We start from the raw sequence: 57,671 nt of genomic DNA on the forward strand, positions 1-57,671 counted from the left end.
GTAATAATGCGCGATGGCAACACGTTAGTATTTGTGGAAGTGAAATTTCGCAGTAATCATGTTAAAGGTGGCGCACTCCATGCTTTAGGTAAACAAAAGCAGGAACGTTTAAAGCGTACTATTTACCATTATCTAGCAGCTAAAAAACTGAGTGATCAAGCAATAAGAATTGATTTTGTCGCTATAACCGGCGAAGCATCACAACAACTTAATTGGATAAAAAACGTATTTTAATATGCAAGATACCATTAAAGAAATTTTCACAGAAAGTATTCAAGTGCAAATTGCCGCAGGTGAAGTACTCCCTAGCGCCTTAGAAGCAGCTGCATTTACCATAGCGCAAAGCCTGATCAATGGTAATAAGTTGATTTGTTGTGGCACTGCAAGCTGCCACATGCTCGCTCAACACATGGCTGGCGTACTAATCAACTATTATGAAACTGAGCGTCCTTGCTTACCTGCAATTGCGCTTTCTCAAGAACATATTAATCTTGGCCAAAGTAATCAAAGTGACGACCAAGAAACTTTCGCTCGGCAAATTCGTGCCTTTGCTCAACAAGGCGACTTACTGTTAGTACTAGCAATCAATGGTAATGAAAAAAACATCATTAGTGCAGTTGAAGCGGCACTCACCAAAGATATGAAAGTCATTGTACTCGTTGGCGATGATGGTGGTGAGTTGGTCGGTTTATTGGGTGCCAATGATGTCGAAATACGAGTGCCATCAAAACGTCCGAGTCGCATTATAGAGTCTCATTTGGTTAATCTGCATTGTTTAAGCGAACTCGTCGACTTAACCCTATTCCCACAGGAAGAAAATTAATGTTGAAACAATCACTCATCGTTATCAGTACCGTTTTATTATTACAAGGTTGCGCCGCTGCGGTGGTTGCAGGCACTGCCGGTGCAGTTACTGCTGCGAACGATCGCCGTACACTTGGTTCACAAATTGATGATAGTAATATCGAAATAAAAGCCGGAGTGGCAATCAACGATGTACCGCGCCTTGCTGATCATGCCAATATCAGCGTGGTTAGCGTTAACGGCATCGTGCTGTTAGTAGGCCAAGTTGCTAATCAAGAAATGAAAGATGAAGCTCAGCGTGCCATTGAGGGCCTACCTGCAATACGTAAAATACATAACCAGCTGCGCATAGGCTCTAACATTAGTATGAGCACCCAAACCCATGATTCTTGGTTAACCTCTAAAGTAAAAACGCAATTACTCACCACTGACAATATCAGCAGCAACAATATTAAAGTAGTTACTGAAAACGGCGAAGTATTTTTAATGGGCTTAGTGTCTGATGCCGAGTCAAATACAGCAGTAGACGTTGCCCGTAATGTCTCTGGCGTAGAACGTGTTATTAAGGTCTTTGAGTATTTGTAGAGGTATCAAGTTCTAGGTTCTAGGTTCTAGGTTCTAGGTTCTAGGTTCTAGGTTCTAGGTTCTAGGTTCTAGGTTCTAGGAATTAAAAGCCTTACAGTTGATATCGCAAGGTTTTCTATACCTGTGGGCGGGAGTTTACCTCGTGCAGCTCTTAGTCTTTAAGCCAATTCCCCCCCCGACGTAGGAAATGGCTTTAGCCATGAATGGTATAAACCTGCGCGGCATAAAGCCGCGCCTACAATAAATCCAAACCCCCATGCCAACCCCGTAGCCCTTAGTTTACCTAGCGCCTTTAACCTTCAATCTGCTTTTATACAGACATAAAAAAACCGCTTGATCAGCGGTTTTTATCAAACAATTACATATTACTTAATAACACGTAAGTGAGAGCCTTTTTTCTTTTCAGGCTTAGTTGGTGCTGGTTCGTCAGGTAATAATTCATCTGCGATATCAACACTTTCTAACTCAGCTGCAAACTCGTCTTCGTCCTCTAAAAACTCATCTGCGGTAAACACAGTGCCTTCACCGTTTTCGCGGGCATAAATAGCAAGCACGGCACCAATTGGTACGTATACTTGCATTGGCTGACCACCAAAGCGAGCACTAAAGCTTAGTTGCTGATTATCCATTGAGAATTGTGTGACAGCTGACGGGCTAATATTTAATACGATTTGTCCATCTTGAACAAACTGCGTTGGTATTTGCACGGCAGGAAAGTCAGCGTTCACCACTAAATGCGGCGTGCACTGGTTATCAACAATCCAATCAAAGAAAGCACGAAGTAAATAAGGACGATTAGGCGTCATTACAAACGGATCTCGCGCTCAGTTTCAGTAAGAGAAGCTTGGAATGATTCACGCTCAAATAAACGGATCATATATTCTTTCATCTCTTTAGAACCTGCACCTGTCAGCTCAATACCAAGCTCTGGTAAACGCCATAACAATGGTGCTAAGTAACAATCAACTAAACTGAATTCTTCGCTCATAAAGTATGGCGCTTCAGTGAAGATTGCTGAAACAGCTAGTAAAGCTTCTGTTAGTTCTTTACGCGCTTGTGCAGACTCTGCACCATTTGCGTAAATTTTTGCAGCAAGGCTGTACCAATCCGTATCGATACGATGCATCATTAAACGGCTACGGCCACGCATTACCGGATAAACTGGCATTAGTGGAGGATGAGGAAAACGTTCATCAAGGTATTCCATGATGATGTTTGCCTGATATAAACCAAGCTCACGGTCGATCAGTGTTGGCACTGTTCCGTAAGGGTTAATTTCATGAAGTGCTTCTGGCAGGTTGTCCTTTTCAGCCAGATGAATATCTACACTTACGCCTTTTTCAGCAAGTACAATACGTACTTGGTGGCTATACATACAGTTAGCACCAGAAAAAAGGGTCATTACAGGGCGCTTATTGGCAGCTACGGCCATGCCTACCTCCATTAAATAACAAAAACAGCAAAAGGGGCTTAAGCCCCTATTGCAAAATTACCTTTAAATATGTTCAAAATTAATGAACATCTCTCCAGTATTCTTTCTTCAGCATAAATGCCAAGATAAACAGAATAATTAAAAATCCGATTACCTTAAGACCCAGCGCTTCCGATTCAAGACGCGTAGGTTCACCTACGTACTCTAGGAAGTTCGTTAAATCACGAACTGCTTGGTCATATTCATCTACACTTAATTCACCGGTACCATCTGTTTTAGTGCCAACAACTTTAGTCACAGTGTGACCATGTTCTTCCACTTCTTCAGTAATAGGCGTAGGTAAACCTTGCAGTTCTTGCAGAACATGCGGCATACCTACCGATGGAAATATTGTATTATTCACACCGAACGGACGAGATTCATCTTTATAAAACGATTTTAAATAGGTGTAAATCCAATCACTGCCACGCACACGCGCAACATTTGTTAGATCCGGCACAGCCGCACCAAACCATTTTGCAGCATCATCTTTTTCAATAGAATTAGTGATGTGACTACCGACTTTTGAACCGTCAAAAATTAACTGTTCAAGACCTACATCTGTAGGAATACCGATATCACGGAAAGTACGTTCATAACGTTGATACTGCATTTGGTGACAACCAAGACAGTAGTTCATGAACAACTTTGCACCACGTTGCAATGATGGCTGATCAGTTAGGTCATTACCCGCTTCCATTAATGGAACCGAAGGACCCGCAGCCATTGCCGGCAATACGTTTATTGATAAAGCAAATAAACCGATAATTAGCTTTTTCATCATTTCGTTAACCTCTCTGGCAATGGCTTAGTTTTTTCATTCTTACTGTATACAAATAACAGTACGAAGAACATAAAGTAAGTCACAGTACAGATTTGCGAAATAATCGTTTTCAAATCAGTTTGTGGAGTTGCACCCACCCAACCAAGTAAAACGAAAGTAACGACAAAACCTGCGATGTTCCATTTATGGAAGCCACAACGGTAACGAACCGATTTCACCGTGCCACGGTCAATCCAAGGTAATAGTGCAAGTACGACAATTGATGCACCCATTGCTGCAACACCGATTAACTTATCAGGGATTGCACGTAAGATGGCATAGAATGGCGTAAAGTACCAAACTGGGAAAATATGCTCAGGAGTCTTAAGTGGGTTTGCTGGCTCAAAGTTAGGCGCTTCTAAGAAGAACCCACCCATCGCAGGCATAAAGAACACAACCCAACAGAATAAGATTAAGAAACCAACCACGCCCATAATATCTTTTACGGTGTAATATGGGTGGAACGGTATCGCATCAACAATGTCTTTTTTGTCAGTGTAATACTCATGGAATTTAAATTTAGGCTTATCTTCTTCAGCTACAGAGCCTTTCTTACGCTTGATTTCAACACCATCAGGGTTATTTGAACCCACTTCGTGAAGTGCCACAATGTGTAAGAATACAAGAATAACAATAACCAATGGTAAGGCAATAACGTGTAATGCAAAGAAGCGGTTAAGCGTTGCACCTGAAATTACATAATCACCACGGATCCAAAGTGTTAAGTCATCACCAATTACCGGTATCGCACCGAATAATGAAATGATTACCTGTGCACCCCAGAATGACATTTGACCCCATGGTAATAAATACCCCATGAAAGCTTCAGCCATTAGCGCTAGGAAGATAAACATACCAAACAACCACAGTAATTCACGTGGTTTTTGGTAAGAACCGTAGATCATGCCACGGAACATATGCAGGTATACAACGATGAAAAACGCTGATGCACCCGTTGAGTGCAAATAACGTAACAACCAGCCGTATTCAACATCACGCATGATGTATTCAACAGATGCAAATGCACCTTCAGCAGAAGGCACAAAGTTCATCGTTAACCAAATACCTGTTAGGATTTGGTTTACTAGCACTAACATGGCTAATGAGCCAAAGAAGTACCAGAAGTTAAAGTTTTTTGGTGCTGGATACTGTGCAATATGCATGTTCCAAACACGTGTCATTGGGATACGGTCGTCGATCCAACCAATAATCTTACCAAACATTAGGCAGCCCCTTCTTCTTCGCCCACTAAAATAGTGGTGTCATCGATAAAGGTGTAAGGCGGTATTTCTAAGTTCAATGGCGCCGGAACCGCTTGGAATACGCGACCAGCCATATCAAATTTAGAACCGTGACATGGGCAGTAGAAACCGTCGTCGGTCCCTTCTACTTTTTCACTAAAGTTGCCTTCAAAAAAGCCAGGTGAACAACCTAAGTGTGTGCAAATACCAACCGCAACGAAAATTTCCGGACGTTTTGAACGGTATTCGTTTACAGCTGATTCAGGTTGTTGAGGCTCTTCAGATGCAGGATCACGAAGTTGACCTTCATGTGCTTTCATCTGCTCAAGCATTTTTGGGGTACGTGATACAACCCATACAGGTTTACCACGCCACTCGACACGTATTAATTGTCCTGACTCAAGTTTGCTGATATCTACTTCTACAGGCGCACCCGCAGATTTAGCTCGCTCACTTGGATTCCAAGACGCAATAAAAGGAACAGCAGCCCCAGCCGCACCAACACCACCTACAACAGAGGTAGCTATGGTTAAAAAGCGACGTCGGCCATTGTCTACAGGCGCATTGCTCATCCACTTATCTCCACTATGATTCCCAACACTTGCTATATTGAGAACATCAGTTACAGCAGGTTAATTTTTAGAAATTTTAAAATAGACGCGATCATAATTAAAACCCTTGATTAAAACAAGGTTATTCACAGTTCCATGCTCGAATAAACCCGATTTAATTAAATTATTAATAGGGTCGGCTCGAGTATGAAGCCGTTTGCTATGATAACGACTTTAAAAAAACAATATACTGACCAAGATCAACCTCACTAAGAGGAAACAGATAAACTGCACATGGTGCTGTTGAACTCACTCACATTACTTGCCAGACAATTGTAGCAAAAAAATTCACCAATTAACTGACGGATTTACACTTATTACGATAATTATTGAACTTTTTTTAAGGTTATACGCAGGAAAGACAGTCGCAGGTTAATAATCCAACAAAAAATTGTGCAGCTATCAGCTATCAGCTATCAGCTATCAGCTATCAGCTATCAGCTATCAGCTATCAGCTATCAGCTATCAGCTATCAGCTATCAAAACTTTGCCCCTATCAACTTAAGAGTCGAGAAGATCTTATCTTTACCTGACGACTAAAGACTTAAAGCTTACAACTGCGTATAAACAAAAAACCCAGCAGAAGCTGGGTTTTTGAAATTCTTGATAACGTAAATATTAACGTTTTGAGAACTGTGGACGCTTACGCGCTTTCTTAAGACCCACTTTCTTACGTTCAACTTTACGTGCATCACGAGTAACGAAACCTGCTTTACGAAGTTGTGGACGTAGTGACTCGTCAAACTCCATAAGTGCACGAGTGATACCGTGACGGATTGCACCAGCTTGACCAGTAGTACCACCACCAGCAACGGTGATGTAAAGATCAAACTTTTCAGTCATATCTACAAGCCCAAGAGCTTGACGAACAACCATGCGTGCTGTTTCGCGACCAAAATACTCTTCTAAAGAGCGATTGTTGATTACGATGTTACCAGTGCCTGGGCGTAAGAATACGCGAGCACTTGAACTTTTACGACGACCTGTACCGTAGTATTGATTTGCCATGTTAGTGCTCCTTAAATGTCTAGAACCTGAGGCTGTTGTGCAGCATGGTTGTGCTCAGTACCCGCGTAAACTTTAAGTTTACGGTACATAGCGCGGCCTAAAGGACCACGTGGCAACATGCCCTTAACAGCTTTCTCGATGATCATTTCAGGCTTTGCAGCTTGAAGTTTATCAAAAGTAACAGACTTAAGACCACCTGGGAAACCAGAGTGTGCATAGTACACTTTATCTTTGAATTTGTTACCAGTTACAGTAACTTTCTCCGCGTTGATAACGATGATGTAATCACCAGTATCTACGTGTGGAGTATATTCAGCTTTGTGCTTACCGCGTAGGCGATGAGCGATTTCAGTAGCGATGCGACCTAAAGTTTTACCTTCAGCGTCAACTACGTACCAGTCACGTTTTACTGTTTCTGGTTTAGCAACAAACGTTTTCATTTATAAAAATCCAATGTTTTTCAATTAAAACCACAGGTAATTATTATTAATTACCGCTCTAAATGTTTGCTCCAACCCCTTCGAGTTTAAGACTTTAGCGCCATTCAAAAGAGGCTAATCTGATGAAGGCAATAGAACGCAACGTGGCAGACGCGGGAGTATACCAGCACTTTTATCACATTGCTACTCGACGGTTGTTTTTTCCGCAAGAAATTTGTTCTATCAGCTATCAGCTATCAGCTTCAGAGTCAAGAAAATCTTATCTTTACCTGACGGCTGACGGCTGACGGCTGACGGCTCAAGTTACGCCAAATGCTCTCTTGCTAAATACTCTAGCGACTGCATCTCTTGTAAACGGCTAATGCAACGTTTGAACTCAAAATTAAGATTGCCTTGGGTATAGAGTTCAGTGATCGGTTGTTCCGCCGAGATAATTAATGTTACATGGCGTTCGTAAAACTCATCCACTAAAGCTATAAAGCGACGCGCGGCATCATCATTATTTTGCCCTAGTTGCTTTACGTTCGATAAGATCACGGTGTTATATAAGCGGCTTATTTCCATATAGTCGACTTGGCTTCGAGCGGTTTCACATAGCTCAGGAAAATCAAACATCACGATACAATCTGATACTTTACGTGTTTTGATCATCCGCCCTTCAATTTCAATTGCTTGATCAAGAACGCCCGGCTCCGGCGATAATTTATCAAAATACTCAAATAAGTTTTTATCAGCCTGAGCATCTAAAGGACTGTGGAAAATTTCTGCTTGTTCCAAAGTACGCAGACGGTAATCAATGCCAGAATCGACATTGACGATTTCAGTATTGGCGTTAACCAAAGCAATTGCTGGTAAAAAACGCGCGCGCTGTAAGCCATTGCGATATAACTCATCAGGCACTATGTTAGAGGTTGCCACTAACACAATACCACGGGCGAACAAGGCTTCCATTAAACCACCGAGCAACATGGCATCGGTAATATCTTGCACAAAAAACTCATCAAAACAGATAATGTCAGTTTCAGCTTTTAGAATATCCGCCACCACTTCTAATGGGTTAGCCGTGTTATTTAATTTTTTTAATTCATCATGAACACGATGCATAAACCGATGAAAGTGCACGCGCATCTTGCGCTTGCCTGGCAACGCTTCATAAAAAGTATCAACCAAATAGGTTTTACCGCGCCCTACACCTCCCCAAAAATACAACCCTTTTATAGGTGGCGTGCTATCTTTATTAAAGAGTTTAGAAAACCAACCCTTAGCTGCAGGCTTAGCAGCCGTTAAGTCATCATATAGCCTTTGTAGGTGACGCACTGCGTTTTCTTGCGCAGCATCGTAAACAAAGTCATCGCGCTGTAAATCTTGTTGATATTTTTGCCAAGGAGTCATAGATAGTTACAATAAAACACGGTTTAATTTACGCAATATGTTAACACGCATCGTAACTCGGGGTATATTAGCAACAACAGGATTTATTCTTGAATACGCAATCAAGGCGTTATTTTTATTTTTTACGTATTAATTCCCAAAGGGGTAGAATTTATGGGCACAGTTACTTGGATCGGTATTATTGTTATTGTGGCAGTGGCTGCATTTTTCCTTGGCGCATTTGTAACCAAAAAACAATTTAAGCAGGATGAGTTAGAACAACAAGCTGAACAAGCTAAAAATGCCTTGGAGCAATATCGCCAAGACGTAGCTGATCACTTAGCAAGTACAAGTAAATTAGTTAGCAAAATGAAAGACAACTATGATCAACTATTAAACCATGTTGATGAAACCAATAAATTATTGTTAACTGATAAAAAACAGCATCCTGCCGAACCATTCTTCTCAAAAGAAACAACCGAGCAATTACAACGCTCTTTAAAAGAGCGCCAAAGTGACCGTTCGTCAGCACATGCGCAACCTGCAGATTACGTGTCAGGTACTTCAGGATTATTTGCTGGCGAAGATAAAGTTTCAGAACATTCTAAAGTTTCTTGATGAACTTTTTTTTGACCCCATAGTCTGTAATAGAGCAGCTTATGTTTTATATACAGTTCTAAACCCCTTGCAATAGCTAGCTATTATAATGTGGTTAGAACGAGATTAATGAAGAAAGGCTGCATTTGCAGCCTTTTTTGTTTGTGCTTTTTCCTGTGATGTGGAGTAAACCCTGACTATGAAAATGAAATTATCGTTAATCAGTGCAGCAATGTTATCTACCAGCTTATTATTAGCCCCAGCTGTATCAATGGCAAAAATGCCTATCGCTGTGAATGGTCAACAATTGCCAACGTTAGCGCCAATGCTAGAACAAATAACACCGGGCGTTGTTAGCATTCAAGTCTCCGGCTCAAAAGAAGTACGCCGTCGCGCCGATCCGCTTGACTTCTTTTTCGGTAACCCGCAACCACGCAGTCAAAAGCGTGAATTTAGCGGCTTAGGATCAGGCGTTATTATCGATGCAGAAGAAGGTTACGTGGTTACCAATAATCACGTAGTTCAAGACGCAGAGAAAATGCTGGTAACCCTTGAAGACGGCCGCGAGTACGAAGCAACAAAAATTGGTAGCGATAAAGAGTCAGATATCGCGTTACTACAGATTGAGGCCGACGATCTTGTCGCAGTCAAGCTAGCTAATTCAGATCAATTGCGCGTAGGTGATTTTGCTGTTGCCATTGGTAATCCATTTGGTTTAAGCCACACCGTAACCTCAGGTATTGTTAGTGCCTTGGGTCGTAGTGGTTTAAATATTGAAGGTTATGAAGACTTTATTCAAACCGATGCAGCAATAAACCAAGGCAACTCAGGCGGTGCGTTAGTTAATTTAAACGGTGAGCTAATTGGCATTAACACCGCAATTTTAGGCGCCTCTGGTGGTAATGTTGGGATAGGGTTTGCCATTCCTTCAAACATGATGAAAAATCTCGTTGATCAAATTATTGAACATGGTGAAGTGCGTCGTGGCTCACTGGGTATCTCGGGGCGCCCTCTTGATGCAGGTCTTGCTAAAGCGCAGAAACTTGATGTCAAGCAAGGCGCTTACGTAATGCAAGTTATGGATGATTCCGCAGCTAGCAAAGCCGGTATTAAAGCAGGCGATGTGATCACAAGTATAGATGGCAGTGAGATCAGTGGGTTCCATGAGCTGCGCAGTAAAATCGCCACGCTCGGTGAGGGCCGAAAAGTTAAGCTAGGTATTTATCGCGATGGTAAAATTAAAACCGTCAAAGTTACCCTTGATGGTGCATCAGGGTTAACTGCCTCAGGCGATGAACTCCACCCAGCATTCCAAGGCGCCACCCTTGAAAACACCCAGAAGAATGGTAATAAAGGGGTTGAACTTACCTCTGTAGATCCACGTTCTCCAGCTGCACGGGTTGGCCTTGAAGAAGGTGACATTATCATGCAAGTGAATCGTCAGCGCGTTGAAACAATTAATGATATGAATAAGATCATTGAAAATACCAAAGGTAACATTGTACTTGGGGTACAACGTGGCCGAGAATCGGTATTTGTATTAATTCAGTAACAACAAAGCGATTAAATCAATAAATAATAGCAGTGGCACTTGCCGCTGCTATTTTTTTTATGCCATCATTACAAGATTGCTCACTAAGAATAAGAAAATTGTGCTGAAATTCTTTAAGTTTGTCCTTCCTCCGCTGTTTGCGGGACTCGGCATCGCTTTTTTGGTGGTTTTTTTTAGCCCTAATATGCGTGCAACCTTATTACCCAATGTGCCTTTACCTAGCGCTATGAGTATTGACCACCTGAGTATTGACCACCTGAGTTTTGCCGATGCTGTAGAACGCGCAGCGCCATCGGTGGTAACCATTATTTCAGAGAGTATTTCAAAAGAACCGCGCTATAAACGACAAAATACCGTGCAAGAACTTGGCTCCGGCGTGATCATGTCGAGTGATGGTTATATTCTAACCAACTATCACGTGATCAATAATGCCGATCAAATTATGGTGCTGCTCACCGATGGTCGCCGTTATTTTGATGTACAGTTGATTGGTTTTGATACCATCACCGACTTAGCATTATTAAAAATCAATGTGGAACATTTACCAGTTATTCCAATCAGTGAGCGCTTTATACCACGTGTGGGTGATGTCGTACTTGCTATTGGTAACCCACTCAACTTAGGGCAAACAATCACCCAAGGGATCATCAGTGCGACTGGTAAACAAAAAATTACCGACAGCCCCTATAACAGCCTATTACAAATGGATGCAGCGATAAACGTGGGCAACTCTGGAGGTGCGCTGGTGAACTCTAACGGCGATCTTGTTGGTATCACTTCTGCACAATTTAAAACCCGCGAGAACTTAGATATTCAAGGTATCTTCTTTGCTGTGCCTTTTTCGTTAGCCAAAGAGGTGATGGATAAACTGATCCGTCATGGTCGCGTTGTACGTGGCTATTTAGGTTTCACAGGTACAGCTGTTGATAGCACAGGGAAAGAAGTCAGCGATAACTATACGCCAGTGGCAGGTCTGCGCATTACCAATCTTGATCCGTTAGGTCCTGCATGGCAGGCAGGTATTAAAGAGCAAGATATTGTCGTAAAAATTGCTGGAGAAAATGTCACTAACCCACAAAAAACCTTAAATATTATAGGTAATTCTGAGCCAGGCCATGAAATTGAGTTTGAACTGTATCGCAGTGGAGAAGTATTAAAAGTAATGGTTAAAGTGGCAGAACTTGAGACTAAACTTTAAAACCTAGGGCCTAGAAGCTAGGACCTAGAAGCTAGGACCTAGGTTCTAGGCTATTAACTACTTCGACGTTTGATATTTGCACCCAATGCACTGAGTTTATCTTCAATACGTTGATAACCACGGTCAACATGGTAAATACGATCAACAACCGTCTCACCTTGTGCCACAATCCCAGTTAAAATTAAGCTAGCTGAAGCACGTAAGTCTGTTGCCATCACTTGCGCACCAGTTAGGCTTTTAGTGTCACCACAGATAGCGGTATTGCCTTCTAAACGAATATTAGCACCCATACGCTGTAACTCAGGCACATGCATAAAGCGATTTTCAAAAATCGTTTCTGTGATTGTCGCACTGCCATTAGCCACCACATTTAACGCGGTAAACTGGGCTTGCATATCGGTAGGGAAACCTGGGTGTGGCATAGTTTTGATATTAACAGCTTTAAGCTCACGGCCACGCATATCAAGGTAAATACTGTCATCATGTATTTCAATCAAGGCATTACTTGCACGTAGCTTTTCAATGACTGGCTCAAGGCTGTGAAAATCAGTAAGTTTACATAGCACTTCACCGCCAGCCATCGCGGCTGCGACTAAGAAAGTACCGGTTTCAATACGATCAGGTAAAATGCGGTGCTCACAACCGTGTAGTTTTTCAACACCTTCAATTTCAATACGACTGCTACCGGCACCAGTAATTTTTGCCCCCATCGCGGTTAAACACACGGCTAAATCAATAATTTCGGGTTCACGAGCGGCATTTTCTAATACGGTTTTGCCGTCAGCCAAGGTTGCGGCCATCAATAAATTTTCGGTCGCACCTACGCTGACCATTTCCATATATATTTCAGCGCCTTTTAAACGCCCGTCAACTTTGGCATTGATATACCCATTTTCAACGCTTATAACCGCGCCCATGCGCTCTAAACCTTGAATGTGAATATCAACAGGCCGTGCGCCAATTGCACAGCCGCCAGGCAGCGATACTTGCGCTTGGCCAAAACGTGCAACTAATGGCCCTAAGGCTAATACCGATGCACGCATTTGCTTAACAAGCTCATAAGGGGCAAGGGTTTTATCCACTTTGCTACCATCGATAACAAGCTGGTCACCATGCCATTGGATTTCTGCACCTAGGGTTTTTAACAGTGCTTCTGTGGTGCCAATATCACGTAAACGAGGCACGTTGTTAAAAGTACTTTTACCGTCAGCTAATAATGAAGCAAATAAAATCGGTAATGCAGCATTTTTAGCGCCTGAAATTGTGACTTCACCGGCAAGTCCGGTTCCACCCTGAATTACAAATTGATCCATGAGGAAACCTTTTTATTGAGGTAAAATAAATTTTTGCTCGCGCTTCCACTCAGTAGGTGTAAATGCACGGATCGAAACTGCGTGGATGGTGCCGTCAGAAATAGTGTTCATCAACGGCCCATATACCAGCTGTTGTTTCTTCACTCGGCTTAAACCATCAAAACAATCGCCGACTGCGATAACTTCATAATGACTACCGTTGGCTTTTACATGTACTTCAGCTAATTGTAGCTCGTCGCGTAATAAGGTTTCGACCTGGCTTGTTTCCATAACTCTCACTCAAATAGGTTGGTAACCTGTCCCAATTGCATTAATTTTTGCAATTGCTCAGGAATATTTTGCAACTCAAGGTGAATACCTTGCTGCTTTAATTCTGCGAAAGAGTGAATTAACCAAGCTAAGCCCGCCGTGTCAACCCTAGACACCTCAGAAAGGTCAAAATACCAAGTTTTATGGTCACTTTGTGGTTTTTTATTCAGAAGTCGTTCAGCGGAAATTGAATTTCGAGTCAATTCACCACTGACTCGATAGTGCTGCTCGTCAAGCTGAGTAACTGTTACTTTACTCATTACCGCCGTCACCTCTAAATTGCACTGGCAACTTACTTTTCTGTTCAAGTAGGTCACTTACATAGTTAATACCTTGCTGGCGCAAAATGCCTTGAAATTCACTTTGCTTGGCATCCAATAAGCTAATGCCTTCAGCTACCATGTCATAAGCACGCCATTCGCCACTGCGGTCTGCGCGTACTTTAAAATCAATTTTAATTTCTGGCTTGCCCGGCTCAATAATTTTCGTTTTTACTAACACTAAATCTTGTCCAGCAAACTCTTTACTTGGCCCAAACTCTACTTTTTGGTTGGTGTATTGCGTAAACACCCCCGCATAGGTTGCGATTAGGTATTCTTGAAACACATCAATAAAGCGTTTAATGTCTTCAACAGCTTGTTTTTGCTCGGCCGGATCTTTAATTGAGCGTACTTTTGAAACATGGCTGCCTAACACCCGCAGTGCTGCATATTTATAATCAATATACGGCATCAATTCTTCTTTTACGATCACGCGTAAGTGCTCTTTATCTTTTTCAATTAAAGGCTGATCACGGGTTATACGTTGAAACGTATTATCTGAAACTTGGCGTACCATTTTATATGGGTCGGTTAAATCGACCGGCTCATTAGCTACACTGATTGCGCTGAAAGTAAGCGCCACTACCATTAAAAATTGTTTAAACATAATTAGTTACTCGCCGCCTTGATTGAATAAAAACTGCCCGATTAATTCTTCAAGCACCAATGCTGATTTAGTGTCGGTGATATAGTCGCCATCATTTAAGGCTTTACTTTCAACACCGAATAACTCATCTAGGCCTAAATCTTTATCATCACTGGTTACCGCTACGCCGAAACAAGCTTGCTCAGCTGATTTTGGGGCGATAACAGGGTTAATACCTAGATACTGTTCACCTAAAATACCTGAGGTCAAGATTGACACTGAGCTGGTATCTGAAAAACGACATTGATATTGCGCATCAATGGTCATATCAACCACGGGCACAAATTCTTGTGGATGAATTGAAATCGACTCAACTCGACCAACCACAACGCCACCAACCTTGATTGGTGCGCGTGCTTTTAACGAGCCAATGTTTTCAAACTTAGCTTTTAATAAATAGGTTTCACCATTGCCGCTGATCCCTGCGTTAGCTACTTTTAACGCCAACATTGCAAATGCCGCGATGCCTAACGCAACAAAAAAACCAACTAAAATTTCTAATTTCCGTGAATTCATTTTTTATACCTTAATTAGCTGGTAAACATTACCGCTGTCAAAATAAAATCAAACCCTAAAACAGCCAAAGAAGAGTGCACTACCGTCTCTGTTGTTGCTTTACTGATCCCTTCAGAGGTCGGTATACAATCATAACCTTTATAAAGCGCTATCCATGTAACCACAATGGCAAACACAAAGCTTTTGATCATGCCATTTAAAATATCTTGCTGAAATGACACTTGCGACTGCATGATTGACCAGAAGCTACCTGTATCTACCCCCAACCAATCAACCCCAACCAAGTGAGCACCAATGATTGCAACGGCTGAAAATATCAATGCTAGCAATGGCATACTGATAAAGCCCGCCCAAAATCGCGGTGCAATAATACGCTTAAGTGGGTCAATCGCCATCATTTCCAGGCTCGATAACTGCTCAGTAGCTTTCATCAAACCAATTTCAGCAGTCAACGCACTGCCCGCTCGTCCGGCAAATAATAATGCCGTAACAACAGGGCCTAACTCGCGCAATAAACTCAATGCCACCAACGGTCCTAAGCTATCTTCTGCGCCATAACCAACCAGTACAGTGTAGCCCTGTAACGCCAGTACCATGCCGATAAATAAACCCGACACCATGATAATCAACAGTGACTGCGAGCCTACCATATACAATTGACGTACCAGTAAAGGCGTGCCTTTTCTGAAGTTAGGAACATTCCACAGTGCGCCAACCAACATTTGTGTAGAACGGCCAAGCGCCGCAAAACGCCCTAACGTTTTATGGCCTAGCATTTGCAAAAAATCGAACATTAGCGGCGCCCTCCCAGTAACTCTTGCTGGTAAGATGGTGCAGGAAAATGAAATGGCACAGGGCCATCTGATAAACCTTTTAAGAACTGCTGCACCAGCGGTGATTCATGATTACGCATTTCATCCGGGGTACCGCTGCCAATAACACCTTGATCAGCGATAATAATAACGTGATCGGCAATACTCATTACTTCGGTTACATCATGAGTCACTATCAGCGACGACAAACCGAGCACTTGATTAAGTGATTTAATCAGTTTAACCAACACGCCCATCGAAATAGGGTCTTGGCCTGCAAACGGTTCATCATACATAATTAATTCAGGATCAAGTGCGATAGAGCGTGCTAATGCAGCACGACGCGCCATTCCGCCTGAGAGCTCTGAAGGCATTAAATCCTGAGCACCACGAAGGCCAACGGCTTGTAATTTCATTAGCACTACTAGGCGGATTAAATCTTCACTAAGGCGAGTATGTTCACGCAGCGGAAACGCTATATTGTCAAACACAGACATATCGGTAAATAATGCACCGCTTTGGAATAACATACTCATTTTGGTACGTGCAGCGTAAAGTTCTTTACGCGACATACTTGGAATGTTATTACCTTCGAATAATATAGTGCCGCTATCTGGTTTTAACTGACCACCAATTAAACGCAACATGGTGGTTTTACCAATTCCGCTTGGCCCCATGATTGCCGTAATTTTCCCTTTAGGAACGCTAAAACTCATATTTTTATATATGCTGCGATTACCTCGAGAAAAACTTACATCCTTGATTTCTACTATTGGTTGCGACAAGTCGCTCTCCATTACTATATTCACTAGTTCTCCTATTTTAAGCGTTTTTACAGCAAGATGGAAAAAACAATTCGTAAAATTTTGTAATATTCTATGTAATAACAAGCAAAACCTTACAGCAGTAGGCTTAACAGACGCTTAAATAATTTTTTCTGAGGTAAAAATAACGACTTACTAACAAGTTGACCTGATTCTTTTATTTATACTTTCAGGTTGGCTTTTGTTACTATTTGCAGTCATCTTATTTTGAATAATTGGCGTAACACAATGGTGACTTCTTTTGTCATTTTAATTCTCGGGTTTGCAGCTCTCGTTTGGAGTGCAGATCGCTTTGTTTACGGCGCGGCTGCGCTGGCAAAAAATTTCGGTGTCCCTACACTAATTGTTGGCTTAACAGTGGTTGCTATGGGCTCGTCAGCCCCAGAAATGATGGTCTCAGCATCAGCTGCTCTTGCGGGTAAAACTGATACAGCCGTGGGTAATGCCGTTGGCTCAAATATCACTAATATTTTACTTGTGTTAGGTATTACCGCGCTATTGCGCCCTCTTTCAGTATCCTCAATGACCTTGAAGCGTGAAATGCCGCTGGTGTTGTTAGTGTCAATTGCTGCTTGGTATGTATTTTCTGATAACTACTTTTCATTTACAGAAGGCGTTGCATTAATCATTGGCTTTGTCGTATTTATTGCTGGCTTAGTTATTATTTCTATTCGCGCTAAAAACCAAGCTGATGACCCATTTGTCAGTGAAGCTTGTGAAGATGTGCCAGATAATGTGCCAACTAAGTCGGCTTTATTTTGGTTAATCATAGGTATGATATTACTGCCTATCAGCTCGCACTTTTTAGTCGGCTCTGCGGTTGATATTGCCAAATTCTTTGGCTTAAGTGATCTGGTCATTGGTTTAACCATTATTGCCATTGGTACTAGCCTACCTGAGCTTGCCGCCTGTATCGCAGGGGTACTGAAAAAAGAAGATGATTTAGCGCTGGGCAATATTGTCGGCTCAAATATCTTTAACATATTAGCAGTATTGCCACTGGCGGGTATTATCAACCCATCAATTATTGACCCATCGGCGGCAAACCGTGATGCCTTAATAATGATTGGTGCCACCATAGCATTGATTGCTATGTCTTTAAGTTTTAGAGGCACAAGACGCATTAATCGAGTTGAAGGTGGCCTGTTATTGGTCGCGTTTTTAGTCTATCAAGGTTATATTTTCAACCAAGTTGCTTAATGCTACCCAAAAATGGATAACACGATGACGCAGTTAAATTTTATTGAACAAGGTAAGCGGGTTCTCGATATCGAGCGCCAAGCACTGACTGAGATAGTCCAATACCTAGACGAAAACTTTAATCGAGCTTGCCAACTAATGTATCAATGCCATGGCAGGATCATTGTAGTGGGTATGGGAAAATCCGGTCATATTGGCAATAAAATTGCTGCAACATTGGCAAGTACCGGTACACCAGCGTTTTTTGTTCATCCTGGTGAAGCAAGCCATGGCGATTTAGGGATGATCACCCGCGATGATGTAGTCATGTTGCTATCCAACTCAGGTGAAACCAGCGAAGTACTCAATATAATTCCAGTTATTAAACGTATTGGCGCAAAAATGATTGCCATGACCGGTAATCCAGCATCGTCAATGGCAAAGTGGGCGGATGCTCATGTATGTATTAAAGTAAGCCAAGAAGCCTGCCCATTAGGGCTTGCACCTACAGCCAGCACCACAGCCACGCTCGCGATGGGTGATGCAATCGCTGTTGCGCTGCTAGAGACTCGCGGATTTACCGCCGACGACTTTGCACTATCACACCCAGGTGGCAGCTTAGGTAAACGCTTACTGCTATGCTTAAAAGATATTATGCACAGTGGTGATGCAACACCTATCATTAATGACAAACAATGCATCAAAGATGCGTTAATTGAAATGTCTGCCAAAGGCTTAGGTATGACCGCTATTGTTGATGATAACAACCAGCTTGCAGGATTGTTTACTGACGGTGATTTACGCCGTATTTTAGAGCAACGGGTTGATATTCATAGCACTTTGATAAGCACTGTAATGACCCGTTCTTGTACTACAGCAACCGCAGATATGCTCGCCGCAGAGGCACTCAACATTATGGAAAATAAGCGTATCAACGGCTTAATTGTGATTGATGATAATCAACATCCTATTGGTGCACTGAACATGCAGGATTTGCTAAAAGCAGGAGTTTTATAATGCAGTTTGCTGATTTATACCAGCCGCTTTGTGATGATGTACGCAGCCGCGCACAGAAAATTAAACTGCTTATTTGCGACATTGATGGCGTATTTTCAGATGGCCGTATTTATTTAGGCAACCAGGGTGAAGAGCTAAAAGCCTTTAATACCAAAGACGGCTTTGGCATTAAAGCCTTGATCAACAGTGGTTTTGAAGTCGCCGTGATCACCGGTCGTCATTCACAGATAGTTCAGCAACGAATGACTAGCCTGACTGTACCGCATATTTATCAAGGCCAAGAAAATAAGTTGCAAGCTTATCAACAGCTCAAAGATAAACTGCAGTTAACTGATGAGCAAATTGCCTACATTGGTGACGACGGTCCTGATATGCCAGTGATGGAATTGGTGGGGTTTGCGGTAGCAGTTAATGATGCACACCCACTCATAAAACGTATTTCACACTATACAACCATGTTGCCAGGTGGCTTTGGTGCAGTGCGTGAGTTAACTGATTTACTGATGCTTGAAAATGGTAAATCATTAACCTGCGAAGGAACCAGCTCATGAATAGTGCGCGTTTGATATTATGCGTATTGTTCGTCGTTTGTATGGTGTGGCTGTGGTTCCCTTATTTTAATCAGCCTACAACCACAGTACAGAATCAAGAAGATATAATAGCAAAACCTGATTACACAGCGGTGGCATTAAAACAAACCGCGTTTGATGAACAAGGTAAAATTAGTCACAAAGTAACCGCTGCAAAAATGGAGCTGTACCAGCAGTTAGGTTTTACTTACTTTGAGCAACCTATTTTTACTTTATATAATCAACAACAAACGTGGCAAATTAATGCAGACGAAGCCACCTTATATGAAAATCATCAATTAATTTTAGAAGGCAATGTGGTGGCTAAAAACCTCACCAACAACGCCATGATTGAACATATAAACGCAGACAACATTCAGGTTGATATTGAACTGCAAACCATGAGTTCTGAACAACCAGTAGAATTGATCGGACCAAATTTAAAGATCACTGGGCGCGGCCTCCATGCCGACTTAAAAGCCGAAGTGGTAGAACTAATTAACCATACGCGAACCATATATTATGACCAATAAATTTGCTCACTTGCTTGTTATACCAAGCTTATTCATAGCCTTTTCAAGTTTTGCAGAGACGGCCTCACCGCCTGCAGATCAAGTATCGATCAGTGCAGACAAGCAGCTTGCACAACTGAAAGATAATATCGGTATTTTTGAAAAAAATGTTGAGATCATTCATGGTAACCGTCGTATCAAAGCTGATCGCCTTGAAGTGCACAAACGTGAAGACTTAGGCGATAATAAACAATTACTAGTCGCAACTGGCAGCCCGGCTTATTTTGAAGAAAAACAAGCCGATGGCACAATTATGAGCGCCAGCGCAGATGAAGTTCGTTACGACGTTGCAAAACGCTACTTAACGCTAATTGGTGACGCACAGGTTACTCAAGCAGGGCAAAAGATTAACGCTAAAAGCATTACCTACGACATGGACCAACAACTGATCAGTGCTGAAAAAGGCGCTAGTTCAGACGATCGCGTACACACCATACTCGTGCCTGTAGACAGTAAAAAAACCAAATCTAAAGGTCAGCCATGAGTACATTAAAAGCTGAATTTTTAGCTAAAAGCTACAAAGGTCGTCAAGTAGTCAAAAGTGTTGGTTTAGAAGTCACCGCTGGCAGCATTGTTGGTTTACTGGGCCCAAATGGCGCAGGTAAAACCACTACTTTTTACATGATTGTCGGTTTAGTGCCTAGCGACAAAGGTAAAATCAGTATTGATGATAATGACATTACCCTGCTACCAATGCATAGCCGTGCCCGCTTGGGAATTGGTTACTTGCCTCAGGAGTCATCGATATTTCGCAAGTTGACTGTGTATCAAAACTTGATGGCGATTTTAGAAACTCGCAAAGACCTAAAAAAACAAGCCAGAGAAGAAGCCCTCGACAGCTTACTTGATGAATTTAGCATTCAACATATTCGTGACAGCCAAGGTATGGCGTTATCGGGTGGTGAACGCCGTCGCGTTGAAATTGCGCGCGCTTTAGCCGCAAATCCAAAATTTATCCTGCTAGATGAGCCTTTTGCTGGCGTTGATCCTATTTCAGTGTTAGATATAAAGAAGATTATTGAACACCTTAAAAACCGTGGTATTGGCGTACTTATTACCGACCACAATGTACGAGAAACCCTTGATGTTTGTGAAAAAGCCTACATAGTTTCTCATGGGGAGTTAATTGCATCAGGCACACCTGAGCATGTACTTGCCGACCAAACAGTTCGCGATGTTTACCTGGGTGAGCAATTTAGGCTATAAAGCCACACTCGGTAAAGCATCTGCTAAACTTAACAATGACAACAATAAAAGGATTGTTAGAGATACATGAGGCAATCACTCCAGCTGCGCATGGGCCAGCAACTTACAATGACACCGCAACTGCAACAAGCTATTCGCTTATTGCAGCTCAGTACATTGGATCTCCAGCAAGAAATTCAAGAAGCGCTAGATAGCAATCCGTTGTTAGAACTAGAAGAACATGAATATTCAGAAGATGCTGCTGGCAAAAACGAACAAAAACAAGACAACGATGACTTAACTGTCAGTGCCTCAGCGGACGACAAGCCTAGCGAATACGAACAAGAAAGCAGCGAAGCATTAAGTAAAGAAACCCTCAGTGACGAAATGGCAATGGACGTCACTTGGGATGAATACATGAGTGCTGCGCCTAACAGTTCATCGGGGCCAATGCCCGAAGATGAATCTATTTATCAAGGCGCCTCAACAGAGACCTTGCATGAATATTTAATGTGGCAGTTACAGCTAACGCCCTTTAGCCCAACCGATGAAGCAATCGCCATTGCCATTGTTGAGGCCATTGATGACTCTGGTATTTTAACACTCAGCTGTGAAGACCTTGTAGAGAGCTTAAATCAAGGCAACAGCGAAGAAGAAATCGAACTGGACGAAGTGCAAGCGGTTTTAAAGCGCATTCAATTATTTGATCCTGTTGGCATTGCCGCCCGTAGTTTACAAGAGTGTTTATGTATTCAATTAAATCAATTTGATCCTGCAACTCCTTGGATTGCAGAGACAAAAATGATTTTAACGGATCATATCGATTTATTAGCTAGTCGCGACTATCGCACTTTGATGAAAAAGACTAAGCTTAAAGAAGAAGATTTAAAAGAAGTCATGACACTGATCCACAGTCTCAACCCAAAGCCTGCGGATACCATAGTACGGGAAGAGTCAGAGTACGTTATTCCTGATGTATCAGTGAAAAAAATTAAAGGCCGCTGGGTGGTTGAACTTAATCCAGACAGCATGCCAAAAATTAGAGTGAACAGCCAATATGCGGCCATGTCACGCTCCGTTAAATCGAGCACTGACAGCCAATTTATTCGTTCGCATCTGCAAGAAGCTAAATGGTTTATAAAAAGCCTAGAAAGTCGTAACGACACATTACTCAAAGTAACCAACTGCATTGTTAAACAGCAGCAAGGATTCTTTGAACATGGCCCTGAAGCTATGCGCCCGATGGTGCTAAATGACGTTGCTGAAATGGTTGAAATGCATGAGTCGACAATTTCTCGCGTAACAACCCAAAAATACATGCATACTCCACGGGGTATTTTTGAGCTAAAATATTTTTTCTCAAGTCATGTAAGCACTGAGAACGGCGGTGAATGTTCGTCTACCGCAATTCGCGCATTGATCAGAAAACTGATCAGCGCAGAAAACTCAGCGAAACCATTGAGTGATAGTAAAATTGCAGATATATTGGCAGAGCAAGGTATCAAAGTAGCTAGACGGACTATTGCAAAATACCGCGAGTCACTGGCTATTCCACCGTCAAATCAAAGAAAGAGTTTGATTTAAGGCGTAAAATCAAAAAAGGAAAATGCTTATGCAACTAAATTTAACTGGTCGTCACGTAGAAATTACTGATTCATTAAGAGACTATGTAAACAATAAGTTTGCGAAGCTTGAGAGGCATTTTGATCACATCAACAATGTCCATGTTATTCTTGACGTTGAAAAGCTAAGCCAAAAAGCAGAAGCCACAATACATGTTAGTGGCGCTGAATTATTTGCCTCAACTGAGCACCAAGACATGTATGCAGCCATTGACGGACTAATTGACAAACTTGACCGTCAAGTAATCAAACACAAAGAGAAGCACGCTCGACACTAATACTATGAAATTAAGCTCACTTATTTGCCAGGACTGCAGCAAAGCTGCGGTCCTTTTTAATAGCAAAAAACGGATCATTGAATTTATCAGCCAATTGGCTCATGAACAACTTCCTCAGCTATCACAACAAGAAATCCTCGATGCATTACTCGCCAGAGAAAAACTAGGCAGTACGGGGATTGGTCGTGGTATTGCTATTCCACATGGCCGTATGACGGGTATTGAAAGCCCACTAGCGATAATTTTAGTAAGCGAAACACCGATTAATTTTGATGCGATTGATAACCGTCCTGTGGATCTCTTTATCGCCCTCATCGTACCAGATGGTGATAGCCAACTTCATTTAAAGACGTTAGCCACAATTGCTGATAAACTTAACGATAAAGATTTTTGCAAACAATTACGTAGTGCAAAAACAGATCAAGATTTATATCACGTTATTGTTGAGCAGTCGTAGCCAAATGAAGGAGAGTTTACATGGAGTTAATCATCATCAGTGGCCGCTCTGGCTCAGGTAAATCTGTTGCACTGCGCGTAGTCGAAGATCTTGGCTATTATTGTGTTGATAATATTCCAGTAAACTTATTACCTTCATTAGTGCGTAGTGTTTCTGATAATTACGACAAAATTGCAGTTAGCATTGATGTGCGTAATTTACCGAAAGAACAAGAAGAATTTAACGATATTCTTGAATACTTGCCAGGTTTCGCCAATCCAACATTATTTTATTTAGATTGTGATGATCAAACGCTGATCAAACGCTTTTCTGAAACTCGCCGCTTACACCCATTATCATTGGATTCTTTGCCGCTCGATTTAGCTATCAAACAAGAAAAAGTATTACTTGATGTGCTAACAACTCGTGCCGATTTTATGCTGGATACCACCGACCTTAGTGTCCACCAGCTGGCAGAGTCAATCCGTGAGAAAATTTTAGGTAAAAAAGACAAAAAACTAATCATTACCTTTGAATCATTTGGCTTTAAGTATGGCATTCCAAAAGAGGCCGATTACGTATTTGATGCGCGGTTTTTACCAAACCCACATTGGGAACCTGAGTTAAAGCCACTTACCGGCCTTGATCAACCAGTAAAAGATTATTTAGCCAGCCACAGCATCGTGCAAAAGTTCACTTGGCAGATCCAAACCTTTGTGCAAACTTGGTTACCACATCTAGAGCGAAACAACCGTAGTTATCTCACAATCGCAATTGGTTGTACTGGCGGTCAACATCGTTCAGTTTATTTAGCGCAAACCATTGGTGAAAGCTTTTCAATGAGCCACAGCAATGTAAAAATTCGCCACCGCGAGCAAGAATAACAACACACGTTTACAGTAAGGAATGTTGATGCGCTTAGAAGATACATTTTTAATAAAAAACAAACTGGGCTTACATGCCCGTGCAGCCAGTGTATTAGCACAATTAGCCGTGCAGTTTGATGCCAGTATCACGCTTCATCAAGACGATAAACAAGCCGCAGGCGATAGCGTACTGGGCCTAATGTTATTAGAAAGCAGCCAAGGCAAAGAAGTGAAAGTAGTCTGCGAAGGACCAGATGCTGAACCGGCTCTTGCTGCCATTGGCGAGCTCATCGCGCAACGCTTTAACGAGCAAGAATAGTCCGTAGTCAGCACAACAAAATTGCGTTAAACTGAATAAGTTGCTGGTTTAAGCAATCAGCCTGAATTATCAAAGTCTTGCCTACCCAATAAACTGTATTAATAACTTAAGGACGCCAATGCCAGAAGCTTTTGAACAAGATTATCCACTACAACAACTAAAACAAGTGACCAAGTCACTTAATAATGGTCAATTTGTTCAAGTAAGGCGTATGTTGGCAAAAACGGCTCCGTGTGACACGGCGTTACTACTCGAATCATCCCCGCATAAAATTCGTACCTTACTATGGCAACTCGTTGATCCAGATGTACAAGGTGACGTACTCGAAGAGCTTTCTGAAGATGTTCGCTTAGGGATCATCGCCCAAATGGAACCGGAGCACATTGCTGCCGCGACCGAGGACATGAGCCACGATGATTTAGGGGAAGTATTACGTAGCTTACCTGACACCGTCTACCAAGACGTCGTCAGCGCCATGGACAGTCAAGACCGCGAACGTGCAACCCAAGCACTCTCTTATCAAGAGCGCTCGGCTGGCGCACTGATGAATACCGATACGGTAACCATTCGCCCAGACGTCACCATTGACGTGGTGCTACGCTACTTACGCTTACGTGGCGAGCTACCAGAGGGCACCGATGACCTTTACGTAGTTGATAAACATAACTGCTTTTTAGGCGCAATGTCGCTGACCACTCTACTCACCAACTCGCCGGACAAAATTATTCGCGAATTAATGGATGAAGATTGTGAATCAATCCCTATTTCCATGGATGAGAGTGAAGTAGCGCAATTATTCGAGCGCCATAACTGGATATCGGCCCCTGTTGTTGATGATAACGACCATCTGCTAGGTCGGATCACCATCGATGATATCGTTGACGTTATCCGTGAAGATGCAGAGCACAGCTTATTAAGCTTAGCGGGTCTTGATGATGAAGAAGATACCTTTGCACCGGTATTAAAAAGCTCCAAAAAACGCTCTGTTTGGCTTGGGGTTAACTTATTAACCGCGTTACTCGCGGCTATTGTGGCAAGCTTCTTTGAAAACACCTTGGCAATTCTACCGATACTTGCAGTCCTCAATGGTATCGTGCCATCAATGGGTGGTGTTGCTGGTAGCCAAACATTAACACTAGTAATACGTGGTATTGCGGTAGGTCACATAAACCAAACTAACCAACGCTTTTTACTAATGAAAGAGCTGGCGATCGGTGCTATAAACGGCATGGTGTGGTCAATTTTAATAGCCGGTGTTGTTGCCATTTGGCAATGGGACTTTAAGCTTGGCGGCGTACTCGCCTTTGCCATGTTTATGAACTTAGTCGCCGCAGGTATTGCCGGTGCAAGTATCCCACTGATTTTGAAGAAAATGAAAATTGACCCAGCCTTAGCAGGCAGTGTCGTACTAACCACAGTTACAGATATCGTCGGCATCTTCGCCTTCCTCGGCACCGCCACATGGTTGTTGGTGTAGATAGGAATAGAGGGGCTAGGTTTTAGAGGCTAGGTTCTAGGTTAACATCGTAACGTAGGAAATGGCTTTAGCCATGAATGGTATAAATTTGCGCGGCATAAAGCCGCGCCTACGCAAATCCAAATACCTATGCCAATCCGTAGGCGTTAAGCTTGCTGATGCACTAACACCATGCGACATTTCAAACGCGGCGATGGGCCAGTTTACGACTATAAATAAATGGGAGGTAAAACATTCTTGGGTAGGGTTATAAGTGCATGCTCTCAATACAAAGAACAACATGCACTTATAATTTTGGTATCTAACATCCTAGTAAATTCCTTCTAGTGGGCTGTGAACTTATCATCCGATAACCATACCTGTATCATCCTTGTGGGCTTAGTCATTAAGCCAATCCTTTTGTATTTATATGATCCTTATAATTAAAGCCCAATCCTTGCTGCTTTAGCTTCATTCCTTTGATGCATTATCCATTAACTGTTTCCATTGCTGCGCGGTCCAAAGTGGCTTTGCGCTTACTGCGCCTCCTTGCTGGTTTTTCCTTAATACGTTATCCATAATGTTTCTCCTTGCCATCTAATGGGCAGATCATCCTTGTTGCGTTTAACACTGTGACTCTAACGACGTGCGATTATATAAATTGCATGTATTAGACCAGGAATATACCCTAGTAATGTTAACAAAATATTAATCCAAAACTGAGCACCTAAACCAACTTGTAAAAACACACCAAGTGGTGGAATAAGCACTGAAAATATAATGCGTATTAAATCCATTATTCTCACTCCCTGAAGTTTGCAGAAGAAAGCCCAGCACAGCTGGGCATTCGTGGCTTATAGATTATTCAGCTACAATAGTTAAGTTATCAACTACATCGCGAACATCTTCAGCATTCTTAGCAATTTTCACCGCTAGTTGTTTTTCAGCATCAGAGCCAACTGTACCATTTAGTGTTACCACACCTTTATCTGTATCTACATCGATATCGGTACCGCCCACTTCAGAGTTGAACAAGAATCGAGTCGTGATAACTGTAGTAATTTTAGCGTCCGTTAAGTCACTTTCAGTACTATCAGACTTCATTTTCTTGTTTTTTGTATCAACATTTTTAACAACTGTCAGCTTGTTATCAACATCAGTTACGCCATCAAGGCTTAATACAAGCTCTTCAGCTAGCTCTTTATCTAAATCGCTCTCAACTTTACCGGTAAGTACTACCTTGCCATTTTTTACATCAGTGTTAATGTCAAAGTTGTTTAGATTTGTGTTCATTAGTAGAACTGTTTCTGCCTTTCCATCAATCCAAGCATCTTTACTTTCATTTTCCCAGCTACTTGCTTGAGCACCCATAGCAGTAGTACCAAGAACTAACGCAGCGATAATTGATTTGTTAAATGTTTTCATAATCTTTCTCCTTTTGATTAAAGACAATATGATTAATGCGAACATCAGGCCAACCTTAAAATAATTTAAAATCAAACACTTAAATTTAAATCTATATAATCTTGCATTTTAGCTTGGTAAGAATTTACCGACTGCTCGGTAATTTATTCTGGTCGTTGCAAAATTAACTATTTAATAGCATTATTCGTTAATCTGTCGTTAATATAACAAACTCATTCAACAGTATAAAACCTAAACAACTGATTATTAATGAATTAAATAATGGCCTAAGCCTTGCTTTAGTTACAGCATTACAAAGTAATCGTACATATACACCAACAGCATCACTTATAAGGAATACGCCATGACTGTAAAACTAGAAGATCGCCCAATTGAGCAAGTGCGCGAACAAGTTATTGATCAATTAATTTATAACTACAGTCATGCAGTTATTTCAGCCGAGGCATTTGAGCGCAGATTAGACCAAGCAATGGAAGCAAAAAATAACCAAAGCTTAATTGATTTGGTTAGTGATCTTGAACTCACTACCGATAGTAGTTACCAGTCGGAAAAGCGTGCACAGTTTAGCCCAAACTATAGTAATAAAAGCGGCGATGAAGCATTGCATCTTCGTAGTATTTTGGGCTCAAACGAGCGCAGTGGACAATGGGTAGTGCCAAAAGAAATTCATCTTACTAACTTACTGGGTTCTATTGAACTTGATTTTACTGATGCCATATTTCAGCATCAAAATATCACCCTGCATGTTAATTGCTTGCTTGGCAGTGATCAAATTTACGTACCAGAGCACGTCAATGTCGTATCAAAACTATTCAGTATTATTGGCAGTGTTGAAAACAAATCGGTGTCACTGAACAAGCAGCAAGGGCCAACCATTACTATCGAAGGTAAAGTGGTGCTTGGATCTGTAGAAATTAAAATCAAACGAACCATTAAGGAAAAGTTTGTCTCTTTCGCCAACAGCCTTAAAACCAGCTGGCAAGATATGAATAAACATTAGTGGGTAAATGAGAAGAGAAAGCCACGGGCTAATTGCACCTTGATTACCACTTACCTAATACCTTTTCCCTTTAACCTCTTAAGCGCAGCGCCTCTTAACCTCTTTGTGAATGAATCACTTATAAATTTGCGCGGCATAAAGCCGCGCCTACGCAAAGCCAAACACCAATGCCAACCCCGTAGGCGCGAGTTTACCTCGCGCAGCTTATGACTTACGGCTTATCGCTTAAAGCTTCAATCAGCTTCCCGCTACTTGCATTTGTTCAATCAATACCGAACCGGTTTGAATACCACCGCGGCGCTCTATGTCGCCCCCGATGCCGCTAATACCTTTAAACATATCTTGTAGTTTGCCAGCAATGGTAATTTCGCTTACAGGATATTGTATTTCACCATTCTCAACCCAAAAACCAGCAGCACCGCGGGAATAATCACCCGTTACGGTATTAACGCCTTGGCCCATTAACTCAGTGACCAATAAACCGGTGCCCATTGTTTTTAACAACGCAGCTAGATCAGCATGAGTTTGTGCAACTAACCAGTTATGAATACCACCAGCATGGCCGGTTGGCATCATATTCATTTTACGCGCTGCGTAGCTCGCTAATAAATATGTTTGTAGCTCGCCGCCTTGAATGATTTCGCGGTCGATGGTTTTCACCCCTTCACTGTCAAATGGTGACGACGCTAAACCTTTTAAAATATGCGGGCGCTCTGCAATATTAACGCAGTCATTGAACACTTGCGTGCCAAGACTATCCAGCAAAAAGCTCGATTTACGATACAGCGCACCACCACCTATTGCAGACACCAAGTGACCAAACAAGGAATTAGCTATATCAGCGCGAAAAACAACGGGCACTTTCATAGTACCTAACTTTTGGCTATTAAGCTTAGCAAGGGTTTCGCTAGCCGCTTCGAGGCCAACCGCTGCCGCGTCTTTTAAGCCAGCTTGATCACGCGCCACCGTGTAGGCTGAGTCTCGCTGCATTTGCTCGCCATCTTTACCAATCACCATAGTGCTAATACTGTGGCGCGTGCGCGGGTAGCCAGTAATTAAACCATGGCTATTACCATACACGCGTAAACCTTGATGCGATGAAAAACTTGCGCCGTCTGAATTTACAATGCGTGGATCAGCGTTAAGCGCTGCTTGCTCCGCAGCATGACACAACTCAATACCTTGTTCAGGACTAACATCCCAGGGGTGATATAAATCTAAATCAAGCGGGGCAAACTCAAGTAGGTCTTTATCGGCGACGCCATTATGTGGATCATCTGAAGTAAATTTGGCAATATCAATGGCCTTTTCAACCACTGTGCGTAATGTTTTCGGATTTAGATCAGCCGTTGATGCTGAACCTTTATGATTACCAACATAGACGCTGATCCCTAAACCGCCATCTTGGTTAAATTCGATTGTTTCGACTTCCCCCATGCGCGTACTGACAGATAAACCAGAGGTGCTCGACATAGCCGCTTCAGCGCCCGTAGCGCCGAGTTTTTTAGCGTGTTCTAACACTTCTGCAACGGCATCTTTAATTTGAGAAATTTGCGTATAAATAGGATCTTGCTGTTGGCTTTTCATCTTTTTAGTCCTGAGCTTAGAGCATTTTGCGGGCGCAATCATAATACTTAAATGCTAACACACTCACTGCATTGCATCAGCTAATATTAATCATTAATTAAATGGCGTATAATGACCGCAGTTAACGTTATCATATGAGTACCCCATGGCGAAGAAAAAAGGCAAGCCTGCTGAAATTGAAGAAGAAATTATCTATATATCAAAAAGTGAGCTAAAGCGCGAAGCGCAAGAGTTTCATCAGTTAGGTGCTGAAATTGCCAAAATGGGGAAAAAACAGCGTGAACGCTTGCCCTTAAATGACGATTTAAAAGCGGCAATGGTTGTTGCTGACAAAATCAGTAACAAAAGTGATGCATATCGCCGTCACTTAAATTACATCGCAAAAACATTGCGAACTGTGGAAAATATCGATGAGATCAACGCTATTATCGACGTTATGCTTAATAAAAATAATCAAGCAGAAGTATTGATTAAAAAAATTGAGCAATTACGTGATGATTTAATTGCCCAAGGTGATGATCTAGTAAACCAAACCGTAGAGCAACACCCAGCCATTGATCGTCAAAAATTACGACAATTAATTCGTAATGCTGCAAAAGAAGTGAAAATTGAAAAGCCAGCTAAAGGCTACAAAGAGCTATTTCAGTACCTTAAAGAAAGCATCATGCGCTAAACACATTTAATGTGAGCCTATATACAGTCTGGGTATCAACACCCGCTATTTATAGGCAGTTACCGTTTATTGCTGAACAACCTGTTCAACGTGCCCTCAGCATCAACCTTAAACACCGCGACGTAGGAAATGGCTTTAGCCATGAATTTTATAAACGGCGCGGCATAAAGCACCGCCTATGCAAATTCAAACACCAATGCCCCCCGTAGGCGCGAGTTTACCTCGCGCAATTTTAAATTCACCACAGAGAACACCGAGGCGCTTCGCGCTAATCGCGCGGCATAAAGCCGCGCCTACGCTTTAAAACATAGGTACTAGGTTATAGGCTCTAGGTCCTAGTAACTTCCCTAGCTCCTAGCTCCTAGCGCCTTTTACCTTTTACCTTTAACCTTTATTACACGTCTCTTAAAATGGCTTTAAGTGTGCTCTTTTTGGCGAGAATATCACGATATAAAGCAAACTGATTTTGCGCACGCTCTAAGTTATGATTAGCATGCTTAATTGAAAAGTAATGATCGCCATCAATGTAATCGGTTAAAAAACGCAAACCAATCATAAAGGTCATTACTTTAGTACCCAGCCAAAAGCTTTGTTTTTCTTGCTCGGTGATTAAGTCCTTCAAAGGCTCAACATAACCTTTAACCACGGCCGCAAAAATTTCTTCGCGAACACAAACGTTATCTAAATTAGTTGAATCTTCTTGCTCTGGTGAACAGAAGGTACGCACCATATCACCAAAGTCATATAACCAATAACCTGGCATACAGGTGTCTAAATCAATCACTGCTTTGGCATTATGTGACTTATTACAGAACAGCATATTATTGATTTTAGTATCATTATGGCAAGGTCTAACGGGTACATTGCCTGCTAACGATTTAAGTTCATCAATCAAGCCAAACTGTGCAAAGCAAAAATCGACCTCAGCTTGGCAGCTTGCTAAACGCTTAACTGGATCACTTGCCACCACCGCTTTGAACTTATCAGCACGCATCGCCAAATTATGAAAATCAGGAATAACATGATGCAATTGCTTAGCATCAAAGTCTTCTAACGCAACAGCAAATTGACCAAATGCATTGGCTGCAGTTTGTGCTTGTGAAGTATTTAACACAACATCTTCACTATAACTGCCGCCAATAAATTCGAGTGCACGCCAAACACCATCATCACAATCAACTAAATAACCATTTTCAACGGTCGGAACATGGCGAATAATCGCTAAGTCATAATCACCCGACAGATGCTTTTTAGTTAAATGACGTTCAATTAAGCGGGCATTTTTTACCAGCATATCAGGCTCAGGAAAAACCTCAGTATTCAGCTTTTGTACGACTAATGATTTTTTGGGTGCCGTCAATAACATCGTAGTATTAATGTGACCACTACCAATTGGTTTCAAACTGACTTCTTCATTACCAAGGCCAAAACTTTCAGATAAGTGAACCGCAATGGAATTTGACTTCATACTTACTTCGCTATTATTGTGCCCGGGAAAAGGCAAGATCGGGGCTGTTTCATCCATGACGTAATTCATATAATTTACCTGTAACATCCTGTAATTCTGATTTATAGGTTACTCCATACCATGACTCTTTAGCAGTATAAATAGTAACTATTTGCTGATTAGATGTGATCGCATGTTGAATTTGATCCGGTAAATAATACTCCAATCTGACACCGTTGTCATATTTTTGCAGAAACTCAGCAAAACCTGTTTCTAAGCGTTCGAAAAATGTTGGTGTAATGGCCCAAAAACTCATTGACCCTAATGCATCCGCGGCAATTTGCTCACGGATTCCTTGCGGATTATCACCCATTATTTGACCGTTCTCGTTCTGAATATTTAAATACTCAACAACATCAACTAATTGGTTATTTTTAACCTGGCATACGCCCCTATTCACGCCCCCTTGATCTGACAAAGTATCAATAATTGGATAACCCACCATAGCCCAACTATTGTTACTTTTGAAATGTTCTGCAAGTAATAAAAACGACGACGCGCCATAGTAATCATCCGCAGTAATAACGATGGCTGGATTATGAACATGCTCTTTAGCACACAATAAAGCATGACCTGTTCCCCAAGGCTTTTCTCGCTGTTGCACTAAAGCTTGAAATTGCTCGGGCACTAAGTCAATGCGTTGCTCCACAAGCACAACCTCTATACCCACAGGTAAACGCGGTAAAATCACTTGCTCAATCTCGCTGCGTACAGCCTGATTGATCACTAACACCACTTGAGTTACTCCTGCGGCAACAGCATCTGCAATACTGAGCTCCATTATGGTACAACCAAGACCGGCAATTTCAGCTATTTGTTTATTACCACCAAAACGAGTACCTAAGCCCCCCGCAAGGACCACTAAGCTTAGATGATGTTTTTTCATTTTTAACCCACTTTTACTACTAATAAATCAGAGTTTACCAGTTTCAACCACCAGATCTAGCTATAGGATCTAGGTCTTAGTCGATAGGTTCTAGCCTAGCTCCTAGTCACTTCTCTATCACCTAGCACCTTTTTTAATATTTCGCGGCTAAAGCCAGCTCCTACAAACATTTTGCACAAAGAGAAAACAATGAGGGTAAATGCCATGAGCTTCGAGCAACGCGCTCCTAGTCACTTCCCTAGAACCTAGCCCCTTTCTCTTTAACCTTTTACTTCCCTAAAAACAAAAACGGTGGCCTGAGCCACCGTTTAATCAGCAAACTAATAAAAATTAATTACCAAATTTTTACGCGTTCAGCTGGTTTGATATACATTTTGTCGCCTTCTTTAACGTCAAATGCTTGATAAAACTCAGGCATATTCGACAAGATACCGATCACGCGGTAATGGCTTGGTGAATGAGGGTCTGTCATTAGGCGGTTACGTAGTTCTTCGTCACGGTATTTACGACGCCAAATTTGCGACCACCCCATAAAGAAGCGTTGCTCCCCCGTATAACCATCAATCACTGGCGCTTTATCACCGCCAAGCGATAACTGATAAGCAGTGAAAGCAACCGTTAAGCCACCTAAATCGCCAATATTTTCACCTAAGGTCAATTGACCGTTAACGCTAGCATCTGCAAACGGTTGGTACTCGTTATACTGTGCAACTAATTGGCCGGTACGTGCTTCAAACTGTTTAAGGTCTGACTCGCTCCACCAATCACGTAAATTACCATCACCATCATACTTCGCACCTTGGTCATCAAAACCATGGCCTAACTCATGACCAATTACCGCACCAATTGCACCGTAGTTAACCGCATCATCCGCTTCTAAGTTAAAAAATGGTGGTTGCAAAATGGCCGCTGGAAATACAATTTCGTTATTCACAGGATTGTAGTAAGCATTCACTGTTTGTGGTGTCATGTGCCACTCAGAACGATCAACTGGCTTGCTTAGCTTGTCAATCATATCCGCATAAGCCCACTCACTATGACGAATATAGTTACCCACCAAATCATCAGCATTAATGCTTAACTGTGAATAGTCTTTCCAGTTATCTGGGTAGCCAATTTTAGGGGTGAATTTGTCGAGTTTTTCTTTCGCAGCAAGCTTGGTTTCCGGGCTCATCCACTCTAGGTTTTCAATCGCAACGCCGTAGCCTTTGATCACGTTATCAACTAACTCTTCCATGCGCGCTTTAGCTTCTGGTGGGAAGTTTTCTTTAACGTATACTTTGCCTAAGATTTCACCCAACACTTCATTAGAGGCATCTACAGCTTGCTTCCAAAGTGGAGTTTGCTCTTTTACACCGCGTAATGTAGTGCTGTAAAAGTTAAAGTTTAAATCAACCAACTCTTTATCTAATAAACCTGCATAATTGCTAACTAAGTGAAACTTTAAGTACTGTTGCCACGTTGCTAAATCTGTCGCTTTATAAATATCGGCAAATTTTTCAAAGTAGCTAGGCTGACTAACAATAATATCTTGTACGTTTACACCAGACGCTTTGAAGTATTCTACAAGATCAAACTCACCGGTTAGCTTACTCGCATCACTCACGCTCATCTTATTATAAGACTTTGTCGCATCGCGGCTTTCAACGCGCGTCCACTGCGCATCTGCAATACTGGTTTCAAGTGCAATAATTGCTTTTGCGGCTGCATCGGCCTTTTCTACACCTGCGCGTTTTAAAACGTCAGCAATGTATACTTGGTATGCGGCACGAATTTTAGTGAACTTTTCATCGTCTTTTAAATAGTAATCACGATCCGGTAAACCAAGGCCTGATTGATATGCATACAATGCATTCTCGCTAGAGTTTTTAGCATCGTTATTTACATACCAACCAAATGGCACTGCACCGCCTTGCATGCGAATTTTCGCCATCAGCGCCACTAAATCAGACTTGTTTTCTACGTCATCAATTGCCGCTAAAGGCGCATTCAGCGGTGTAATACCTAACTCATTACGTTTTGCTTCATTCATGTAGCTTTTGAAAAACGCACCAAGTTTATATTCATCAGTGCCAGCTTTAACCGCTGTATTCGCAGCCGCTTTTTCAAGCACTGTTTTCATCGCTGCTTGCGAATCATCATATAACTGTGAGAACGAACCGTAATTTGATTTATCGCCGGGGATTTCAGTGGTAGCCAACCATTGGCCATTTACGTGATAGTAAAAGTCATCCTGTGCACGGACCGACTTGTCTATATTAGCTAATTCAATGCCTGAACTGAGCTGCTCTACTGGTGCGCTAGTAGCAACCGTTTCCGGCGCTTTGGCTTGTTGTTGTTCACCACAACCAACTAAGCCCAGCGCAAGGGCAATACTTGCTGCAGTGAGTGATATTTTTTTCATGGGAGTCCCGTAAATCATTATTGTTGAGCATACAAACCCTTCTAGCAGCTTAATAATAAGCTGCTCGCTGATCCCATCATAAACCTCATCGCAGCAACAATAAAATTGAATATGTAACAATTCGTATCAAAACACTAAAATCGTTATCTATTATCCAGCCAGGCATAATCCCCTTTACTTAAATCTCACCACTAACTCATGCAGTGCCTCAGATACTGTTTTTAGTAATGAAATAGCAGCTGCAGTATCTTTTGCATCCGTAAAACTGTGGTTAGCTAGCTCTGAAATACGTAGAATTTGCTGATTCACATCTTCAGCAACATGTGACTGCTGTTCAACAGCCGTTGCCATTTGGGTCGACATACCGGCAATTTCACTTACCGCTTCAGATACACCTTTAAGCATTTCGCTACTTTGCAGCACTTGAGTCAAACCATGCTCGGCATTTTTACCACCTTTTTCGGCAACATCCACCGCACGCGTTGCCCGTGTTGTTAACTCATTCACTATGTCATAAATATCTTTAGTTGAGTCTTGAGTACGTTTAGCTAAATTACGAACCTCATCGGCCACCACCGCAAAACCACGTCCCTGCTCACCAGCACGTGCCGCTTCAATGGCAGCATTCAGTGCTAATAAATTTGTTTGCTCAGCAATTTGCTCAATCATTTGTGCTGCTTCAGCAATATTTTTAGTTTGCTCAGACACACGCTGTACCGACTCGCTTATTTCTACAACTGTGTCGCGTAGCTGTTCAATAGCTTGCTGTGTGGCATTGGCAATTTGCCCGCCTCTAATAGTCAACTCGTTAGCAATATCGGCATGCGATGCAGTATCAGCAACATGTTTAGCCACATCAGCAATAGTTGTAGCCATTTGATTCATGGCCGCTGCGGCTTGCATAGTTTCGTTTTGCTGTTGCTCAATTTTATCAAGCATGGTTTTAGTTAAGCGCTCGCCAATATCAGACTGCTTCGACACATTCTTAGACTCATTTTCAATACGGGTGATCACCGCCCCTAAGTGCGCTTGCTGACTTTTGATTGCCACTTTTAAATAGCCTAAGTCACCCGTATCATCGGTATAGCTGCTAACCGCCAGCGAATGAGAAAACGCGCCTGATAACATTTCATTAAGTGCATGCACCAAGCGTTTTTTAGCTATTTGCCCCCATATTGCATAACTTAATGTCGCAGCAATAAATAGCAATAACGCCGTATTTTGCCAGCCCATCGCAAATAACAGCAGCGCTATAATAGCGGCAATTATTAAGGCAATATTCTCTACTGCAATAGGCAAGCTTAGCTGTTTATTATTTACTATATTTTTATATAATGCGTCAGCCCGTTTCACATCAACTCGACTAGGGCATGAGCGTACTGACTCATAACCCGTCACTTTACCGCGCTCAGTCACAGGGGTGACATAAGCATCAACCCAATAAAAATCGCCATTTTTACAACGGTTTTTAATTAAGCCCATCCAAGGTTTGCCCGCCTTTAAATGCTCCCACATCACTTTATAAGCAAGAGAAGGCATGTCTGGATGCCGCACAATATTATGTGGTTGACCAATTAATTGCTCTTTAGTAAAACCACTTATAGCAACAAACTCATCATTACAATCAACAATTTGACCTTTTAAATCTGTCACAGATATGAGTTTAGAGCCACTAGGAAAAGTTCTTTCTGTCGTAGTGACCGGAAGATTTTCGCGCATATTTATTCCTTAAATTATCAACGCTTAAAATATAGTATAAAAAACACAACACAGCACATTATCATATAAATACAACGTCTTTCGCAGCTAAAGCTGGCTGCCACAAACAAATTGTACCAAACGTAGGAAATGGCTTTAGCCATGAGTTTTATAAACCGCGCGGCATAAAGCCCACCTACACTGTAAAACATAGGTACTAGGTTATAGGTTCTAGGTCCTAGTAACTTCCCTAGTACCTTTGTCTTCCTAGTGCCTTTAACCTTTTCCCTTCAACCTCTTTGTGAATAAATCACTAAAAACCTTTCGCGGCTAAAGCCGGCTCCTACGAGGGAGTACCCTGTAGGAAATGGCTTTAGCCATGAATTAATAAACCGCGCGGCATAAAGCCGCGCCTACGCAAATCCAAACACCCATGCTAACCCCGTAGGCGCGAGTTTACCTCGCGCAATATTATGTTCACCACAGAGGCGCTTAGCGCTACACCGAGAAATGAAAGGCTACCTAAAATCTAACATCTATAATCTAACATCTAAATACAACTTGCGCGGCATAAAGCCCCGTCTACGTAAATCTAAGCACGATCAACACTGCGTTTTTATTTTTTCGATGATTTCTACATTTGCAGCGGGGAAGTTATATTCGTCTAAGTGAGCAATTGCGACCCAAGCGCTTTGCTGGCCTTCGGCGCCATGGGCTTGGCCAGTAAAATCCGTGACTAAATGCACATCGAGTTTGACGCACTTATCGCCGTAATCATGCTCAATCACCATCAACTCGCTTGAGCTATTAATTGTTAAGCCGACTTCTTCTTGAAGTTCACGTTTAAGTGCTGCGAATACGGTTTCACCAGCTTCTACTTTGCCGCCCGGAAACTCCCACAAACCACCTTGGTGTTTGTCATCTGGGCGCTTACAAATAAATAGTGTGTTATCTGCTTTGATAACCCCAACCACTACATGCACAATTTTTTTCGTCATCATATTACCTTTATCAAAACCGCGCGGCATAAAGCCGCGCCTACGCTTTAAAGCATAGGTTCTAGGTTTTAGGCTCTAGGCTCTAGGTCCTAGTCACTTCCCTAGCACCTTTGTCTTCCTAGCACCTTTCACCTAGCACCTTTCACCTAGCACGTTTCACCTTTCACCTTTACCCTTTACCCTTTACCCTTTCACCACATTCCGAAAAACAAAAAAAGCGACGCAGGCGTCGCTTTTTTCAGTATTAAAACAGCTTATTTTAACTTACCACAACACTGTTTAAACTTTTGACCAGAGCCGCATGGGCATGGTTCATTACGGCCAACTTTTGGCTCAACGCGTGCAGATACAACGGCACCTTGTGGTGTTTCACCGCCTACATGCTCAACTTCTTCATGTTGATATTCGCGCGGTGCATTTTCACTTTTACGGTGTTGCTCTTCCACTTTTTCAACATCTTCTTCAGCACGCACTTGCACTTTACTTAAAATGCTTACTACATCAATTTTAAGGTTTTCAAGCATTTCTGAGAACAGTTCAAACGACTCACGCTTGTACTCTTGCTTAGGATTCTTTTGCGCGTAACCACGTAAATGAATACCTTGGCGTAAATGATCCATTGCTGCAAGGTGATCTTTCCAATGTTGATCCAAGCTTTGTAGCATGATCGCTTTCTCAAATTGACGAAGTACTGAATCACCAACTTGCTGCTCTTTATCTTTATAAGCTTGTTCAACCGCTTCTTCAATGCGCTCACGTAACTTTTCTTCGTAAAGCTTGTTATCGTCAGCTAGCCACTGCGTGATTGGTAACTCAATTAAGAAGTCTTGTTTTAAACGTTCTTCAAGGCCTGGGATATCCCACATTTCAGCAAGGCTTTGCGGTGCAATGTATTGGTCAATTGTGTTGCCCAATACGTCACCACGAATAACCGAAATAGTCTCTGAAATATCACCTTCTTCAAGCAACTCATTACGTTGTGAGTACACAACGCGACGTTGGTCGTTTGCCACATCATCATATTCAAGTAGCTGTTTACGAACATCAAAGTTACGTGCTTCAACTTTACGTTGCGCGTTTTCAATGGCACGGTTAACCCACGGGTGCTCAATCGCTTCACCGCGTTGCATACCCAGTTTACGCATCATGTTAGTCATGCGTTCACCAGCGAATATACGCATTAACGCATCATCCATTGATAAGTAAAAACGGCTTGAACCCGCATCACCTTGACGACCCGAACGACCACGTAGCTGGTTATCGATACGGCGTGATTCGTGACGCTCAGTACCAATGATATGTAAACCACCCGCAGCAATTACAGCATCATGACGAGCTTGCCACGCTTCTTTAATCGCTTTGATTTGCTCATCAGTTGGGTTTTCAAGCTTTTCGACTTCGCTATTCCAGTTACCGCCTAACACGATATCAGTACCACGACCGGCCATGTTAGTAGCGATAGTTACTGTGCCTGGTAAACCTGCATCGGCAACGATGTCTGCTTCTTGGGCATGGAATTTAGCATTAAGTACGTTGTGCTTAATTTTCTCTTTACGTAAAAATTGCGATAAATACTCAGAGCTTTCGATTGAAATGGTACCCACCAATACTGGCTGGCCGCGCTCTTGGCAATCTTTAATATCGACTAAAATCGCTTCGTATTTTTCTTCTTGGGTTAAGTACACTAAATCAGCGCGATCTTCACGGATCATCGGCTTATTAGTTGGCATAACAACGGTATCTAGGCCATAGATTGACTGAAACTCAAATGCTTCTGTGTCAGCAGTACCGGTCATACCGGCAAGGGTGTCGTAAATACGGAAGTAGTTTTGGAATGTAATGGATGCCAATGTTTGGTTTTCGTTTTGAATTTTTACATTTTCTTTCGCTTCAACAGCTTGGTGTAAACCTTCAGACCAACGACGGCCTTCCATTGTACGGCCAGTGTGTTCATCAACAATGATAACTTCGTTTTCTTTTACAACGTAATCAATGTCTTTTTGATACAGTTTATGAGCACGCAATGCCGCATAAATATGGCTAAGCAGCGTGATACTTGCCGCTGAATAAAGCGAATCGCCTTCTTCAATTAAGCCACGCTCAATTAGCAGTTCTTCAACTTTAATTTGGCCGCGTTCAGTTAAATGAACTTGCTTGGCTTTTTCATCAATGGTGAAATCGCCATCGCCTTCAATCCCTTCTTCATCTTCTTTCTCTTGTAATTCAAGAAGTGGAACAATGGTATTAATTTCAGCATATAGCTGCGAGCTATCTTCAGCAGGGCCTGAAATGATCAGTGGTGTACGCGCTTCATCAATTAAAATTGAGTCAACTTCATCGACTACTGCATAGTAAAGCGGACGTTGTACGCGCTCATTAATGCTAAACGCCATGTTGTCACGTAGGTAATCAAAACCAAATTCGTTATTAGTACCGTAGGTAATATCGGCAGCGTAGGCTTCTTTTTTCTGTTGCGGCATCATACCCGGTACGTTACAGCCAACAGTTAAACCTAAAAATTCAAATAATGGGCGGTTAGTCTCAGCATCACGCTTGGCAAGGTAGTCATTCACGGTAATTACGTGAACACCTTTACCCGTTATACCACGTAAGTATGCTGGTAAACTTGCAGTAAGGGTTTTACCCTCACCGGTACGCATTTCTGCGATACGGCCTTGGTGCAACACCATGCCGCCTAGTAACTGCACGTCAAAGTGACGCATGCCATTTACACGCTTTGATGCTTCACGTACCACGGCAAACGCCTCTGGTAAAATGTCATCAAGACTTTGTCCGTTATCGTAACGCTCTCTAAAATCTGCTGTTTTGGCTTTTAAATCTTCGTCTGAAAGCGCCTCAAGTTGCGTTTCAAGCGCGTTGATCAGCGCGACCGTCTTTCTTAAATTTTTAATAGTGCGGTCATTGCGACTACCAAAAATCTTGGTAAATAAATTAGATATCATGATAAAACCGTTACAATGTGTTCTTTGCTAGCCGAGTATCAGCTAACCCATTTTTATAATTACTAATTAATAGATTACTCTTTGAGCACATATTAATTAGCAATTTCGATGAACGTTGCAAAAGCAGCGTTCAATACGTGCGCTACTATACCAGACTATGCGAAACATCAAACCATCACGTAGTTAAGATATGCGTTTTCTGCAAGAAAATTTACAACAAGCCGTAAACATTACTTTAATTTAAGACTGTGAAACGTCATTAACTCTGAAGATATGGTGGTGGATGATAAAAAATCAAGAGGTGAAAACAAACTTAGGTTCTAGGTTCTAGGTTCTAGGTTCTAGGTTCTAGGTTCTAGGTTCTAGGTTCTAGGTTCTAGGTTCTAGGTTAATCAATTTTCAGGTGAAAAATGAAAGATGCAAGGTTAAAGTTCATCTTATCAACACATTTTTACCACCGAGGGCTTCGCTGCACAGTGAATAAAAAAGCCAAGTGCTGCGGGTAATGAGTTCCTAGCCCCTAGTCACTTCCCTAGCATCTCTAGCCTTTAACCTAGCTCCTTTGTCTTCCTAGCTTCTAAAACCTTTATTTTTTACCATGCCTAGCTAATTTTTCTAATTTTGCTTTTAATGATGGCGGTGCATCTGCGGCGATGGCATTGAGGTAATCAGCGGTTTGTTCGCTCATAGGGAGTTTTTTGGCAGGCGTGGCATTGGCTGTTTTACTGGCATTATTTGGGCTTAGTCGTTGGCTAGCTTGAGGATTAGCAGTAATTTTTATTTGCCCAAGCTCTGCCATACCGGCACCACGAAAGTGCGACAGCATATCCATTTTTAAGTAATTTAACCGCAGTGCTATTGGCGCTGATACCGCCTCAATCATCAGCGTACCATCGCGATAATTACTAACGCGACATTTACCACTGAGGTTAGCGCCTAAAAATTCACTCAATAACGTTTGTTGTTTATCCAGCGCTTGGCTCTTACCTGCATACGACGACAAGCGGCCGCTGAGACCTGCCATAATATCGTTTAACGGTTTTGGCGCGAACCTATCTTTAGCCATGAAAAAACACCAAATTACATCAGAGATCCGATTTTAGTTGAATGCGGAAGTTAAAGCTACCCGAGAAATGAAAGATACTGACGCTAGGTGTTAGGAGCTAGGTTCTAGCACGTAGGAAATAGCTTTAGCTATGAATTTTATAAACCGCACAGCATAAAGCCCACCTACACTGTAAAACATAGGTACTAGGTTATAGGTTCTAGGTCCTAGTAACTTCCCTAGTACCTTTGTCTTCCTAGTGCCTTTAACCTTTTCCCTTCAACCTCTTTGTGAATAAATCACTAAAAACCTTTCGCGGCTGAAGCCTGCTCCTACGATAAATTTAAACCCTGTAGGAAATGGCTTTAGCCATGAATTTTATAAACCGCGCGGCATAAAGCCGCGCCTACGCAAATTCAAACACCCATGCCAACCCGTAGACGCGAGTTTACCTCGCGCAATATTATGTTCACCACAGAGGCGCTTCGCGCTAAACCGAGAAATAAAAGGCTACCTGAAATCTAACATCTATAATCTAACATCTATAATCTAACGTCTAAATACAACAGCACGTATCAGCGCTTCCCCTAGTACCTAAAACCTAGCACCTAGTCACTTCCTTTAACCTTTAACCTTTAACCTTTAACCTTTTAATTTTGATACTTTTATCCTAACCTTGTTGCTAATTCATATAATTTAAAATTTAACAGGACCAACTATGAAAATTATCCACCATGGAGCGGTGAATGGCGTTACAGGCTCTTGCCATCAACTAGACTACGAGCAACACGCATCGGTGTTGATTGACTGCGGGTTATTTCAAGGTGAAGACGCAGGGCCAAGCTTAGCTATCGACTTTGATATATCCACCGTCACCGCGCTTATCGTTACACACTGCCATATTGATCATGTTGGCCGTATTCCGTATTTATTCGCGGCAGGTTTCAGCGGCCCTATTTTTACCTCTAAGGCATCAGCTTGCTTGCTACCCTTAGTGATTGAGGATGCACTTAAAGTCGGGGTCACTCGGGATCAAAAAATTATCAACGCTTGCCTGAGCTTACTAGCTAAACGTATTGTCGCTATCGAATTTAATAGCTGGTTTAACTTACCTACCAGCAACAACAAGCCAACGGCAAAAGCACGCTTACAACGTGCCGGGCATATTTTAGGCTCAGCTTATGTAGAGATTGATATAGGAAATAAACCGAATACCCACCGAGTGGTATTTTCTGGTGATCTAGGCGCGCCGTACACGCCGTTATTACCGTCACCAAAAGCGCCTTATAAAGCCGATACCCTGGTGATTGAATCAACCTACGGGGATAAAAATCATCAAGGCCGAAAAGAGCGCACACAAACACTAAAGAAAGTAATTGAAAAAGCAGTAGCCGACAATGGCGTGGTACTTGTGCCTGCCTTTAGTATTGGCCGCACGCAAGAATTACTTTATGAGCTAGAGCAAATAATTCACAACGCGGCTAAAAACTCACCTTGGCACAGTTTAGAGGTGATTGTAGACTCTCCCATGGCTGCCAACTTCACGACTGAATATCGCAACTTCAAAGCACTGTGGGATGATGAAGCCAAAAAGCGCCTAGCCAAAGGCCGTCACCCATTAAACTTTACACAGTTGCATACAATTGATAGCCACCAAGAACATATTGCCGTAATTAATTATTTAAGTAATCGCAAGCAACCAGCCATTATCCTTGCCGCTAGTGGCATGTGTACCGGTGGCCGTATAGTGAATTACCTTGAGCGATTTTTACCTGATAAAACCACCGATGTCATTTTTGTAGGCTACCAAGGTCGTGGCACGCTTGGCCGCGATATTCAAACCTACGGACCAAGTAATGGTTATGTACATATTAACGATCGTAAAGTCACCATTAACGCAGCGGTACACACCATAAGTGGCTACAGCGCCCACGCAGATCAAACTGGGTTAATAAAATTCGTAACCGGCATGCGTAAAAAGCCAAGTTTGATAAAAATAGTGCACGGTGATGATGACGCCAAAAATGCGCTAGCAGCAAAATACAAAGAAGTACTAGGAAATGAGGTGAATATTGAGATTGCGAAGGGATAGGTTCGAGGTTCTAGGTACAAGGTGAAAGTTCACCAAAACAAAACCATTTTTTCACAAAGAGAAGTAAATGAGTGGAAATGAGAAGATAAAAATATATTTCACTTCCCTAGAACCAGTACTAATCCCTTTAATCTCTACCTCTGTGCTCTTCGTGGCCTCTGTGGTGAATTAGTTTACTTAATTTTTTACCACCGAGGGCACCGAGGCGCTTTGCTACACAGAGAAGAGAGAATACATATAAAATGCATCTCTTTTGTTTCCTCTGTGAGCTCTGTGTTCTTATATGGACTCTGTGGTGAATTTTTTACTTTTTCGTTTAAAAACGCGATATAAAATCGCTGCTACAAAAACCACTTTTTCGCACAAAAAGAAGTGAATGAGAACAAAATGAGAAAAAGCCACGGGCAGCGGGCCATGAACCCTAGCTCCTAGTCTCTTTCCTAGAACCTAGCTCCTTCCCTTGTACCTCTTAAGCGCAGCGCCTCTTAACCTCTTTGTGAATAAATCACTTAAAATCAACGCGGCTAAAGCCGGCTCCTACGATAAATTTAAGCCCTGTAGGAAATGGCTTTAGCCATGAATTTATAAACCGCACAGCATAAAGCCCACCCACACTTGAAAACATAAGCGTAGGTCCTAGAACCTTTAACCTTTTCCCTTCAACCCCTTTGTGAGTAAATCACTTAAAATCAGCGCGGCATACAGCCCCGCCTACAATTCAATTAAAACACGGTTGTTAACGTTTACCTCATGCAGGTTTAGGGGTCGCCCGACGCCCGTAGCTCTGAGCCCGACATCTGTAGCTCGTCGCCCGATGCCCTTAACCCTTAACCCAAAACGAAAAAAAGCCGCATAAATGCGGCTTTTAGGCTTAATCCCTATAAGGAACTAACAAAAATATTAGTTACCGCCAGTACCTCCAGTACCGCCAGTGCTTGTAGGACAAACTAAAGACTCTGAACGAGTGTCATCTGTACCATCAGCTGTAACTGTAAATGTAGCATCTGCAATCGAAGATAGGCTCTTTTTGTACTTAACAGTTACGGTATAATCTTCACCAGATACCATATTATTAAGTGCATAATTACCAGCTCCGTCACCTTTAGCAACTTTGCTTCCCTTGTTACCTAGTTTGTATTTAACAAGTGCACCAGATGCGCCTATTGATACAGAATCGTCATTGCTACATACAGCAGTAATTGAAAGAGTTTCAGATACAGGATCGATAGGGTTCACTAATGTTGCTGCTACTGCTTGGCCTACACCAGCAGTACATAGCGCTACTTCATCATCAGATTCAAACCAAACGTTACCTTCAACGTCAGTAAGCTGAACTACAGCAGTTGATTCATTACTAATACCTGCGCGAGAAATCTTACCTTGGCTAATAGTAAAGTTATTACCTTTAACGTTATAAGATTTACTTCCGTCTGTAGATAATAGACTTAAAGTTAAGCCAGATGGATTTGGAATTGCATCACCATCAAAGTTAAATGTAATTGGTGAGCCACAAACTGGCGCTGACACAGAACCAGCAAAAAGAGTTAAGTGACTAGTGGTAAAGCTACCAACATCGCTTGCAACTGTTACTTGCTCTGTTTCTTGAGCCCATTTGCCAGTGTCTTCATCGTTAGAAGAAAGCGCTAGAGGGCCGGTCGTACCTGTTTCAACTGCCATATTTACGTTGATCGGGCTAGAAAACTGTTTAACTTTAACATCATCAGCATTAAACATTTCAACGCTAGTCACGCCCGCTGGCTTAAGAACGGTTGTTGCATTTGGTTCGTTTAGGCCTTCTGGAATAATCGCAGCAAAGCTAGCAGAACCAGGTTTAGCGGTAGTAAGCTTAACAGTTACAGAGCCTGTTACTGGGTCACCGTTAGCATCTTGCAATACAGTGTTAGCTGGAATTGTAACTTCAGAAGAAGCACCGTCATCACCCATTACTGGAACTTTAATTTCAGTCGCTGAGCTACCACCAGTTAATGCAACTGGTTCACTAGTAAATACAGCAACATTATCTTCCGATGTTAAACCAAGCGTTAATGAAATATCATCACTACCGAACTCTGTTAAATCTAAAATAAACGATTTAGACACGTAACCCTCAGAGGTCACTACAGCAGTAACTTCGTCTATATCTGCGCCATCTTTAAGTTGAAAAACAAAGCTGCCATCTTCAGATTCAACTGTATCTGTCACGTTACCGTCAACATCAACGATGTTTTCAGATGCAACGCCTGCTTCATAGAATGTAACTGTAGAAGGTAGTGTTGCTGAATCTTCTACATCAACAATATTACCATATACTACAGCACCAATTTCAACTGGGGCTTCTGGTGGAGCAACTACTTCAGGATCAGGACCTGGGCCAGGAGGTGCATAATCATTACCATCGTCATCACTAAAACAACCAGATAGAGCAAATACAGAAGCTATAGACAATGCTAATAGCGATTTTTTGTTAGTAAACATAGGGAGTCCTTTTATTCCTTTATATAAACAATCTAAATAAGGTTTTTAATACTCGTTACAATATTAGCGGTTACTTCGTAAAAGTATAGCCATAACGCAACAAAAAAGAGCAAAAAAACAACATTTTTTACTTTTTGCCAAAAATAGAGCTAAGTGCTCTATAGTAATTAATCAGTTCGTTACAATAATATAGACTAACTACGTATTTGTACAATAGTTAGCCTAACAAAATTGTTACTGATATTTTAAATACACTTCTTTTAACCTTGCTAAATTTGCATAAACATAATCGCTCGATAAGCGACCTTGGTTAAAGAATGTTTTATCTAAGCCAACTGTTGAGCTTGGTGCGTACAACTGGTTAAACACCAATCGGTTATGCGACTTACCTACCTGAGTACTAATACTATGACGATAAGCCTCAGTGCCTCTAACTTGCCCAAAGCGAGTAACAGCCATATCTTTACGTGGCGATAATGGAATACTAAACGCAGCCCCTGCTTTTTGAGCGGCAGTGTCCTCGTAAAACACAGCGAGGTAGCTATCGCCAAACCAAAAACGAGATTCTAACTTATAGCCACTATCTTCATACCAAAAATCACCAGCTTGAGCATGTAAGGTAATATCTTGCTCTACCCAGTTATATTGATAATTAAACATTTGGTAACTGCGGCTGCCACGATAATCTTCGTACTGGAACGAGCCAAATTTAAAGCTTACTTTATGCCTACCGGCTTCACTTAACCAAGCAGTTTCATTGCTAATGCCTCTGTAGTCATAAAAATCTTTGATATAACCAACTTGGGTTTGGTTGTAAAAACCAAACGGTAGCTCAAAAGTTTGATAAAACAAAGCGCGATCAAATTGGGTTTCTTTACGGTAGTTTTTAAACGGTTTATTTTCAGCGTAGTCATCACTGTTAGCCACGTTAACTTGACCACCTAAAATAACGCCACCACCTTGCCATAAAGGCACCTCTAAATCGGCTCTAATTGCAACAGAATAATCAAATACGCCAAGCTCAGTTGCATAGGTATTACTTATGGTTGGCGCTATTGTTAATCGTGGCTTAAAGTATGGCGAGTTAGCATCTGTAGTGCCTACCCAAACCAAACCGTTAGGCTCTAGTGCAGCCCCTTGAGTAATTAATAAATCAGGCGCAATATTGTTAGTAATAAATTCTCTGTAATTATCAACGGTACCAACAACATTAAGCAATGCTAAATCATATTTGTTTAGTTGTACGCTAAACTCAACACCCTCAAGAGTTATTAATTCAGCAACACGCCCTAATGCCAACCCTAACGCATCTATATCGTTACGGTTAAAAATTGAGTTTTCAAATTTAACAAATAACTGATTATTATTGTTAAAAGCAACATTAACATTTTCAAAGCCATCTTCTACCAAGGCAAGCTGTAAGTTAGCAGCTTGAGAATTCAACGGGCTTAATGCAACTTGTTGCTCAGTGTTACTTGTAACCTTTGCTGTAGTAGGTGCATCTGGCTTAACTGTAGGTAAAGTGTAATCATTTCGTGTTTGTATTTTTACAGCTTCAGCATTGATAGATGGCACAGCATTAGTTGTAACAGTTGCAGCTGACACATTAGCAGTACTAGTTTGCACATCCGGTGCAGCTTTAACTGGCTGCTGGTAACCTACCTCATCACTCAATGGTAAGGTAAAGTTGATGCCCCAATAATTACTGGTATCTTCAGAAAACTCAGTATTACTATAAAAGCGGCTGGTTAGGGTAATTTCCCCAATATCATATAACCACTCTTTAGGAATAGTGAGTCGCGCAGCGGCATTTACTGCCTCAGAGTCGTATTCAGTAAGTACGCTAAACCACTTAAACGGTTGCCACTCAATACCTGCAAAAGCACCATCCATCTGCCCCGTTGCACGATCGCTTGAACCTACACCGGCACTAAATCTAAAATCCCATAACTCTTTTGAGGCAACAGCGTAAATTGTTTTATAGTTATTTGCCGCACCACCAATATCTTTCATACCAATTGCAACACTCAACCAATCTTTTGGTATGTAAGGTAGTTGGTATTTAGCGTTAAAAGATAAATCGCGAATTTGGCCTCTGCCTTCAGAATAAAACGTATTGTCGTGAATTGAGTTAGATGCTATTTGACCACTTACTTCAAGGCCTTCAAACAAACCAGCTGAAGCAATAAAGTTATGACCATCAATATACTCGCGGCCACGTAAGTCAAGCTGATTGTTATAACCCATATCAACGACACCAGCGTCCATAGTCTCTGCGTTTGGAGTGTTAATTAAGCCGGTATAACCTGCAAATGATTGATAATGTTTTATTTCATCAGCGGCAATGGGTAAGCTTAATGCAGCTGCACAGCTTAAAAACAACGTATTCAATTTTGGCATGGTGTGATCCGAGTCCGAGTTAGTATTATTAAATCCATCAGGTTCTAGGTCAAAGTTTAAAGGGGAAAGGTTAAAGTTACAAGAATTTAGCTTTTAACATTTATTAACTACAAATTAAAACACCAATGCCAACCCGTAGGCGCAATTTTAAATTCACCACAGAGAACACCGAGGCGCTTCGCGCTTCACCAAGAAGGCAAGGTTAAGCCCAGCACCTTTAACTTATATCTTTAATATCTTCCTCTGTGAATTCGGTGCCCTCAGTGGTGAATAAATCACTAAAACAGCTTCCCACCGAGAAGACATTAAAACCACGCGGCATAAACCCAGCTGAACTTTATCTCTTAATCTCTTCCTCTGTGAACTCTATGCCCTCTGTGGTGAATTAACTTATTTAATTTTTTACCCCGAGAGCACAGAAGCGCTTCGCGCTACACCGAGAAAACATTAAAGCCGCGCCTACGCAAATCTAAAAACAATGCTAACTCGTAGGCGCGAGTTTACCTCGCGCAGGTTTAGGGGTTAAGTGTTCCCCCGCAGCCCGACGCCCATAGCCCACAGTTCTTAACCTAAAACCTAAATCTTAAACTGCCTTTAAATGGCTTGGTTTTTTAGGATTTACTAATTCCGATACAAAACTTGTAAAATCAGTACCTAGGTTCTCATCACGCATACTGTATTCAACAATCGCTTTTAAATAACCTAGTTTATCGCCACAGTCATGGGCGCGGCCACTCATGTGAAATGCCTCAACCGTTTCAATTTTCATCAACATATCAATAGCATCTGTTAATTGGATTTCGCCACCGGCACCAACTGGAGTTTTACTAAGTAATTGCCAAATAGTTTTTGATAGCACATAGCGGCCTACAACAGCTAAATTTGATGGCGCGTCACCAACACTTGGTTTTTCAACCATAGTTTTAATTTTCGCACTTTCACCCGCTGTAATTACAGCGCCATCGATATCCGCAATACCGTATTTACTAACATCTTGCTCTGGCACTGGTTCAAGCATAATTTGGCTAGCTGATGTTGCTTTAAAACGTGCAATCATCGCCGCTAAGTTTTCGGTTTTTTGGTCTGCGGTGTAAGCGTCTAATATTACATCAGGGAGTAAAACCACAAAATCATCATCACCAATGATTGGCTTAGCGCATAATACGGCATGGCCTAAACCTTTAGCTTCACCTTGGCGCACATGTAAAATAGTTACATCAGGCGGGCAAATAGAACGTACTTCATCAAGTAACTTACGTTTTACGCGTTTTTCAAGTGTTGCCTCAAGCTCAAAGCTAGTATCAAAGTGATTTTCAATCGCATTTTTAGAGCTGTGAGTAACCAGCACTATTTCTTTAATACCCGCAGCAACACACTCATCAACGATATATTGAATAAGCGGCTTATCTACTAAAGGGAGCATTTCTTTTGGAATAGCTTTAGTCATTGGCAACATACGTGTACCAAGACCCGCAACAGGGATAACAGCTTTCATAATTAGTCCTTTATTTAATGTTTAATTCAATTAGTTTCAATCTAACAGCATAAAGCTTTATAGGGAGTGAATGAGTTCGGGCTTCGGGCTTCGGGCTTCGGGCTTCGGGCTTCGGGCTTCGGGCTTCGGGCTTCGGGCTTCGGGCTTCGGGCTTCGGCAAAATTATAAACACTAGTTGCAAAAAGAAAAGACAAAGCCGCGGACGACGGGTTTCGAGCTTCGTGCTATGAAAACACCTAGCTCCTAGTCACTTCCCTAGAACCTAGAGCCTTTGACCTCCTAGCACCTTTAACCTTTTCCCTTCAACCTCTTTGTGAATAAATCACTTAAAAACCATTTTGCACAAAGAGAAGTGAATGAGGGTAAATGAGAAGGCACAACCACTTTATTTATATCTTACTCTTAAGCGCAGCGTCTCATAACCTCTTTGTGAATAAAATCAATTAAACAATTTTTACCACCGAGGCTCTTCGCGCTACACCGAGAAAGTAAAGTTAAGTCTAACACCTAGTCACTTCCCTAGAACCTAGAACCTTTAAACTCTTTCGCGGCTGAAGCCGGCTCCTACGATAAATTTAAACCCTGTAGGAAATGGCTTTAGCCATGAATTTTATAAACCGCGCGGCATAAAGCCCTGCCTACGCTTTAAAACATAGGTACTAGGTTATAGGTTATAGGTCCTAGTAACTTCCCTAGTACCTTTATCTTCCTAGCACCTTAACCTTTAACCTTTAACCTTTAACCTTTAACCTTTAACCTTTAACCTTTAACCTTTAACCTTTAACCTTTAACCTTTAACCTTTAACGATTATTTAATCACTACCAAACAAGTCGCGGGTATACACTTTATCAGCCACATCGTTTAGTTCATCAGCCTGACGATTTGACACAATCACATCTGCCAGTGCTTTAAACTCATTTAAATCTCTAATAACTCTTGAATTAAAAAACGCTTCTTCTTTTAAAGCTGGCTCATAGACTACTACTTCAATCCCTTTAGCTTTAATGCGCTTCATAATACCTTGGATTGCAGATGCTCTAAAATTGTCAGACCCTGTTTTCATTACTAATCGATATACGCCAACCACTTTAGGGCTGCGCTTGATGATTGAATCTGCGATGAAGTCTTTACGAGTCGTATTAGCATCAACAATGGCACCAATCATATTATTTGGCACATCTTTATAATTAGCTAACAACTGCTTGGTATCTTTTGGTAAACAATAACCGCCATAACCAAATGAAGGATTATTATAATGACTACCAATACGTGGGTCTAAACTTACCCCTTGAATAATCTGCTTCGCGTTTAAACCATGGCTTTCGGCATAGCTATCAAGCTCATTAAAGTAAGCAACACGCATTGCAAGATAAGTATTTGAGAATAACTTGATTGCTTCGGCTTCTGTAGAGTCAGTAAACAGAATCTCAATATCTTGCTTTATCGCACCTTGCGCCAGTAAATTAGCGAACGTTTTAGCTCGTTCACTTTGCTCCCCAACAATAATACGCGATGGATACAAGTTATCGTGAAGCGCTTTACCTTCACGTAAAAATTCTGGCGAAAATATTACATTATCAGTGCCAAACTTTTCTTTAACCGACTGCGTATACCCAACTGGCACGGTTGATTTAATAACCATGGTAGCCGTTGGGTTAATTTTCATCACATCTTTAATAACCGACTCAACACTATTGGTATTAAAGTAGTTTGTTTCAGGGTCGTAATCGGTAGGCGTTGCAATAATTACAAATTCAGCACCAACCAATGCTGACTCTTTATTTGTGGTCGCGGTAAAATTTAACTGCTTATTTTGTAAAAAATCACTTATCTCAACATCAACAATCGGTGATTGCTTGTCTTTCAAAAGTGCGACTTTATTTTCGTCTATATCAAGCGCAACAACTTGATTGTGTTGCGCAAGCAACATAGCATTAGACAGGCCAACATACCCTGTACCAACAACAGCAATTTTCATTTTAAAATTCCTTAAACTTCTATATTTTGCTTCCAAGCCTAAGCTCATTACGCTTAGCACTAAAGCCATTTATTTAGTAACCGTAATTTGCACAAAGAGAAGCCAATGAGAAGAAAAACCACAGGCACCAAGCTCCTAGTCACTTCCCTAGAACCTAGCGCCTTTTCTTTTCCTCTAAAGCGCAGCGCCCTCTTAACCTCTTTGTGAATAAATTACTTAAAACAATTTTTACCACCGAGCACCGAGGCGCTTCGCGCTACACTGAGTTAAGACCAAAAAATAAATCTATTAGCTCTTTAATCTCTACCTCTGTGCTCTTAGCGAACTCTGTGCTCTTCGTGTTCTCTGTGGTGAATGAATCACTAAAAAATTTTACCACCGAGCGCACCGAGGCGCTTCGCTACACCGAGATAAGGCCAAAAAATAAATCTATTAGCTCTTTAATCTCTACCTCTGTGCTCTTAGCGAACTCTGTGGTGAATAAATCACTAAAAAATTTTACCACCGAGCGCACCGAGACGCTTCGCGCCACACCGAGAAGAAATGCTTAGACCAAGTACCTAGTAACTTCTCTAGCCCCTAGATTCTTTAATCTTTCCTCTATGAACTCGGTGCTCTCTGTGGTGAATAAATCACTTAAACAATTTTTACCACCGAGCGCACCGAGGCGCTTCGCGCTACACTGAGTTAAGGCCAAAAAATAAATCTATTAGCTCTTTAATCTCTACCTCTGTGCTCTTAGCGAACTCTGTGGTGAATTAATCATTTAAAACCATTTTTACCACCGAGAGCACCGAGGCGCTTCGCGCTACACCGAGAAAGTAAAGTTAAGTCTACAACCTGTGTTTTCCTAGAACCTAGAACCTTTGTCTTCCTAGTACCTTTACCCTTTAATATTCACAACTTTGGCTTCATCACCGACCACTGGTTGGTTTTTCTTAGCATTCCAAACCAAATCACAAATACCATCAGTTGGATTAAAACCAGTTGGTGCATCAAGCAGTAATTGTCTGATCATTTCATGATCAAAATTATGACAAGCAATATCAAAAGCTTCTAAAAACACATTTAGTTCAGGTAGTGGTAACATCACTTCGCTAGCGGTCATTATACGCTCGTGCGACGTTTCGCCCACGTTATCGCCTATTAGCAGCTCTTCATAAAGTTTTTCACCAGGACGAAGGCCAGTACATTTAATTTCAATATCACCATGAGGGTTGTTTTCGTCCTTAACCTCAAAACCCGATAAGCGGATCATCTTACTGGCTAGGTCTTTTATTTTAACCGACTCACCCATGTCGAGTACAAATACGTCGCCCCCTTTACCCATAGAGCCCGCTTGAATAACTAATTGTGCGGCCTCGGGAATAGTCATAAAAAAACGAGTAATATCAGGGTGAGTCAGGGTAATTGGGCCACCCTCTTTAATTTGGCGGCGAAATAACGGCACCACAGAGCCAGATGAGCCAAGCACATTACCAAAGCGTACCATGCAAAAACGAGTGGTATGCTTACCTTTAACTTTGTTTTGCGCCAAGCCTTGCAAGCACAGTTCAGCCATTCGCTTAGTGGCGCCCATTACATTGGTGGGTCGTACTGCTTTATCGGTCGATATAAGTACAAAGGTTTCAACTTTAGCATTTACTGCAGCTTTGGCAGCGTAGTAAGTACCAAATACATTATTACGTACGCCTTCAACTACATTATGCTCAACCAGCGGCACATGTTTATAGGCAGCTGCGTGATAAACCGTTTGTACACTAAAGGTAATCATAGCAGTTTCTATTCGATTAATACGCTGCACGGACCCCATCAAAGGGATTAGCTTAACGTTCAACTGATTATGCTGAATATACTCGCATAGCTCTTTTTCAATTGCATATAAAGCGAATTCACTTAGCTCAAACAGCACTAATTTTTTAGGTTTCTGCTTTACAATCTGCCGACAAAGCTCCGATCCAATAGAGCCTCCGGCGCCAGTCACCATCACTATTTTACCGGTAATATTAGCAGCCATTAATTCAGGTTTAGGTGTAACTGGGTCACGGCCTAGCAAGTCTTCTATTTCAACTTCCCTAAATTCAGAAAGCTGCGCTTTGCCCTCTACCACATCGGCCATACCAGGAATAGATAAAACCTTAACCGTTAGCGGCTCAAGTTGCGCAAGTATCTGTTTACGGCGAGCACGGCTTTCACTGGGCAACGCCAATAATACTTTAGAGACTTTACGTTTATTTATAAGCTCATAAATGCCTTTAAAACATACAACCGGAATACCTTGAATAATAGAACCTTGTTTGGTTTCGTCGTCATCAATAAAGGCCCTTACATAATACTCTGGTCCTGCACCAAGAGCAGTCGCCAATTGCCTACCCGCAGAACCGGCACCATAAATAATAACCGACTCTTTATTAGCCGTAGTAAGTTTACCTATCATTGCACGTACCAAAATACGTGCTCCACCTACAGTGAGTAAGCACAGCCAAGCAAAAATAAAAGGCATAGTACGGGGGATTTCAATACCCATAAAAAAGGCAAGCAACACCAAACTAACAGTTGTGATAAAAGTGCCTAAAACAATAGCCCACAACGCTTGCGAGTTCATATAGCGCAATACGGCACGATATAAACCAAGATTAATAAATGCGAAAAGGCTAATAGGTACTAACAAGGCAAGTAACAACCAATTATCGGCTTTGCTAAATGGCGCTAAACTATCTAAGCGAACAATTAAGGCAAGCCAAAAGGCTGAAATAATAAATAACGAATCAATAAATAAGGTAATGGCGCGTTTTGTTGCGCGCGATGCATTTAATATAGAGCGAATGTAATTATCCACAACAAGTTCCCTTTTTTTGCATTCGACGTAATGCAGATTGTATTAAAATTTTGCTCATAGCAGTGGCATCATGCTATCAGGCGAACCTGACAGCAAGCTTAACGATTGTTAAAATTTTATGAATTATAGCTGATAACCCCATTCGCTGCCACAAACTAATACATAATAATTAGTTATTGTTTTTTAATGTAATTATTGCTAGGAGCTAGGAGCTAGGAGCTAGGAGCTAGGAGCTAGGAGCTAGGAGCTACCAATATCATAATCAGGCTCTAGCTCTTTAACAAAGCCCTTTCTGTATAACCATTACATTAGCACTAAATAAATTAAGGTAATCTCTATCTCTGTGCTATTCGTCACCTCTGTGGTGAATTAACTTATTTAATTTTTTACCACCGAGCACACCGAGGCGCTTCGCTGCACAGAGGAAATACTAACAAAAGAAAGTATAAACCTATTAGCTGTATTAGCTCTCTAATCTCTACCTCTGTGCTCTTCGTGACCTCCGTGGTGAATAATCACTAAAGAAGTTTTCACCACCGAGCACACCGAGGCGCTTCGCTACACAAAGGAGGGCTAGATAAAACTTATCTATTAAATCTCTAACATCTACCTTTGTGGTAGATAAATCACTAAAAATATTTTACCACTGAGAACACCGAGGCGCTTCGCTGCACAGAGGAAATACTAACAAAAGAAAGTATAAACCTATTAGCTCTCTAATCTCTACCTCTGTGCTCTCCGTGGCCTCTGTGGTGAGCTTACTTAATTTCTTACCACCGAGAACACAGAGGCGCTTCGCTACACAGAGGAACTAGGTAAAAGTTAATCTATTAGCTCTTTGCCTCAGCTCTCCTCTTGCCCTATGTGGTGAATTAACTTATTTAATTTTTTACCACCGAGACGCTTCACTACACAGAGAAGTTAATTATAAAGAGTTTTAGTTTCCTCTGCGATGATCTCATTTTGCCTCACTACACACTAATGCGCTTAATACCATCAACTAATTTTGTGACATTAAAATTAATCAATAAACCAGTTTTAATACCGCTTAATTTTAAATAAGTAATCAACTGAGCAGAATGAATTGGTGCTAGTTTGTCAATCGCTTTCAATTCGATTATAAGCAGGTCTGGAATCAAGATATCTAGCCTATAGCCTGCATCTATCTTCATACCTTTATAACTAACTGGAAGTTCAATTTGACTTACAGCTTTTATACCTATTTGTTGTAATTCGTAAATTAAGCAATTTTCATAGCTTGACTCTAATAAGCCAGGCCCAAGTTGCCTATGAACTTCAATAGCACAACCTATTACTTTTTGTGTGATGATATCTGATGTCATGGCCTTCCTTAGCTTTAGCGATCACTTATTCACTTTATTGTCCTGAAAGTGAATAAGTTACATAAAATAGTTTTACCACCGAGAATACCGAGGCGCTTCGCTACACAGAGAAAACCCCAATAAAAAGTAAATATGGATTTGTTAGGTCTCTAATCTCTACCTCTGTGCTCTTCGTGGCCTCTGTGGTGAATTGACTTATTTAATTTTTTACCACCGAGAACACCGAGGCGCTTCGCTACACAGAGAAAACCCCAATAAAAAGTAAATATGGATTTGTTAGCTCTCTAATCTCTACCTCTGTGCTCTTCGTGACCTCCGTGGTGAATAATCACTAAAGAAGTTTTCACCACCGAGCACACCGAGGCGCTTCGCTACACAAAGGAGGGCTAGATAAAACTTATCTATTAAATCTCTAACATCTACCTTTGTGGTAGATAAATCACTAAAAATATTTTACCACTGAGAACACCGAGACGCTTCACTACACAGAGAAGTTAATTATAAAGAGTTTTAGTTTCCTCTGCGATGATCTCATTTTGCCTCACTACACACTAATGCGCTTAATACCATCAACTAATTTTGTGACATTAAAATTAATCAATAAACCAGTTTTAATACCGCTTAATTTTAAATAAGTAATCAACTGAGCAGAATGAATTGGTGCTAGTTTGTCAATCGCTTTCAATTCGATTATAAGCAGGTCTGGAATCAAGATATCTAGCCTATAGCCTGCATCTATCTTCATACCTTTATAACTAACTGGAAGTTCAATTTGACTTACAGCTTTTATACCTATTTGTTGTAATTCGTAAATTAAGCAATTTTCATAGCTTGACTCTAATAAGCCAGGCCCAAGTTGCCTATGAACTTCAATAGCACAACCGATTACTTTTTGTGTGATGATATCTGATGTCATGGCCTT

General features: G+C 41.6%; 53 protein-coding genes (1 of these 53 only partly in view). 21 read left to right on the forward strand and 32 right to left on the reverse strand.

The window, feature by feature from the left end; all coding sequences use genetic code 11:
* The 3 genes in view from NDQ71_RS09675 to dolP are tightly spaced (at most 1 nt apart) and all read left to right on the forward strand, a layout consistent with a single transcriptional unit that may run on beyond the window.
* Positions 1–234 carry the 3' portion of a YraN family protein gene (locus tag NDQ71_RS09675; RefSeq protein WP_192541155.1) on the forward strand. It extends 138 nt beyond the left edge of the window, so the window shows 234 of its 372 coding nt (coding positions 139–372); the start codon falls outside the window, past its left edge; its stop codon occupies positions 232–234.
* Between the two features lies 1 nt (position 235).
* On the forward strand, positions 236–823 hold the full coding sequence (locus tag NDQ71_RS09680) for an SIS domain-containing protein (RefSeq protein ID WP_064667843.1): 588 nt from the start codon (positions 236–238) through the stop codon (positions 821–823).
* Positions 823–1,389, forward strand: coding sequence for a division/outer membrane stress-associated lipid-binding lipoprotein (gene dolP / locus NDQ71_RS09685; RefSeq protein WP_064667842.1), 567 nt, complete (start codon positions 823–825; stop codon positions 1,387–1,389). Before NDQ71_RS09680 ends, dolP begins: the two co-directional genes overlap by 1 nt.
* 365 nt (positions 1,390–1,754) lie before the next feature.
* Here dolP and NDQ71_RS09690 read toward each other — a convergent pair whose 3' ends face one another.
* The 8 genes from NDQ71_RS09690 to zapE form a co-directional block, all read right to left on the reverse strand.
* Complete coding sequence (locus NDQ71_RS09690; RefSeq protein WP_064667841.1) at positions 1,755–2,195, reverse strand: ClpXP protease specificity-enhancing factor; 441 nt, start codon at positions 2,193–2,195, stop codon at positions 1,755–1,757.
* A complete protein-coding gene (gene sspA / locus NDQ71_RS09695) occupies positions 2,195–2,821 on the reverse strand; it encodes a stringent starvation protein SspA (protein WP_064667929.1) in 627 nt (208 codons plus the stop codon). Before sspA ends, NDQ71_RS09690 begins: the two co-directional genes overlap by 1 nt.
* Before the next feature lie 79 nt (positions 2,822–2,900).
* Positions 2,901–3,644: a cytochrome c1 gene (locus tag NDQ71_RS09700; protein WP_192543185.1), complete on the reverse strand. Its 744-nt coding sequence runs from the start codon at positions 3,642–3,644 to the stop codon at positions 2,901–2,903.
* Positions 3,641–4,906: a cytochrome b N-terminal domain-containing protein gene (locus NDQ71_RS09705; protein WP_064667839.1), complete on the reverse strand. Its 1,266-nt coding sequence runs from the start codon at positions 4,904–4,906 to the stop codon at positions 3,641–3,643. Before NDQ71_RS09705 ends, NDQ71_RS09700 begins: the two co-directional genes overlap by 4 nt.
* Positions 4,906–5,496, reverse strand: coding sequence for a ubiquinol-cytochrome c reductase iron-sulfur subunit (petA, locus tag NDQ71_RS09710; protein ID WP_064667838.1), 591 nt, complete (start codon positions 5,494–5,496; stop codon positions 4,906–4,908). Before petA ends, NDQ71_RS09705 begins: the two co-directional genes overlap by 1 nt.
* A 657-nt stretch (positions 5,497–6,153) precedes the next feature.
* Positions 6,154–6,543: a 30S ribosomal protein S9 gene (gene rpsI, locus NDQ71_RS09715; protein WP_016710054.1), complete on the reverse strand. Its 390-nt coding sequence runs from the start codon at positions 6,541–6,543 to the stop codon at positions 6,154–6,156.
* An 11-nt stretch (positions 6,544–6,554) separates the two neighbouring features.
* Positions 6,555–6,983: a 50S ribosomal protein L13 gene (gene rplM, locus NDQ71_RS09720; RefSeq protein ID WP_064667837.1), complete on the reverse strand. Its 429-nt coding sequence runs from the start codon at positions 6,981–6,983 to the stop codon at positions 6,555–6,557.
* Positions 6,984–7,286: 303 nt separating this feature from the next.
* Positions 7,287–8,375, reverse strand: coding sequence for a cell division protein ZapE (gene zapE, locus NDQ71_RS09725; protein WP_192542405.1), 1,089 nt, complete (start codon positions 8,373–8,375; stop codon positions 7,287–7,289).
* Positions 8,376–8,528: 153 nt separating this feature from the next.
* Here zapE and NDQ71_RS09730 point away from each other — a divergent pair, with 153 nt between their 5' ends.
* From NDQ71_RS09730 to NDQ71_RS09740, 3 genes are all read left to right on the forward strand, one after another.
* On the forward strand, positions 8,529–8,972 hold the full coding sequence (locus NDQ71_RS09730; protein ID WP_192542404.1) for a YhcB family protein: 444 nt from the start codon (positions 8,529–8,531) through the stop codon (positions 8,970–8,972).
* Positions 8,973–9,150: 178 nt separating this feature from the next.
* Positions 9,151–10,503, forward strand: coding sequence for a Do family serine endopeptidase (locus NDQ71_RS09735; protein ID WP_301561526.1), 1,353 nt, complete (start codon positions 9,151–9,153; stop codon positions 10,501–10,503).
* Between the two features lie 100 nt (positions 10,504–10,603).
* Positions 10,604–11,701, forward strand: coding sequence for a trypsin-like peptidase domain-containing protein (locus NDQ71_RS09740; protein WP_301561527.1), 1,098 nt, complete (start codon positions 10,604–10,606; stop codon positions 11,699–11,701).
* A 53-nt stretch (positions 11,702–11,754) separates the two neighbouring features.
* On the opposite strand, the gene murA is transcribed toward NDQ71_RS09740, so the two are convergent.
* The 7 genes from murA to mlaF are packed head-to-tail and all read right to left on the reverse strand — an operon-like array spanning position 11,755 to position 16,414.
* A complete protein-coding gene (gene murA / locus NDQ71_RS09745) occupies positions 11,755–13,014 on the reverse strand; it encodes a UDP-N-acetylglucosamine 1-carboxyvinyltransferase (RefSeq protein ID WP_192542403.1) in 1,260 nt (419 codons plus the stop codon).
* Between the two features lie 12 nt (positions 13,015–13,026).
* Positions 13,027–13,284, reverse strand: coding sequence for a BolA family protein (locus NDQ71_RS09750; RefSeq protein WP_149980598.1), 258 nt, complete (start codon positions 13,282–13,284; stop codon positions 13,027–13,029).
* A 5-nt stretch (positions 13,285–13,289) separates the two neighbouring features.
* Positions 13,290–13,583: a lipid asymmetry maintenance protein MlaB gene (locus NDQ71_RS09755; RefSeq protein ID WP_301561528.1), complete on the reverse strand. Its 294-nt coding sequence runs from the start codon at positions 13,581–13,583 to the stop codon at positions 13,290–13,292.
* Positions 13,576–14,250 (reverse strand): phospholipid-binding protein MlaC, encoded by a 675-nt coding sequence (locus tag NDQ71_RS09760; RefSeq protein WP_301561529.1) that lies wholly within the window; start codon positions 14,248–14,250, stop codon positions 13,576–13,578. Before NDQ71_RS09760 ends, NDQ71_RS09755 begins: the two co-directional genes overlap by 8 nt.
* A 6-nt stretch (positions 14,251–14,256) precedes the next feature.
* On the reverse strand, positions 14,257–14,805 hold the full coding sequence (gene mlaD / locus NDQ71_RS09765; protein WP_283710015.1) for an outer membrane lipid asymmetry maintenance protein MlaD: 549 nt from the start codon (positions 14,803–14,805) through the stop codon (positions 14,257–14,259).
* A 14-nt stretch (positions 14,806–14,819) separates the two neighbouring features.
* Positions 14,820–15,599: a lipid asymmetry maintenance ABC transporter permease subunit MlaE gene (mlaE, locus tag NDQ71_RS09770; RefSeq protein WP_064667826.1), complete on the reverse strand. Its 780-nt coding sequence runs from the start codon at positions 15,597–15,599 to the stop codon at positions 14,820–14,822.
* Positions 15,599–16,414 (reverse strand): phospholipid ABC transporter ATP-binding protein MlaF, encoded by an 816-nt coding sequence (gene mlaF / locus NDQ71_RS09775; RefSeq protein WP_301562665.1) that lies wholly within the window; start codon positions 16,412–16,414, stop codon positions 15,599–15,601. Before mlaF ends, mlaE begins: the two co-directional genes overlap by 1 nt.
* A 255-nt stretch (positions 16,415–16,669) precedes the next feature.
* On the opposite strand from mlaF, the gene NDQ71_RS09780 reads away from it, so the two are divergent.
* From NDQ71_RS09780 to mgtE, 12 genes are all read left to right on the forward strand, one after another.
* Positions 16,670–17,641 carry a calcium/sodium antiporter gene (locus NDQ71_RS09780; RefSeq protein WP_301561530.1) on the forward strand — a complete coding sequence of 324 codons (972 nt, stop codon included), beginning with the start codon at positions 16,670–16,672 and terminating at the stop codon, positions 17,639–17,641.
* Between the two features lie 24 nt (positions 17,642–17,665).
* The gene (locus NDQ71_RS09785; protein ID WP_064667823.1) at positions 17,666–18,637 is read left to right on the forward strand and encodes a KpsF/GutQ family sugar-phosphate isomerase; all 972 of its coding nucleotides are present in this window, start codon (positions 17,666–17,668) and stop codon (positions 18,635–18,637) included.
* Positions 18,637–19,188: a 3-deoxy-manno-octulosonate-8-phosphatase KdsC gene (gene kdsC, locus NDQ71_RS09790; protein WP_064667822.1), complete on the forward strand. Its 552-nt coding sequence runs from the start codon at positions 18,637–18,639 to the stop codon at positions 19,186–19,188. The genes NDQ71_RS09785 and kdsC overlap by 1 nt, the downstream gene beginning before the upstream one ends.
* Positions 19,185–19,739: an LPS export ABC transporter periplasmic protein LptC gene (gene lptC, locus NDQ71_RS09795; RefSeq protein ID WP_064667821.1), complete on the forward strand. Its 555-nt coding sequence runs from the start codon at positions 19,185–19,187 to the stop codon at positions 19,737–19,739. Before kdsC ends, lptC begins: the two co-directional genes overlap by 4 nt.
* Positions 19,729–20,262 carry a lipopolysaccharide transport periplasmic protein LptA gene (lptA, locus tag NDQ71_RS09800; protein ID WP_064667820.1) on the forward strand — a complete coding sequence of 178 codons (534 nt, stop codon included), beginning with the start codon at positions 19,729–19,731 and terminating at the stop codon, positions 20,260–20,262. The genes lptC and lptA overlap by 11 nt, the downstream gene beginning before the upstream one ends.
* Positions 20,259–20,984 (forward strand): LPS export ABC transporter ATP-binding protein, encoded by a 726-nt coding sequence (gene lptB / locus NDQ71_RS09805; protein WP_064667819.1) that lies wholly within the window; start codon positions 20,259–20,261, stop codon positions 20,982–20,984. Before lptA ends, lptB begins: the two co-directional genes overlap by 4 nt.
* Before the next feature lie 66 nt (positions 20,985–21,050).
* A complete protein-coding gene (locus NDQ71_RS09810; RefSeq protein ID WP_064667818.1) occupies positions 21,051–22,547 on the forward strand; it encodes an RNA polymerase factor sigma-54 in 1,497 nt (498 codons plus the stop codon).
* 28 nt (positions 22,548–22,575) lie between these two features.
* The gene (hpf, locus tag NDQ71_RS09815; RefSeq protein WP_016710074.1) at positions 22,576–22,863 is read left to right on the forward strand and encodes a ribosome hibernation promoting factor; all 288 of its coding nucleotides are present in this window, start codon (positions 22,576–22,578) and stop codon (positions 22,861–22,863) included.
* A gap of 4 nt (positions 22,864–22,867) precedes the next feature.
* A complete protein-coding gene (ptsN, locus tag NDQ71_RS09820; RefSeq protein WP_064667817.1) occupies positions 22,868–23,320 on the forward strand; it encodes a PTS IIA-like nitrogen regulatory protein PtsN in 453 nt (150 codons plus the stop codon).
* 20 nt (positions 23,321–23,340) lie between these two features.
* The gene (rapZ, locus tag NDQ71_RS09825) at positions 23,341–24,183 is read left to right on the forward strand and encodes an RNase adapter RapZ (protein ID WP_064667816.1); all 843 of its coding nucleotides are present in this window, start codon (positions 23,341–23,343) and stop codon (positions 24,181–24,183) included.
* A gap of 28 nt (positions 24,184–24,211) precedes the next feature.
* Positions 24,212–24,484, forward strand: coding sequence for an HPr family phosphocarrier protein (locus NDQ71_RS09830; protein ID WP_064667815.1), 273 nt, complete (start codon positions 24,212–24,214; stop codon positions 24,482–24,484).
* Positions 24,485–24,602: 118 nt separating this feature from the next.
* On the forward strand, positions 24,603–25,961 hold the full coding sequence (gene mgtE / locus NDQ71_RS09835) for a magnesium transporter (protein WP_192542397.1): 1,359 nt from the start codon (positions 24,603–24,605) through the stop codon (positions 25,959–25,961).
* A 617-nt stretch (positions 25,962–26,578) separates the two neighbouring features.
* On the opposite strand, the gene NDQ71_RS09840 is transcribed toward mgtE, so the two are convergent.
* Both NDQ71_RS09840 and NDQ71_RS09845 read right to left on the reverse strand, forming a co-directional pair.
* Complete coding sequence (locus NDQ71_RS09840; RefSeq protein WP_064667813.1) at positions 26,579–26,737, reverse strand: YqaE/Pmp3 family membrane protein; 159 nt, start codon at positions 26,735–26,737, stop codon at positions 26,579–26,581.
* Between the two features lie 64 nt (positions 26,738–26,801).
* A complete protein-coding gene (locus NDQ71_RS09845) occupies positions 26,802–27,365 on the reverse strand; it encodes a BON domain-containing protein (RefSeq protein WP_064667812.1) in 564 nt (187 codons plus the stop codon).
* A 343-nt stretch (positions 27,366–27,708) separates the two neighbouring features.
* Between NDQ71_RS09845 and NDQ71_RS09850 the strand changes: the two genes are divergently transcribed.
* Positions 27,709–28,365, forward strand: coding sequence for a LiaF domain-containing protein (locus tag NDQ71_RS09850; protein ID WP_064667811.1), 657 nt, complete (start codon positions 27,709–27,711; stop codon positions 28,363–28,365).
* A 237-nt stretch (positions 28,366–28,602) separates the two neighbouring features.
* On the opposite strand, the gene pmbA is transcribed toward NDQ71_RS09850, so the two are convergent.
* Positions 28,603–29,952 (reverse strand): metalloprotease PmbA, encoded by a 1,350-nt coding sequence (gene pmbA / locus NDQ71_RS09855; protein WP_301561531.1) that lies wholly within the window; start codon positions 29,950–29,952, stop codon positions 28,603–28,605.
* Positions 29,953–30,097: 145 nt separating this feature from the next.
* On the opposite strand from pmbA, the gene yjgA reads away from it, so the two are divergent.
* Positions 30,098–30,625, forward strand: a complete 528-nt coding sequence (gene yjgA, locus NDQ71_RS09860) for a ribosome biogenesis factor YjgA (protein WP_064667808.1) — start codon at positions 30,098–30,100, stop codon at positions 30,623–30,625.
* Between the two features lie 394 nt (positions 30,626–31,019).
* On the opposite strand, the gene NDQ71_RS09865 is transcribed toward yjgA, so the two are convergent.
* The 7 genes from NDQ71_RS09865 to NDQ71_RS09895 form a co-directional block, all read right to left on the reverse strand.
* A complete protein-coding gene (locus tag NDQ71_RS09865; RefSeq protein WP_301562666.1) occupies positions 31,020–32,093 on the reverse strand; it encodes a phosphotransferase enzyme family protein in 1,074 nt (357 codons plus the stop codon).
* A 49-nt stretch (positions 32,094–32,142) separates the two neighbouring features.
* Positions 32,143–33,018, reverse strand: a complete 876-nt coding sequence (locus tag NDQ71_RS09870) for an NTP transferase domain-containing protein (RefSeq protein WP_301561532.1) — start codon at positions 33,016–33,018, stop codon at positions 32,143–32,145.
* 334 nt (positions 33,019–33,352) lie between these two features.
* Positions 33,353–35,422, reverse strand: a complete 2,070-nt coding sequence (locus NDQ71_RS09875; protein ID WP_301561533.1) for a M13 family metallopeptidase — start codon at positions 35,420–35,422, stop codon at positions 33,353–33,355.
* A gap of 174 nt (positions 35,423–35,596) precedes the next feature.
* Entirely contained in the window at positions 35,597–37,141 is a 1,545-nt protein-coding gene (locus NDQ71_RS09880; RefSeq protein ID WP_301561534.1) for a PAS domain-containing methyl-accepting chemotaxis protein, read from the reverse strand.
* A gap of 581 nt (positions 37,142–37,722) precedes the next feature.
* The gene (gene mutT, locus NDQ71_RS09885) at positions 37,723–38,118 is read right to left on the reverse strand and encodes an 8-oxo-dGTP diphosphatase MutT (RefSeq protein WP_301562667.1); all 396 of its coding nucleotides are present in this window, start codon (positions 38,116–38,118) and stop codon (positions 37,723–37,725) included.
* A gap of 254 nt (positions 38,119–38,372) precedes the next feature.
* Complete coding sequence (secA, locus tag NDQ71_RS09890) at positions 38,373–41,081, reverse strand: preprotein translocase subunit SecA (RefSeq protein WP_192542392.1); 2,709 nt, start codon at positions 41,079–41,081, stop codon at positions 38,373–38,375.
* Positions 41,082–41,667: 586 nt separating this feature from the next.
* Positions 41,668–42,147, reverse strand: a complete 480-nt coding sequence (locus tag NDQ71_RS09895; RefSeq protein ID WP_192543216.1) for a DUF721 domain-containing protein — start codon at positions 42,145–42,147, stop codon at positions 41,668–41,670.
* Positions 42,148–42,844: 697 nt separating this feature from the next.
* Here NDQ71_RS09895 and NDQ71_RS09900 point away from each other — a divergent pair.
* Positions 42,845–44,218 carry an MBL fold metallo-hydrolase RNA specificity domain-containing protein gene (locus tag NDQ71_RS09900; RefSeq protein ID WP_301561535.1) on the forward strand — a complete coding sequence of 458 codons (1,374 nt, stop codon included), beginning with the start codon at positions 42,845–42,847 and terminating at the stop codon, positions 44,216–44,218.
* Positions 44,219–45,118: 900 nt separating this feature from the next.
* On the opposite strand, the gene NDQ71_RS09905 is transcribed toward NDQ71_RS09900, so the two are convergent.
* From NDQ71_RS09905 to NDQ71_RS09935, 7 genes are all read right to left on the reverse strand, one after another.
* A complete protein-coding gene (locus NDQ71_RS09905; protein WP_301561536.1) occupies positions 45,119–46,693 on the reverse strand; it encodes a hypothetical protein in 1,575 nt (524 codons plus the stop codon).
* Positions 46,694–46,927: 234 nt separating this feature from the next.
* Positions 46,928–49,093 carry a YjbH domain-containing protein gene (locus tag NDQ71_RS09910; RefSeq protein WP_301561537.1) on the reverse strand — a complete coding sequence of 722 codons (2,166 nt, stop codon included), beginning with the start codon at positions 49,091–49,093 and terminating at the stop codon, positions 46,928–46,930.
* A 583-nt stretch (positions 49,094–49,676) separates the two neighbouring features.
* Positions 49,677–50,588 carry a UTP--glucose-1-phosphate uridylyltransferase GalU gene (galU, locus tag NDQ71_RS09915; RefSeq protein ID WP_301561538.1) on the reverse strand — a complete coding sequence of 304 codons (912 nt, stop codon included), beginning with the start codon at positions 50,586–50,588 and terminating at the stop codon, positions 49,677–49,679.
* A gap of 812 nt (positions 50,589–51,400) precedes the next feature.
* Complete coding sequence (locus NDQ71_RS09920; protein ID WP_301561539.1) at positions 51,401–52,567, reverse strand: nucleotide sugar dehydrogenase; 1,167 nt, start codon at positions 52,565–52,567, stop codon at positions 51,401–51,403.
* 883 nt (positions 52,568–53,450) lie between these two features.
* Positions 53,451–55,406: a nucleoside-diphosphate sugar epimerase/dehydratase gene (locus NDQ71_RS09925; RefSeq protein WP_301561540.1), complete on the reverse strand. Its 1,956-nt coding sequence runs from the start codon at positions 55,404–55,406 to the stop codon at positions 53,451–53,453.
* Positions 55,407–56,377: 971 nt separating this feature from the next.
* Positions 56,378–56,749 (reverse strand): GxxExxY protein, encoded by a 372-nt coding sequence (locus NDQ71_RS09930; RefSeq protein WP_064668748.1) that lies wholly within the window; start codon positions 56,747–56,749, stop codon positions 56,378–56,380.
* 544 nt (positions 56,750–57,293) lie between these two features.
* Entirely contained in the window at positions 57,294–57,665 is a 372-nt protein-coding gene (locus NDQ71_RS09935; protein WP_064668748.1) for a GxxExxY protein, read from the reverse strand.
* Positions 57,666–57,671: the final 6 nt, after the last annotated feature.

Origin of the sequence: Pseudoalteromonas sp. KG3, from assembly GCF_030436385.1 — a bacterium.
Classification (GTDB): domain Bacteria; phylum Pseudomonadota; class Gammaproteobacteria; order Enterobacterales; family Alteromonadaceae; genus Pseudoalteromonas; species Pseudoalteromonas prydzensis.

What these genes read in the sequence shown, in the direction of transcription:
- sspA (WP_064667929.1), bottom strand. Translation starts at nt 2,821, where the DNA reads ATGGCCGTAGCTGCCAATAAGCGCCCTGTAATGACCCTTTTTTCTGGT.
- NDQ71_RS09905 (WP_301561536.1), bottom strand. Translation starts at nt 46,693, where the DNA reads ATGTTTACTAACAAAAAATCGCTATTAGCATTGTCTATAGCTTCTGTA.
- rapZ (WP_064667816.1), top strand. Translation starts at nt 23,341, where the DNA reads ATGGAGTTAATCATCATCAGTGGCCGCTCTGGCTCAGGTAAATCTGTT.
- NDQ71_RS09870 (WP_301561532.1), bottom strand. Translation starts at nt 33,018, where the DNA reads ATGAAAAAACATCATCTAAGCTTAGTGGTCCTTGCGGGGGGCTTAGGT.
- NDQ71_RS09690 (WP_064667841.1), bottom strand. Translation starts at nt 2,195, where the DNA reads ATGACGCCTAATCGTCCTTATTTACTTCGTGCTTTCTTTGATTGGATT.
- NDQ71_RS09780 (WP_301561530.1), top strand. Translation starts at nt 16,670, where the DNA reads ATGGTGACTTCTTTTGTCATTTTAATTCTCGGGTTTGCAGCTCTCGTT.
- hpf (WP_016710074.1), top strand. Translation starts at nt 22,576, where the DNA reads ATGCAACTAAATTTAACTGGTCGTCACGTAGAAATTACTGATTCATTA.
- lptC (WP_064667821.1), top strand. Translation starts at nt 19,185, where the DNA reads ATGAATAGTGCGCGTTTGATATTATGCGTATTGTTCGTCGTTTGTATG.
- mlaF (WP_301562665.1), bottom strand. Translation starts at nt 16,414, where the DNA reads ATGGAGAGCGACTTGTCGCAACCAATAGTAGAAATCAAGGATGTAAGT.
- NDQ71_RS09830 (WP_064667815.1), top strand. Translation starts at nt 24,212, where the DNA reads ATGCGCTTAGAAGATACATTTTTAATAAAAAACAAACTGGGCTTACAT.
- NDQ71_RS09865 (WP_301562666.1), bottom strand. Translation starts at nt 32,093, where the DNA reads ATGAAGTCAAATTCCATTGCGGTTCACTTATCTGAAAGTTTTGGCCTT.
- dolP (WP_064667842.1), top strand. Translation starts at nt 823, where the DNA reads ATGTTGAAACAATCACTCATCGTTATCAGTACCGTTTTATTATTACAA.
- galU (WP_301561538.1), bottom strand. Translation starts at nt 50,588, where the DNA reads ATGAAAGCTGTTATCCCTGTTGCGGGTCTTGGTACACGTATGTTGCCA.
- NDQ71_RS09755 (WP_301561528.1), bottom strand. Translation starts at nt 13,583, where the DNA reads ATGAGTAAAGTAACAGTTACTCAGCTTGACGAGCAGCACTATCGAGTC.
- NDQ71_RS09700 (WP_192543185.1), bottom strand. Translation starts at nt 3,644, where the DNA reads ATGATGAAAAAGCTAATTATCGGTTTATTTGCTTTATCAATAAACGTA.
- NDQ71_RS09785 (WP_064667823.1), top strand. Translation starts at nt 17,666, where the DNA reads ATGACGCAGTTAAATTTTATTGAACAAGGTAAGCGGGTTCTCGATATC.
- NDQ71_RS09845 (WP_064667812.1), bottom strand. Translation starts at nt 27,365, where the DNA reads ATGAAAACATTTAACAAATCAATTATCGCTGCGTTAGTTCTTGGTACT.
- ptsN (WP_064667817.1), top strand. Translation starts at nt 22,868, where the DNA reads ATGAAATTAAGCTCACTTATTTGCCAGGACTGCAGCAAAGCTGCGGTC.
- mlaD (WP_283710015.1), bottom strand. Translation starts at nt 14,805, where the DNA reads ATGAATTCACGGAAATTAGAAATTTTAGTTGGTTTTTTTGTTGCGTTA.
- yjgA (WP_064667808.1), top strand. Translation starts at nt 30,098, where the DNA reads ATGGCGAAGAAAAAAGGCAAGCCTGCTGAAATTGAAGAAGAAATTATC.
- mlaE (WP_064667826.1), bottom strand. Translation starts at nt 15,599, where the DNA reads ATGTTCGATTTTTTGCAAATGCTAGGCCATAAAACGTTAGGGCGTTTT.
- pmbA (WP_301561531.1), bottom strand. Translation starts at nt 29,952, where the DNA reads ATGAAAAGCCAACAGCAAGATCCTATTTATACGCAAATTTCTCAAATT.
- petA (WP_064667838.1), bottom strand. Translation starts at nt 5,496, where the DNA reads ATGAGCAATGCGCCTGTAGACAATGGCCGACGTCGCTTTTTAACCATA.
- NDQ71_RS09705 (WP_064667839.1), bottom strand. Translation starts at nt 4,906, where the DNA reads ATGTTTGGTAAGATTATTGGTTGGATCGACGACCGTATCCCAATGACA.
- NDQ71_RS09895 (WP_192543216.1), bottom strand. Translation starts at nt 42,147, where the DNA reads ATGGCTAAAGATAGGTTCGCGCCAAAACCGTTAAACGATATTATGGCA.
- kdsC (WP_064667822.1), top strand. Translation starts at nt 18,637, where the DNA reads ATGCAGTTTGCTGATTTATACCAGCCGCTTTGTGATGATGTACGCAGC.
- secA (WP_192542392.1), bottom strand. Translation starts at nt 41,081, where the DNA reads ATGATATCTAATTTATTTACCAAGATTTTTGGTAGTCGCAATGACCGC.
- NDQ71_RS09880 (WP_301561534.1), bottom strand. Translation starts at nt 37,141, where the DNA reads ATGCGCGAAAATCTTCCGGTCACTACGACAGAAAGAACTTTTCCTAGT.
- NDQ71_RS09750 (WP_149980598.1), bottom strand. Translation starts at nt 13,284, where the DNA reads ATGGAAACAAGCCAGGTCGAAACCTTATTACGCGACGAGCTACAATTA.
- mutT (WP_301562667.1), bottom strand. Translation starts at nt 38,118, where the DNA reads ATGACGAAAAAAATTGTGCATGTAGTGGTTGGGGTTATCAAAGCAGAT.
- NDQ71_RS09875 (WP_301561533.1), bottom strand. Translation starts at nt 35,422, where the DNA reads ATGAAAAAAATATCACTCACTGCAGCAAGTATTGCCCTTGCGCTGGGC.
- NDQ71_RS09920 (WP_301561539.1), bottom strand. Translation starts at nt 52,567, where the DNA reads ATGAAAATTGCTGTTGTTGGTACAGGGTATGTTGGCCTGTCTAATGCT.
- zapE (WP_192542405.1), bottom strand. Translation starts at nt 8,375, where the DNA reads ATGACTCCTTGGCAAAAATATCAACAAGATTTACAGCGCGATGACTTT.
- NDQ71_RS09730 (WP_192542404.1), top strand. Translation starts at nt 8,529, where the DNA reads ATGGGCACAGTTACTTGGATCGGTATTATTGTTATTGTGGCAGTGGCT.
- rpsI (WP_016710054.1), bottom strand. Translation starts at nt 6,543, where the DNA reads ATGGCAAATCAATACTACGGTACAGGTCGTCGTAAAAGTTCAAGTGCT.
- lptB (WP_064667819.1), top strand. Translation starts at nt 20,259, where the DNA reads ATGAGTACATTAAAAGCTGAATTTTTAGCTAAAAGCTACAAAGGTCGT.
- NDQ71_RS09735 (WP_301561526.1), top strand. Translation starts at nt 9,151, where the DNA reads ATGAAAATGAAATTATCGTTAATCAGTGCAGCAATGTTATCTACCAGC.
- NDQ71_RS09930 (WP_064668748.1), bottom strand. Translation starts at nt 56,749, where the DNA reads ATGACATCAGATATCATCACACAAAAAGTAATAGGTTGTGCTATTGAA.
- NDQ71_RS09900 (WP_301561535.1), top strand. Translation starts at nt 42,845, where the DNA reads ATGAAAATTATCCACCATGGAGCGGTGAATGGCGTTACAGGCTCTTGC.
- NDQ71_RS09760 (WP_301561529.1), bottom strand. Translation starts at nt 14,250, where the DNA reads ATGTTTAAACAATTTTTAATGGTAGTGGCGCTTACTTTCAGCGCAATC.
- rplM (WP_064667837.1), bottom strand. Translation starts at nt 6,983, where the DNA reads ATGAAAACGTTTGTTGCTAAACCAGAAACAGTAAAACGTGACTGGTAC.
- mgtE (WP_192542397.1), top strand. Translation starts at nt 24,603, where the DNA reads ATGCCAGAAGCTTTTGAACAAGATTATCCACTACAACAACTAAAACAA.
- NDQ71_RS09910 (WP_301561537.1), bottom strand. Translation starts at nt 49,093, where the DNA reads ATGCCAAAATTGAATACGTTGTTTTTAAGCTGTGCAGCTGCATTAAGC.
- NDQ71_RS09935 (WP_064668748.1), bottom strand. Translation starts at nt 57,665, where the DNA reads ATGACATCAGATATCATCACACAAAAAGTAATCGGTTGTGCTATTGAA.
- NDQ71_RS09850 (WP_064667811.1), top strand. Translation starts at nt 27,709, where the DNA reads ATGACTGTAAAACTAGAAGATCGCCCAATTGAGCAAGTGCGCGAACAA.
- NDQ71_RS09840 (WP_064667813.1), bottom strand. Translation starts at nt 26,737, where the DNA reads ATGGATTTAATACGCATTATATTTTCAGTGCTTATTCCACCACTTGGT.
- NDQ71_RS09680 (WP_064667843.1), top strand. Translation starts at nt 236, where the DNA reads ATGCAAGATACCATTAAAGAAATTTTCACAGAAAGTATTCAAGTGCAA.
- murA (WP_192542403.1), bottom strand. Translation starts at nt 13,014, where the DNA reads ATGGATCAATTTGTAATTCAGGGTGGAACCGGACTTGCCGGTGAAGTC.
- NDQ71_RS09810 (WP_064667818.1), top strand. Translation starts at nt 21,051, where the DNA reads ATGAGGCAATCACTCCAGCTGCGCATGGGCCAGCAACTTACAATGACA.
- lptA (WP_064667820.1), top strand. Translation starts at nt 19,729, where the DNA reads ATGACCAATAAATTTGCTCACTTGCTTGTTATACCAAGCTTATTCATA.